The organism is Sporosarcina sp. P3, assembly GCF_002743415.1.
Taxonomy (GTDB): domain Bacteria; phylum Bacillota; class Bacilli; order Bacillales_A; family Planococcaceae; genus Sporosarcina; species Sporosarcina ureae_A.
Window position 1 is genome coordinate 1 of the sequence record NZ_PDZE01000010.1, and the last position, 57,671, is coordinate 57,671.

Below are 57,671 nucleotides of genomic sequence, written 5' to 3' on the forward strand. Positions count from 1 at the left end.
GGTTGCCCACGTGTTACTCACCCGTCCGCCGCTAACTGTTGGAAGCAAGCTTCCAACAGTTCGCTCGACTTGCATGTATTAGGCATGCCGCCAGCGTTCGTCCTGAGCCAGGATCAAACTCTCCATAATACTGGCAGACGATATGCCGCGGATTGCGTTGTCAGTCTCACTCGCTCAGTCGGTCACGTACCTGAGTACGCTCCCTCTTTCGCTCGATCACTTCCTAGCACTCCACAACATCTCGTCAACCAGATACATGAAAATTCGATTAGCTCGAGTTTCATTTGCTGGCATCAATTAAGATACTCATTTTGTTTGCGCCATCGTTAGATGCACAAACTGTATTTCGTTAACGTTTTGCTGTTCAGTTTTCAAGGTTCATGTTTTGTGCTTCTTGTAAAAGCTACTTCTCTAATATACCTCATCTTGCATTCATTCGTCAAGTCTTTTTTAAAATTCTTTTTCGAATGTGTTGTGCGTGTCGTTTGAACGTCTCTCCCAAGCGACATTTACTATAATAACATGACGTTAAAGAATATGTCAACAACTATTTCGATAAAAGTTATAGAGCGATCGTAGAATCGCTCTACGACGGCTACCGAGCTCTTATAATACGATACTCTCTATGGAATAGCAACTCATTTTTAGAAGGTACTTGTGTAATTTCAATCAGATGCTTATCTACTAAATATTCGATAAAGAACTCTAAATCCGAGGAATACAACGCTAGCTCTTCCTGTTCGTGCAGCTGCTGGACAGTCCATGAATCCTTTTCACTCATGATTTCCAACAAATGTTCCGCCGCTTCATGTGTATAGTTATGGATGAAGAACTCACTTGCTAAGAACACTAAATCTAAACGTTTCTCTATTTCCTCTTCACTGCCTATCAGTTCTTCATATAACTTAAAAACAGCTGGATCTATTTTCTTCACCTGTGTCCAGACAGTATTTTCCGGCAATACGTTGCGTTTAACGGCAACGAATCTAGCCAGGTGATGCAATGTATTGATTGCGTATAGATAGGAATCCATATGTTGTTTTCTTTCGAAATGAATTTTCCCTTCATTATAAGCACGAATCATTTTAGCCATTTCCATCCCCATTTTAATGCCTCTGCCAAACAACGGTTCTTCGGATAATCGTTCTTTCAATCGTTCCGCATATTCATCACGGTCAAAAAATACTTTCCCTAGAATGAGCCAATCAATGATTTTCTTGTTCGTTCCTACGAGCAACCAATGCGTTAATTGTCGTTCGCTAATGATATGCATAGCCGCTTTACGTTGACCATCAGTATAGTGTTTTGTCTGAATAGGTATTTCATTGTTTGAGGTAATAATAAATAAGATCTCATCAAAGGTATCTGTGATCGGGTCGTCCTCTCTTTGATTGCCAATTAAAAGCACGCTTAATGTCTCAGGTAAACTCGCTCTTTCTTGGTACACTGGCCGTAGCATTTGTTCCACTTTCTCGCCTCCCAGCTTTTTATAGATCATCTCGAATACTCTATTTCGACGAATTTCACATAAAATCCTTTATTTTAAAGGGGGTTTGTACTGCATTTACATCATAATATGATATATTAAGTGAGGATAGCGTTAGGAGGAAACTTAAGATGAAGCCTTACAAAAATAAAATAAATCGTATCCGATCATTTGCCTTGGCACTTATTTTCATTGGAGTTGTCATTATGTACATCGGAATCTTTTTCCGTTCCAATGAAGTTGTCATGCTGATCTTTATGTTCTTAGGAATGCTTGCGATTATTGGCAGTACAGTGGTGTATGCGTGGATCGGCACCTTGTCAACACGAGCTATACGAGTACAATGTCCGAATTGTGGTAAGCACACTAAAGTGCTCGGACGTGTGGATATGTGTGGACATTGCCGCGAGCCATTAACGCTCGACCCAGATCTTGAAGGCAAAGAATTCGATATCGCATATAATAAAAAAGTGAAGCACGAAGAATAATACGAAATAAAAGAGTGTAACCCATAATGGGCTACACTCTTTTATTTTGCTTGAGTTTGTTTCGTTGCTGCGCAGTCAGGACAAGTTCCATACACTTCTAGACGATGTGAATTCACTTGAAAACCCGTTACATGCGCTGCAAGACGTTCTACTTCTTCCAGACCGGGATGGTGGAAATCTACAATCTTTCCGCAATCATCACAAATAATATGATAATGGTCATGTGTCACGAAATCAAAACGACTGGACGCATCGCCGTATGTCAACTCTTTTACTAATCCAGAGTTTTGGAATACACGCAAGTTATTATAAACTGTCGCCACACTCATATTGGGAAAATCTTCTTCTAATGCTTTATAGATCTCATCAGCAGTTGGATGTGAATGGGATGTGATTAAATACTCGAGAATCGCATGTCGTTGCGGAGTAATTCTCACACCACTTTCTTTCAATGTCACTAACGCATCTTTTAAGAACACTCCAGGCATCGTAATGCACCTCACTTCATAAGGATTACTTCTTTATAATCATTATAATTAGTTTACTCAACTATGGGGTGTATTGTCAACTATTCTGCTAATAGCGATATATTAATAGCCTTTTGCTAAATCCACTTGGTTGATGAGATCTTGATCCCCTTCCACCCATTTCTCAAGATTAATCTCCATAATTTCCAAGGAACGTTTAATGTATTGATCGGAAAGACTGGACATATGAGGGGATACCGTACAGTTCGATATTTCCCAAAACGGACTATCTTCAGGTAAAGGCTCTGTTTCAAAGACATCGAGTACTGCATGACGGATCTCATTGTGTTTTAACGCGTCCAGAACATACTGCTCTTTCACTACGTCTCCCCTTCCCACATTCATAAAGACAGCCGTCTCCTTCATTGCATGGAAATGCTCTGGTTGAAAAATCCATCGCGTTTGAGGTGTGCTCGGCAATATGGAGATCACATAATCCACTTGAGGGAGCTTTTCGAGAATTTCATCTAAAGAAATCGTTTCATTCATATGCGGACTTGCATGCCCTGAGCGATTACATCCAATTGTATAGACATGAAACGCCTGTAGCAGTCTCCCGATTTCTCCTCCTATTGCACCTGTTCCTACTATTAAAGCAGTAGAGTGATTCACTTCACCCGGTAAAGAGTCTAGCTCCCATTTCTTCTCAGCCTCTCTTCTATAAATGCCCGGCAATCCTCTTTCAAGGGATAATAAATGAGCTAACACCGACTCGGCTAATGGCATTTTATGAACTCCATGCGAATTAGTGACTAGAATCTTTCTCGCCTGCAGTGTTTCGATCGGCAATGTATCGACTCCTACAGCCGCAACCATGACCCATTTCAATTCAGTAGCTTTTTCAACATGTCCTGATTTCAAATCCTCGCCTTCTGTCACGATTACTTCTATATCTTCTAATGCCACTTCATCTATATTTGTTGTGTATATACATTCGACATTTGGATATTTCTCTTTCAACTGCTCTTTAAATGAGGTTTTGATTTTAAATGTGAATAATATCTTCATCTGTCCATCTCCTATTTCGTCAGTTGCTCAAGTGTCGCGAGTGCATCCTCTACATGACCTTTCACGCGAACTTTTCTCCATTCTTTAACTACGGTACCCGTTGGATCAATCAAGAATGTAGATCGTTCTATTCCCATGTACTCTTTGCCGAAGTTCTTCTTTAGCTTCCACACACCATACTGTTCAGCTACTGCATGATCCTCATCTACAAGTAAAGAAAACGGCAAGCCGTGCTTCGCGATAAACTTTTGGTGAGAAGCTGCATGATCAGGACTGACACCTAGCACTACCGCATTCAACCCTTCAAAATCTGCTTGCGCATCTCGAAAATCACAAGCTTCTGTTGTACAGCCAGGTGTTGAGTCCTTCGGATAAAAATACAACACTACATAATTTTTCCCTTTAAACTGCTCTAATGAAATCATTTCACCATTTTCATTTGCTAGCGAGAATGCAGGTGCTTGTCTTCCTTCTAATTTTTCCATTGATACTCCTCCTCTAACTTATAAAAACAAATAGTACATTTCAATCTCTCCATACTTATCGTATCGGAAGTATTTGAATTTTACAATTTACCTATACTTCACACTGAAGGTGGAGACTTCACTCCAATTAATGCTAAAATGGATGACGTATAATTGATTTGGAGGAATTAACTAATGAACCGAAAAAATTCAGAAGCAATCTACGCAGAAGCATGTGAACATATTGTGGGTGGAGTCAACAGCCCAGCCCGAACCTACGGAGCGGTTGGCGGTGGCGCACCTACTGTCATGGAGCGTGCGGAAGGCGCCTATTTTTACGATGTAGATGGTAATCGCTATATTGATTACTTGGGAGCATACGGTCCGATCATTACAGGACACGCGCACCCTCACATTACAAAAGCCATTACGAAAGCAGCGGAAACAGGCGTACTCTACGGCACACCGACACGCCACGAAGTACAATTTGCCAAAATGTTAAAAGAAGCCATTCCAGGAATGGACAAAGTCCGCTTCGTTAATTCGGGTACAGAAGCCGTCATGTCAACTATTCGTGTAGCAAGAGCATTTACTGGTCGTACGAAGATTATGAAATTCGCAGGTTGCTATCACGGTCACTCAGATCTTGTATTAGTAGCTGCTGGCTCAGGTCCTGCCACATTAGGTACGCCAGATTCTGCAGGTGTACCCTCTTCTATCGTCAAAGAGGTCATCACGATTCCGTTTAATGACCCTGATAGCTATAAAGCAGCGATGGAGCAATGGGGCGATGAACTTGCTTGCATTCTAATCGAACCGATTGTCGGAAACTTTGGTATTGTCGAGCCGAATGAAGGGTTCTTGGAACTTGTTCATGAGTTAGCGAAAGAACATGGTGTTTTGACTGTCTACGATGAGGTTATTACAGCATTCCGCTTTCATTACGGTGCGGCACAGACGTTACTCGGACTTCAACCGGATTTAACAGCATTCGGAAAAATTATCGGCGGGGGCTTACCAATTGGTGCTTATGGCGGTAGAAAAGAAATTATGGAACAAGTGGCTCCACTCGGCCCTGCTTTTCAAGCTGGAACAATGGCTGGAAATCCAGCATCCATGCTATCGGGAATTGCTTGTCTGGAAGTGCTTCAAGAACCAGGTATTTATGAAGAAATGGATCGCCTAGGCGGTTTACTTGAAGATGGTATTCTGAAGCTTGCTAAAAAACACAGTATTCCATTGACGATCAATCGTCTTGGTGGTGCACTGACACTGTTTTTCACAGATGAACAAGTGGAAAACTATAAGCAAGCTGAAGCAACAGATGGAGAAATCTTTGGTCGTTTCTTTAAAGAAATGCTGAAAAACGGCATCGTCTTAGCACCATCTAAGTATGAAGCATGGTTCTTAACTTCTGCTCATACAGAATCCGATATACACGAAACTCTTGAAGCGGTAGATCGCGCATTTAAAGCACTTTAAAATAGAACAATTGACCGTTTTATGCGTATATTGTAAAGTAAGCATAAAAGAGCTTTTAGGAAAGGAATTACCCAATGAAACTTGGTGCCCGCGTCTTTAAGACGGGTATTGCGATTGTATTTGCCCTGTTTCTCGCAAATTTACTAGATTTACCTACAGCAGTGTTCGCAGGTATTGCAGCTATTTTCGCAATCCAACCCTCTATTTACAGATCATACTTAACCATAGTAGAACAACTGCAAGGTAATTTAATCGGTGCCACTATAGCAGTCTTATTCACACTTATTTTTGGGCCTCAATTAATAATCGTCGGTTTGGCAGCCGTCATCGTTATGACGATCATGTTGAAACTAGGCCTTGAAAAGTCTATGTCACTCGCACTCGTCACGATGATTGCGGTGATGGAAGTGAAAGATGACGCCTTCTTAACATTCGCCTTTCTTCGTGTAGGCACAATTATGGTAGGTGTACTAGCAGCATTCATTGTAAATCTAGTCTTTATGCCACCAAAATATGAAACGAAACTGTTTCAAGCGATTCATCAAGCACAGGACGAAATTATTCGTTGGACGCGTCTAGCTGGTCGTCAAGTTTCCGAACACACAGCTATGAAGAAATCGTTAAGTAAGTTAAAGGAACGTCTAATACAAATTGATCAGCTGTACTTATTATTTAAAGAAGAGCGCAGCTATTTCAAGAAAACTTCTGCCGCAAAAGCGAGACGGCTTGTTGTCTATCGACAGATGGTCGCTACAACTAGAAGTAGTTATGACGTTCTGAAAAGGCTGCATAAGTTTGAAAATGAACTCATCAATCTTCCAGAGCATTTCCGTATGATGATTCAGGAGCGTTTAGAGTCATTACTCGTTTATCATGAACAACTTCATCTGAAATTTGTTGGCAAGCTAAAAGCTGATTTCGACGAGGATGAAGCACATAGTGAGTTTATTCAGCGACAAGAAGTGATGAATATCTTCGTGAAAGAAATTGCTATTACTAATGAAGAAGAAGAGTTTTCTTCTTATCACTTACTTCATGTCCTTTCTTCCATCCTAAATTACGAAGAACAGCTGGAGCATCTGGATACGTTGATCACTTCTTATCAAACACGATATGAAGATGAAGAGAATATTTTAGAAGATGAATTTTATTAATAAAACGGCACAAGACAATTATAGTCTTGTGCCGTTTTTGCTTGTATACTTAGTGGTAGTTTATTTGCCAAATAGTTCGGACTTCCATTACAAAACGTAACTTATATGAATCCTCGTATCAACCCTTATAATGATCCTCCAAGTTCCTGACGATTAAATAAACCAGCGTATGTGCCGTTTAATTTCATCAGTTCTTGGTGGGTACCTGATTCTTTTAAGTCTCCGTGGTCTATCACATAAATACAATCCGCATGCGTAATGGTAGATAATCGATGGGCGACGATTAGTGTAGTGCGATTGTGCGCCAAGCGTTCCAATGAATCTTGGATGAGCGCTTCACTTTCTAAATCCAAAGCGGATGTTGCTTCATCCAAGATGAGCAATGCTGGATTCTTCAGAAAGACGCGGGCAATAGAAATACGTTGCTTCTGTCCACCTGACAACTTCACACCACGCTCTCCTACCCTTGTATCATATCCATCAGTTAATGTTTCAATAAAATCATGTGCATTTGCGGCTTTTGCTGCAGCAATCACTTCTTCATCTGTGGCATCGGGCTTCCCCATCAATATATTACTTTTGACAGAATCGCTGAACAGAATCGAATCCTGAAGTACCATACCGATTTGATTACGGAGTGATTTAACCTGTACGTCACGGATATCATGGCCGTCGACGCGAATAGTACCCGACGTAACATCGTAAAATCGTGGGATCAGACTGATAATAGTTGATTTCCCGCCACCGCTCATACCAACCAGTGCAGCGGTTTCGCCAGGACGTATTTTCAAGCTAATGTTTGACAGTACTTCCTCTTCTTCATACGCAAAGCTGACATGATCAAATTCAATTTCCCCATCAATCGCTGGTAGTGCCTTTGCGTCCTCTTTATCCACCACATCATACTTTTCATTCATTAAGTCTAGTACTCTGTCCATTGAAGCAAAAGATTGCGTCAACGAAGTGGATGAGTTAACTAGACGACGTAATGGTGAGTATAGCCTTTCTATAAATGCGATGAAAGCGACCATCGTTCCGACAGTTAATGAACCGTTGATTACTTGGTAGCCGGCATACCCTATAACGAGTAACGGAGCTACATCGGTAATTGTATTGACGACAGCAAATGCTTTAGCATTCCAGCGTGTATGTTCAATTGCCCGGTCCAGGAATTTATTGTTTACTTCGTCAAAACGTTCTTGCTCTTTGTCTTCGATTGCAAAGCTCTTAATAATACTGACTCCCGCCACGCGCTCATGCAAATAACTTTGTACATCTGCAAGTGCCTGGGATCGTTTACGTGTGAGTTGACGTAATTTACCAAAGAAATGTTTAACGCTGAATGCATAAAACGGAAATGCGAGCAATGTAACAAGTGTCAGCTCCACATCCAAAGTCAACATGATGGCAATGGCAATAATAATAGTAGCCAAGTCGAGCCAAACATTCATCAAACCGATCATGACAAAGTTTTTTGTTTGCTCTACGTCGTTGATCACTCGCGAGATTACTTCACCTGCACGTGTATTGGAATAGAAGCGCAGGCCAAGCTTTTGCAAATGACTATAAAGCGATTGGCGGATATCAAACAAAATTTTATTACTTACTAATTGTGCATAGTATTGACGATAATATTCTACAGGTGGACGGATCAAGAAGAACACAATGATCGTGCCACCGAGCCAATAAAATAATTGCAGTGTTTTATCGGGGTCACTCAACGTCGGTGAACCGATAATATCATCGATTACAATTTTCATTAACAAAGGTAAGAACAGCGGAATCGCAAACTTCACGACACCAATAAGAACAGTGAGAACAATCTGCCAGTTATACGGCTTTACGAATTGAAGATAACGTTTAATACTTTCGCCCATTCGGTTCCTCCTACTAAAAAAACCTGACTTGCACGAATGCAAGCAGGTCTAGCTTTGTTCTTCCTGGATTTGCTTATAAAATTCATAACGTGAAGTCCACACGTCAATGAAATCGGGAGCAAATGGACCTTTTCTTTGTTTGATCCAGCCAAGAAGCTTCTTTAAGTTATCCTGCAAGATTAAATCGATGACTTCTGGATAATTCATCTGACGCTTATGATCTACATATTCATCTTCATCAAGTATCAAATAGCTCATATCAGGAAACACTTTTACATCCAAGTCATAATCAATATACTTCAAGTACTTGTCATCGTAAACGAATGGTGAACTCATATTGACATAATAATAGACCCCATCTTCACGTAGCATGCAAATGATGTTAAACCAGTTTTCCGCATGAAAGTAGCAGATGGATGGCTCACGTGTCAGCCAAGTGCGCCCATCGGATTCTGTCACAAGTGTGCGTTCATTGCCGCCAATAATAATGTTGCGTGTACCTTTTAATACGAGTGTCTCTTGCCAGACACGGTGAATTTTGCCGTTATGCTTGTAGCTGTGTATCTGTACAGTTTCTCCTTCTTTTGGGATTGCCATTTTTTATACCACCTTTGAGCCTTACCGCTCTTGCTATCTGTTCATTATACCAACAGCTTTCCTAAATTTAAAACGATTCAACCATCTATTTCATAATTGATTGTTTATAGTAGGTCTACGGTATGTTTTTTCACGCAGGAAAACCGGTAGAAATGGCTTATAATAGCCTTTTCTACCGGTCGATGATGATCACGCTTAGTTTGAACCTTTGTTTTGGTTCGCACGTGCTCCTGATGCTTTTTGTTTGTTTGCTTCTGCTTTGTTGATTTGTTTCTTCACTTCATTGACATCTGTTTCAGATCCGAACTCCTCATTCATAGAGGACTGCATTGCGGATGAAGAAGACTGCATGTTTCTCGCAGACTGCGCGTTTTGCTGACGAACTTGATTGACGTTCGTCTCGGAAGCGAACTCTTCATTCATCGATGATTGCGCAGATCGCGCATTTTGTTTCTTCACTTGGTTCGCATCTGTCATAGATGGATCATTCTGTGCATTTCGTTTTGATTGATTTGGCATGTTTTATTCACCTCCGTACTCACTATGTTGTCCCACAAGCCGGAGTTTTATTCACGGTAGGTTATAAATTTTTCACCATTCCAGTAAGTCGATTATTTTTAGCACAGGTTTTGACTTCGGCAGTGCTTCAACTTCTTGTTTAGTGAAGAACTGCAAATCACCTTCTGTATGTTCCTCATTCAATTGTGCACGATATACATGAATATCCCATGTGATATGGGAAAACACGTGAAGGACATTCGGTAACTCTTGAAGATTTTTTAATTTCAATCCATTTTCTTTTTCAAAAGCATCCACTGCAGAAGCTTCTTGAAATTCAATCATTGGAAATTCCCAAAGACTAGCAAGCAGCCCGGTGTTTGGACGTTTCTGCAACAGCCAGTTACCGTCTTCATTTTGAATCGCGAAGGCAGCTAGTGTAACATGCTTCATTTTCTGCTTTTTTATCTTAATTGGTAATTGCTGTTGTTTTCCTTCTTCAAAGGCGATACAAAAATCTCTAACTGGGCATAATAAACAATGCGGATTCGGCGTACATATGGTTGCGCCTAATTCCATAAGCGCTTGGTTAAAGGAAGAAGGATCCTCCTCTGAAATTAACTCCATTACAGCTTGTTCGAATAATTTTTTATTACGTGGCAATGCGATATCTTCTTCAATTAATAAAATCCTCGACAATACACGCATGACATTTCCGTCTACCGCATGTTCAGGCACTCCATAGGCAATACTCAAGATAGCGCCAGCCGTGTATGGCCCGACACCTTTTAATGTAGAAATATCTTTTCGGTTATTAGGAACCTTCCCGCCATAGGTTTCCACGACTTCTCTAACACCTGATTGTAGGTTGCGCACTCTAGAATAATATCCAAGTCCTTCCCACATTTTCAAAATATCTTCTTCAGGTGCATATGAAAGATCTTGCATCGTGGGAAATTTTTCAATAAAACGCTCATAATACGGAATGACAGTGTCAACTCGTGTCTGTTGTAACATAACTTCCGAAATCCAAATATAGTATGGATTATCGGTCCTTCTCCAAGGCAAGTCTCGTTTTTCAGCTTCATACCAAGTCAATAACGCATCTTGGAATGCCTTCTTTCGTTCAATAATTTGCATATGGACCTCGCTTCTTCATGTAAATACTTTTAGTTATGATTATAAAGGGTATATAATTATAAGTAGTATATAACTCTTTCGATAAAGGAGTGATAATTTGGATACAGGCACACATATTGCTATGGGTGTTGCGATCAGTGGATTGGCTCTTGCTGATTCAACCGTAGCAACTGAACCTGCCACAATGGGCGCTGTATTTGCAGGTATTATGGTTGGTTCACTCATTCCTGATATAGATACAGTATTGAAACTTCGAAACAATGCTGTCTATTTACGTAATCACCGCGGTATTACGCATTCGGTTCCAGCTGTTATGCTGTGGCCTTTGCTAATTTCTATACTATTGACCTTCATAGTTCCTGAAGCAAGCTTCTTTCACGTCTGGGCTTGGACATTTTTAGCTGTGTTCACCCATGTATTTGTTGATATTTTCAATTCATACGGGACACAAGCGCTTCGTCCATTCTCTCATAAATGGGTAGCCATAGGGGTCATCAATACATTTGATCCGATTATATTTGGACTCCATGTAATAGCAATCCTAGCATGGGTGTTCGGTGCAGATCCTGTCTTCACGATGTCCATATTATATGTCGTCATCTTCTTCTATTACCTATTGCGTTTTGCCGTTAAGAGCGCAGTGAAAAACGCAGTCAAGAAGACGATTCCAAACGCGACGCATATATTCACTGCACCTACAATGAACTTCTTTCAGTGGCGAGTTGCTGCCACGACAGATGTTTACCATTATGTAGGACGAGCATACGGACGTTCCATTACCATTTACGAACGATTCGAACGTGAAGTGATGCCAATGTCGCCTCAAGTTGAAGTAGCACTAGAAGATCCAAACATGCAGGCTTTCACTTCGTTTTCACCGCTTTATCGCTGGTCGATTTCGGAAGAAGGACATATCTATGAAATTCGTTTAATTGATTTGCGCTATCGAAGCAAGGGGTACTATCCATTCGTTGCAGTCGCACATGTCAATGAAGACTTAGAAGTAGTCAACTCTTATACAGGATGGATTTTCTCAGAAGAGAAACTACGTAAAAAGCTTAATTTTGCCCCTAATAACTAAAGAACGTTCGTGCATAGTGCACGAGCGCTCTTTTTTGTTTATTTACCGCTTTTTATATTTTTTAACATAGCAAGCGGCAATGCTTCTTCAGCCTTCTCGCCGCCTAAGCGATAACCCCATGCGAACAATCCTTTAAGGTAGTCAACTTGAAAGAAGACCCCATCGTCTCCTTCAATCCGGTACATCTCACCTGGTTTAATAGTAGCGGGATCTACAAGATATGACTGCACAAGAATCGCTTTTCTTTGGTGAACTGCATATTCACTAATCATCCCCATTTGTTCAGCTTTACGTGCTTTCTCCATTAGGTTAGCGATTTCACTACGCAATTCATTTTCATTCATTTCACTATAATGTTTTTCAGTATCCATTTTCTTCATTCCTTTTCTGTTCAATAAATTGATCGATTTGACTAAGCGGAATTCCTTTTTGATACATAGATTGCTTCACACGTTGTCTAAGATCGGATCCTGAGTATTTACTTTGGTATCGTCTCCATGCTTTTTCACCAAATGCAGACGTGATATCAGACCATTCCTCCTCATCACGTTCGATTGTCACATTGCCGAGAACTTCCGATATTTGTTGATAGGAAAATCCTTTTCTCGCCAATGTATTTTGAATTTTTTGCTTTACTTGCGCAGGAGGCTGTGAATTATTCGAACGAATTGTCTTTTCGGCCAACTTCATGGCATTAGCCATTTGATCTTCCATTGTATATTCCTCCAATGCTTGAGTTTGCAGTTCTTTGGGTATACCTTTCTTATATAGAGATTGTTGAATTGCTTTCGGACCTTTTAACGTACTATTTTTTTCTGTCCGAACAAGGGCTTCCGAAAATGCTTCATCATTCAAAAAGCCAAGTCGTTTTAATTTCACGATAGCTTCCAAAACAACGGCTTCTCCATACTCTTTCTCAAGCAGTTTCTTTTTTACTTCCATTTCACTTCGCATTCGAAATGACAAAAAATGCAAGGCACGATTAAATGCTTTTTCAATTTGATCCGAATAAACGATCTCGTCCTTAGACCAGTCGTCCAGCTCCATGCCTTTTGTGAGTTCAAATTTCACTAGGACTGATTCATGGACACTAAACGCATATTGTTCGTCAAGGAAAATATTGTAACGTTCGCTATCTCTTTTTTGTTGTGATATTTTGGTAATAAGCGGCACGTTTCCATCACCTACTTTATCTAAGTATACCGCTTCTTTCCGCGGTGGTCAGCAATAGTGTATTAATTTTCAAGAGAATGGAGGGAAACCATTATGAGAGTGGTTATTACTGGAGGAAGTGGATTCATTGGTACTATCTTAACTGACAAGTTGAAGGAAAAAGGTCACGAAGTAGTCATCTTTACACGTAAACCTTCATCTGAACATGACGGAGTTCACTATATTCAATGGTTGACAGATCACGCATCACCCGAGAATGAAGTGGGGCGAGTAGATGCATTCGTCAATTTAGCAGGAGTGTCCATTGATGACGGTCGTTGGTCTGAAGAACGAAAAAAGCAAATTTATGATAGCCGAATCACTGCTACACAAGAAGTGTTGCGTATCATGCGTACACTTCCTGAGAAACCTCGAGTCTTGGTGAATGCAAGTGCAATCGGCATTTACCCTACGTCGCTTACTGCTGAATATACAGAAGACTCTACTGCAGTCGGCGACGACTTTTTAGCCACAACCGTATATGACTGGGAAAAGCTTGCAGGACAAGCAAATGAAATAGGCGTACGAACTGTATGTACCCGTTTTGGTATTGTACTCGGCAAAGACGGCGGTGCACTGCCACTTATGAAGTTGCCTTATCAATTATTTGCCGGTGGTAAAATCGGTTCAGGCAACCAATGGTTTTCATGGGTGCATGTTGACGACCTAGCCAATGCCATTCTCTTCTCCATAGAGAATGAAGACGTGAAAGGTCCCGTTAATGTAGTCGCACCGAGTCCTATGCATATGAATGCTTTTGGAAAAACAATTGGCAAAGTATTACACCGTCCACATTGGTTCCGGGTTCCAAGTATTGCAATGAAAGCTGCATTGGGAGAAAAAAGTATCGTCGTTCTGCAAGGTCAGCATGTAGTACCGGAAAAGCTGCTGGCGAACGGATTTACTTTTGATTATCCTTCATTACGACCAGCGCTTGAAAATCTATTACTATAACTTCGAATGTTTGTCATCACGTTTTTTCGTTTTGACAAACATTTTTCTTTTTATTACATACAAAAAGCGGATCAGCACATCCTTAGTAAAAAGGAGTGATGCTTAATGACTCATCATGTGTCAGGAATTTTACTGGCATCTTGTTTGCTAATTGTGGGAGTTGTGTTGAACCCTTTCACTGTTCAAGCGGAAGCCTTTCATTGGGGATTCAAGAAGGCTACTGAAGGAGTTCCCCCTTCTGCTGGAGCGGAACTGGATAAATTGCTGGATGATCATGGTGCAATCTATAAAGGGAAAGAAGATAAAAAAGTCGTTTATCTAACATTCGATAACGGATATGAGGCCGGCTACACGGAAAGCATTTTAGATACATTGAAAAAAGAGAAAGCTCCCGCCACATTTTTCTTAACAGGGCATTATGTAAAAAGCGCCAGTGATATAGTAAAACGTATGGTGAAAGATGGTCATGGTATTGGAAATCATTCATACGATCATCCGAATATGGCGAATTTAACTGAGGAACAGATGGAAGATGAGTGGAAAAGGCTAGATGAAATTGTATATGCTACTACTGGTCAAAAAAGGACCATCTACACGAGGCCGCCAGAGGGGACATTTAATGCGAAGTTACTGCAAAAAGGAAATGACCTCGGATATAGGCATATTTTCTGGTCCGTCGCATTCATTGACTGGCATCGGGACCAACGAAAAGGAAAAGCGTATGCTTATAACGAATTGATGAATCAACTGCACCCGGGTGCCGTCATTCTTATGCATACTGTGTCACCTGATAATGCAGAGGCACTTCCTGATTTCATTCGCGATGCCAAGAAGAAAGGCTATGAATTTCATTCGCTCGATCAGTTAGTAGAGGAATATGAGAAAGGAAATGCGATTACACAATAAATTAGAGACCTTATCTGTATATTCACTTCTAACAGATAAGGTCTCTACTTATTTGATTCGTCTTCAGTTTGCATATTTACATTCGTAGTTATCCAACGTTTTTCCGATGTTGGATTGTTACGGATCCCCTCCTTCGTTGTTATGTGTCTAGGATTCGATTCGTCTCTATAACTACGACCTCCTTTTCTTTTGAATAAATTAACTATACCAACTATTCTTACAATTGTAAAGTATTTTAATGAAAAATCTACTATTTTCTTTTTCTTTCACCATTTACTATATGCACAACAAAATCAGATTGAAAAAGAGAGTGTTTTCATATACGATATCAATGATAGAAAGAGGTGTACGTATGGATAACTCACAAAATAATGAACAAGTCATCGAACTGAAAAACCGATTCCATCAATTCATCGAAACATTAGAAGCGATTGAGCCAGAACACACGGACCTCCAGGATATAGATCGCCTGATCATGTTACTCGATGAATTAGAAGATCAGATGGATAGTTCGAAAAAATAACATATACTAACGGGGGATTTTGAGATGTACATAGAGACAATTGAGAAGAGTATATATGAACTGGTTTGCGAAACGTCTACAAACCTACCAAAAGACGTTCGACGTGCAATCCTTTCAGCCAAGGAAAAAGAGAATAAAGGAACAAGCGCTGCAATGAGTTTGGATACGATTGCAAATAATATTAATATGGCTGATGATAAGTTATCTCCTATTTGTCAAGATACGGGCCTTCCTACATTCAAAATCAAAACACCAATCGGGGTAAACCAATTGGAAATCAAAGCTGCAATTGGACGTGCTTTGGAGTTAGCTACAGAAAAAGGAAAACTTCGTCCGAACGCTGTAGATTCTTTGACTGGCGATAATAGCGGCAATAACTTAGGTATCGGCCTACCCGTTGTAAAGTTTGAGCAATGGGAAGAAGAGTATATAGAAGTAAAACTAATCTTAAAGGGCGGCGGATGTGAAAACAAAAACATCCAATACAGCCTACCTACCGAATTGGAAGGTCTTGGTCGTGCAGGACGCGATTTAGACGGTATTCGTAAGTGTATCCTTCACTCAGTTTACCAAGCACAAGGACAAGGTTGTTCTGCCGGGTTTATCGGTGTTGGAATCGGCGGCGACCGTTCATCTGGATATGATCTGGCGAAAGAACAACTTTTCCGTGATGTAACAGACGTTAATCCAATTCCCGAACTTGCAAAATTAGAAGAGTATGTATTGGAGAAAGCCAACCTTCTTGGAATCGGAACAATGGGCTTCGGTGGTGAAGCAACTTTACTTGGATGTAAAATCGGTGTCATGCATCGTATTCCGGCAAGCTTCTACGTATCCGTCGCCTATAACTGTTGGGCATATCGCCGTATGGCAGTGAACATTAATGCAAAAACTGGTGAAATCATGGATTGGCATTATAATGAAGGCGAGAAAATTGCTTTTGAACAACCAGCTGAAGAAGCAAAATCTACTGCACGTATTGTACATCTACAAGCACCTATTTCAGAAGAAGACGTTCGTGACCTTCATGTTGGTGACGTAGTAAAAATTTCAGGACGTATATATACAGGTCGCGATGCAATTCATAAGCATTTAATGGATAACGAAGCCCCTGTTGATTTGAATGGTCAAGTCATCTATCACTGCGGACCGGTTGTTCTAAAGAACGATGAAGGCAAGTATGAGATCAAAGCAGCGGGTCCAACGACTTCTATGCGTGAAGAGCCGTACCAAGGCGATATCATGAAGAAGTTCGGTATCCGCGCAGTGATTGGTAAAGGCGGAATGGGACCCAAAACACTTGCAGCTCTTAAAGAGCACGGCGGCGTGTATTTGAATGGCATAGGTGGCGCAGCACAGTATTATGCTGACTGTATTAAAGAGGTAGAAGGCGTAGATTTGCTGGAGTTCGGTATTCCCGAAGCACTATGGCATTTACGCGTTGAGGACTTCACTGCAGTCGTAACAATGGACTCACACGGCAACAGTCTGCATGCTGATATTGACAAGTCATCACTCGAAAAACTCTCCCAGTTTAAAGAGAAAGTATTCAACTAATAAGCAAGCAGCGAATGAGAACCTTCATTCGCTGCTTTTTTGAATACATAGACCGGCTAGAGCGAGGTGTAAAAAAGCATGGCTTTTACATGCATAAGTGAAGTGTTGGAGCACATTTTCGCACGAAAAATCCTCCTCCTCTAACACTACTGTAAGTACTAACCTTTATACCTTTTTACCCAATTTGCTTTAATTAGCCATTTAAGTAACACTTCTCATTGAGAAATGATATACTGTAGATAATAACTATTACAACTTCATATTCATTCTATTTTGATGCCCGAAAAGTCGATTCTACAACTGTAGAGTCGACTTTGCTGCTTTAATAAGAGATTTGAAATTGAAACTCATTATCAATTAGGAGGAGATTACATGACAACACTTGCAAAAGAACAATCGGAACACACGGTTGACTGGTCTGCGCGTCTGGAATTGATTGCGGCTATATTATCAGGGGTTATCATACTTGCTGCATGGATTTTAGGTAAAAACGGCACAGAATCTTTTTCTGTTACGCTGTATATCATAGCGTTTCTGATCGGCGGTTACGCTAAGGCCAAGGAAGGTATTGAAGAAACGATAGCCAATAAAGAACTTAACGTTGAAATGCTCATGATTTTTGCAGCTATTGGTTCAGGTATTATCGGATACTGGGCTGAAGGTGCAATCCTGATTTTCATCTTCGCAATTAGCGGTGCACTAGAAACCTATACACTCAATAAAAGCCATAAAGAAATCTCTTCTTTAATGGAATTGCAGCCTGAGGAAGCATGGCTAATCCTTGAAGACGGCAGTGAGAAAAAGGTATCTACAGACTCATTATCGATTGGCTCTATATTGCTCGTTAAACCAGGCGAACGTATTCCGGTCGATGGTAAAGTAGTAAGCGGGATCACTTCGATTGATATGTCAGCCATTAACGGTGAATCTATTCCGGTGACAAAACAGGAAAATGATGAACTATTTGCAGGAACTGTTAATATTAGCGGCGCGATTCGCATGACCATGACGAAACCAAGTTCTGAGACGTTATTCCAGAAAATTATTACGATGGTGCAAAACGCACAAAGTGAAAAGTCTCCTTCTCAACAATTTATCGAGCGCTTTGAAGGATCTTACGTGAAAATTGTACTAGCAGCAGTTGTCATTATGATGTTCTTACCCCACTTTTTATTTAACTGGGACTGGACTACAACATTCTACCGTGCAATCGTCTTGTTAGTTGTTGCCTCCCCTTGTGCGTTAATGGCCTCGATTATGCCTGCTACGCTAGCCGCTGTTTCTAACGGTGCTAGAAAAGGGGTATTATTTAAAGGTGGTGTTCACCTAGAACACCTAAGTACATTACAAGCATTCGCTTTTGATAAAACAGGTACTTTGACTACTGGGAAACCCGTTGTGATGGATTTTATCGTTCGGGAAGGTACGGATATGAAGGAAACGCTTGCTTTATTTGCAGGTGCGGAATCCCTATCCAATCACCCGTTGGCAAAAGCAATTATCAATTACGCCCAGGATCATGGCGTTGAACCTGAGCGAAATCTTCATATTGAAGACGTCCCTGGATTTGGTATCAAAGCAGAAACCGGCCAAGGAGAGATTCTAATTGGAAATCCAAAATTTATCGGGGAAGAATTAGTGGAAGATTTCCAAGACAATGTTGCAGTATCGCTTGCGAATGAAGGTAAAACGGTCATTTTCATGAGAGATGAACAAGGAATAGTAGCGCTAGCTGCTTTACAGGATACTTTGCGACAAGAAGCTATTTCTGCAATTAAATCGCTACAATCTTTAGGGCTTCGTACTGTTATGTTAACTGGCGACAATGAAAAGACCGCTCATGCAATCGCAAATGAAGTAGGTGTCGATACGTACGTTGCAGAATGTTTACCAGAAGAGAAAGTCGTTCAGCTTAAGCATTTATTGAAAGAATACGGTACGGTCGGCATGGTAGGAGACGGGATTAATGACGCACCTGCTCTAGCTACTGCTACTTCTGGCATCGCGATGGGTGAAGGTACAGATGTGGCGCTAGAGACAGCTGATGTTGTACTCATGCAAAATGACTTGAATCGCTTATCTTACACCATTAAGCTTTCAAGAAAAATGCAGCGAATCGTTAAACAAAATGTATTCTTTTCAATTGCTGTCATCTCGATCCTCATTATCGCAAACTTCATGCAAGTAGTCGATTTGCCACTTGGCGTAATTGGACACGAAGGAAGTACGATTTTGGTTATATTAAATGGTTTACGGATGCTTAATAAAATAGAATAAATAAAAAAAGTGAAGAAAGGAAAACCTTCTTCACTTTTTTATTTATATAGTTTGTTGTGCATGGTCTTGACGATTTTTCACGACTGAATTGATCGTACCTCCCAGTATCAAAATGATAGCTGATAAGTATAACCACAAGATTAATACGATTATTCCAGCGATACTGCCATACGTATTGGCATAACTTCCAAAATTACTAATATAGAACGAGAAGCCTAGCGACGTAATAATCCATCCTATTGTCGCAAAGATCGCACCAGGAAGTATTTCTTTAAAATGCAACTTCACACTTGGTACAAGCCAATACAGTAAAGAGAATACCGTAAAGATCAAGAATGGTGGAATGAGGAATCGAACTAAATTCCATACAGTCAGGAACGTCTCTTCCAATCCTAAGAACGTAAAAATCACTTGACCAATTGGTTGACCAAATATCGGTAGTACTAACGCGACGATTACCGTCAACACTAACATAATAGTAAATGCGATCGACAATCCTTTAGAAACGAAAAAGTTCCTGTCATCTTCCACTTCATACGCGTCATTCAAGCCTTTTGATACTGCTCCCATACCTTTAGACGCAGACCAGATGGTAGCCAAGATTCCGACTGACAGTAATCCTCCACTTTTATTATCTAGTACTTCAGAAAGTGTCCCTTCAATTAGAGAAGCTGTACTCTCTGGTGCATACTCGCGGATAAACATGTAGATTTGGCTTTGATCTAACTGTAAGTAAGGTAGTAATGTAAAAAGGAAGATTAATAGAGGGAATAATGACAACAGGAAAAAGAACGCTAACTGCGAACCAGCTGCTGAAATATCCAATTCTTTCACCCGGATAATCAATTGTTTGAAAAAGCCGCTCGTAGTAGTTGGATCAAAATCCTCTTCTTCTCCGTCTTTTACATCCTTAATGAATTCTTTAACTTTTGCCGTTTGAGACTCTTCTTCATTTTCAGCATCTGAAGAAGGGGCACTTTTTTGTTTATCCAACTGATGTGTCCCCCTTTCATTTACTGATTCTACCTTTATTTTTTCTCTAGTGGTATCACGTTTTTTTTTTGGATCATCGGAGGCAATGAAGCATCTCCATCTGTTGAAACAGAAGATGCAGCTGTAGAATCATCCTCGATGATGTGCTCATACTCTGATTTGGAATCAGCGATTGCTTCTTTTGTGTCCGCAAACATTTCTTTCACTTGCGGAGTCAGTGTCTTGATTTCATCGACCTGTGATTTGATGTAATTTACATCACCTTTCACTTGATCAACAAGAGTTTGTACTTTTTCTTTTTTCTGTTGGAATTCATTTTTTATAATATCCGGATTTTCTTTGTAATATAATACTTTTTCATACGACGTTCTTGCTGTAGTCATCGTGTGCTGTCTGGTTGCTCGGTCCAACATACTCACTGCAGCTCCAAGTAGTGCGCCGCCTAATACATATCTTCCAAATTTACTAGAACCCATACATTTTTCGCCTCCTTGTTCACGTTTACTTCTCACTTCATTATACCCATATTGCAACTTACCAAACAATCTTTGTTTCACTTTATTCAAAAAAGTCTTGACGAATCGTTCTATTTTTTAGATTATTAACAATAACATGTTAATAACAGAATCTACTGAAAGGAGCTGATTCTCGAAATCTCGGAAACGAATATACACATCTAAGAGAAATTGGGGGGATGAAATGGATAAGATCGAGAATTTCTTGACTACTGCGTCCGATTTAATATGGGGACCACCATTGCTCATTTTATTAATTGGTACCGGAATTTATTTAACACTACGCTTAACATTTATACAATTACGATTACTGCCCTATTCACTGAAACAAGTATTTACACGGAAACATGATAAAAAAGTAGACGGTGACATTTCACAGTTCCAAGCTCTCATGACCGCGATGGCCGCTACGGTCGGTGTTGGTAATATCGTCGGAGTTGCATCTGCTGTTGTAGCGGGTGGACCTGGTGCAATTTTCTGGATGTGGCTAGCCGGATTCTTCGGTATGGCAACAAAGTACAGTGAGGCAATCTTGGCTGTTAAGTATCGTGTCAAAGATTCCAACGGCTTAATGGCTGGCGGACCTATGTACTACCTCGAACATGGCCTGAAGCAAAAATGGCTCGGTGTACTATTTGCGATATTCGGTGCTTTGGCTGCGTTTGGAATTGGTAATGGAACACAATCTAAAGCAGTAGCAGACGTAATGAAAAGCACATTTGAAGTGCCCCACTATATTACGGGAATTGCATTAGTATTATTCGGTGCACTCGTTATACTCGGAGGTATTAAGTCAATTGGTCGTGTAACGGCATTTTTCGTACCCATCATGGCGTTATTCTATTTCATTGCCGGAGCCATCGTTATGATCTTAAATATCGAACAAGTTCCAGCAGCATTTGGTCTTATCTTTACGGATGCATTCACAGGCCAGGCAGTTGCCGGTGGTGCAATCGGTACAGTTATCCGATTCGGTGTTGCACGCGGACTCTTCTCTAACGAAGCGGGTCTCGGTTCTGCTCCAATCGCTGCAGCAGCTGCACGTACGGATTTGCCCGGGCGTCAGGCACTTGTTTCAATGACACAAGTATTATTCGATACGTTAATCATCTGTTCAATTACAGGTGTTACGATTGTAATGAGTAATAAATGGCAGGATCAATCAATTGATGCAGGTACCCTAACAGCTGAAGCGTTCGGTTCTTTCCTTGGTAGTGTCGGACCGATTTTAGTATCAATTGGACTTGTATTCTTTGCTACATCTACCATTTTAGGTTGGAGTTATTACGGTGAGAAGTGTTTCCAATACCTCTTCCCTAATCGTGTAGCAGTCCTTACCTATCGAATTATATTCGTAGCATTCATCTTTGTAGGGGCTACTGCATCACTAGATCTTGTATGGATTTTAGCAGATGTATTAAATGGCTTAATGGCGATTCCAAACTTAATTGGATTGCTCGGCTTGTCCGGTGTGGTCATTTTGGAAACCAGACGTTTTAAGAAGAAAATTGACGAAGAACGTGAAGAGTCTCGTAAGTAACGTCTCAAAGTACAGTTGACAGCCTTCTGCTTTCATGAAATGATAGTTTTCATTAGAGGAAAGGCGGTAAGAATATGGATTTATCTACAAAATCACCTGAGAATGTTTCCTACATGATTGAAAAGATTAAAGAAAAACTACGCATGGTAAATGTGGATGCGATGAAACCTGAAAATTTCAGTACAGAACAGTACGAAGATTTGTACTATATGTACGAAATGGTCATGAAACGCGACAACATCACACCGAATGAAATGCAAGCAATCGCTTCAGAACTTGGTTCTATGCGCAATTAAAAAAGCGACTCCACGTGGAGTCGCTTTTTTATTGCGTGGTGACCGGTGTGCCATCTTTTAAAACAAGTGGTTGAATCAGTACTTCTACTCTTCGATTTTTACTGCGATTTTCTATTGTATCATTCGGAACGATCGGCTTATACTCTCCATACCCTTTCGCACTGAATAGATTGGGATCAACTTCATTGTCTGCCACAATGATTTTCAAAAACTCTACCGCACGCATAACACTTAATTCCCAGTTCGATGAATATTGGGCATTGTTGATCGGTATATCGTCTGTATGACCTGTGATGACTACTTGGCGAGGTCTATCTAGTGTCAAAAGACGGGAAATATCATTCGCCAGTCTTTTGTACTCAGGATTGATTGTTGCTTCTCCCGATTTAAACAATACACTGTCCCGAATCGTCAGTAATAAGCCTTCACTTGTCATTTCAGTATCAAACTGATTTTCTAATTCATTCACGGCAATATACTCGTCCAAATCATCCTGGGTTTCTCCCAAGGATTGCTGATCTTCTACATAGGAGGAGTTTTCATCTTGCTCCCCTACCGAATCATCTGGAACAGGGGTAGTGGTTGGCGCGCTTTCACTCATAATTCCACTCCCACTTTCAAATATTTCACTGAATACTTTAGAGACTTCTGCAAATCGCCCTTCATCTACTGAACTCGTAGCAAATAATACGATGAATAATGCTAGTAATAGTGTCAGTAGATCGGCGTAAGGTAATAACCAGGACTCATTAATATGTTCTATTTCGTGTTTCTTTTTCTTACGCTTCTTCGCCAACTTTACCAGCTCCTTCGCCGCCATCAATAGCTAGCTTCTTCCGGTCTTCTACAGAAAGATAAGATGCCAATTTTTGTTCGATAACACGTGGTGCTTCCCCTTCCAATACGGAGAGTATGCCTTCAATCACCATGGTTCTTTGTCGAACTTCCTCTTTAGACTTACGTACGAGTTTATTGGAGAACGGATGCCATAAAACGTACCCTGTGAAAATCCCAAGCAATGTTGCAATAAATGCCGCAGAAATTGCATGACCTAACGCATCGATATTATTCATATCTTTTAGTGCTGCAATCAGTCCTACAACAGCTCCGAGAACCCCCAGCGTAGGGGCGTATGTACCAGCTTGTGAAAAGATTAAAGCTCCGACTGAATGACGCTCTTGCATCGCCTCAATTTCCTCACTTAATACATCCCGAATATAATCGGCATTTTGTCCGTCAATTGCCAAGCTCAATCCGTTTTTCAAAAACGGATCATTAATTTCATCTGTTTTTGCCTCCAATGCAAGCAATCCTTCTCGACGAGCAATATCAGCCCAAGAAGAGAAAAGACGAATTAATTCCGCATCTGATGCAAGTTTTTGCTGTGTGAAAATAATTTTGAATAATTTAGGTATCCTTTTTAATTCACTCATCGGAAAAGCAATGACAACAGCGGCAATCGTTCCTGCTATGATGATTAGGATCGCAGCCGGGTTAAGTAACGCGTCGGGTGTTACTCCTTTTAGCGTCATTCCAATAAGGAGAGCTGCAAATCCTAATACTAAACCTATAATTGTGGACAAATCCATGTATAAAGCCTCCAAATACTACATTCTACTTATTATTTCGGTTATTTTATGACGTTGTTTAGGGAAAACCATCGACTATTCTGAAGGAGCTGAGAGTATTTCATCCTATTTTGATTGCATTATCGTTGCGAACTGCGATCTGTACTTGTTAGAATTGTCACAACACGTAAAAAGGAGATGTCATGATGAATCAATTTCAAGATCAGCTTTCCAATTATGCTGACTTAGCTGTAAGAGTGGGGGTAAATATTCAACAGGACCAATATCTATTCATCAGCGCTTCTACTGAAAATACTTTATTTGTTCGACTAATTGTTGAAAAAGCTTATGATGCAGGGGCACGACAAGTGTTCGTAGACTGGGTAGACGATGTTGTTACACGTCTGCGTTATGAAAAGGCACCAGCTGATTCGTTTTCCGAGTTCCCCACGTGGAAACAGATAGAACGTGAACAGCTAGCTGAAAAAGGCGCTGCATTCATGTCAATCGTATCGCAAGATCCAGACTTATTAAATGGTATCGAGTCTAGCAGAATACGCGATAATCAAAAAGCTTCCAGCACTGCTCTCAACAAGTTCCGCCAAGCTATGCAGGCAGATAAGTTCAGCTGGACAGTCATTGCTGCACCTTCGACAGCGTGGGCGGCTAAAATCTTCCCTGACCTATCTACAGAGGAACAAGTACCCGCGCTATGGGATTCAATTTTACGTGCTGTAAGAGCTGATTTGCCAAATCCAGTGCAAGCATGGAAAGAGCATAATGAAAACTTGCATGAAAAAGTAGAGTATTTGAATAGTAAACACTATCGCAAACTTCATTATACAGCTCCAGGCACAGACCTAACAATAGAATTACCAGAAAAGCACTTATGGTGCGGAGCTGGTAGTGTTAATCAGGCTGGGCATGAGTTCATGGCCAATATGCCGACTGAAGAAGTCTTTACGGCACCGCTAAAAACTGGAGTGAATGGCTCTGTTACTAGCACTAAACCACTTAGCTATGCGGGAACGATCATTGATGACTTCACGATTCAATTTAAAGAAGGAAAAATTACAAACGTTACAGCTACCCAAGGCGAGGAAATACTGAAACAACTTGTTGATACTGATGAAGGTTCACAATTCCTTGGCGAAGTGGCACTCGTACCGCACGACTCACCTATTTCTAATTCAAATGTGTTATTCTACAATACATTATTTGATGAAAATGCTTCGAATCACTTGGCAATTGGAAGTGCCTATGCATTTTGTCTAGATGGCGGAAAAGAAATGGATACAGAACAACTACAAGCGAATGGATTGAATCAAAGCTTAACACACGTCGACTTTATGATTGGATCTGAAAAGATGGATATTGATGGAATTCTCGATGATGGGACAGTAGAGCCTGTCTTCCGTAACGGCAACTGGGCATTCTAAAATCCGTCACTTTTACTCCAAAGTTTACAGTAGCCCTTAATATTTTACTGAAAATCATGTATAATAGTGATGAGGACATAATACATTTCAGAAAGAGGGGCTTTCAAATGGCTTTAATGTATACAACAGTGATCGGTTACATGGTTGTTCTTGGACTTGCATCCTTGTTTACGATGCACTTCTTATCTGGATCAATGGATTCAAACGACTCCAATACTATTGATCCAAAACCAGAAGGCAGAAACTAATTTGCTTCTATTCCAGATTTAATGGATATAGATTTCATGATTAGAGTTGCCTAAAAAGGCAACTCTTTTCTTTTACATACTATAAACAGTACGGAGGAGATTATAACAATGACTTCACTATCCGAAATTATGAATTATAACAAAACGTTTGTGGAAGAAAAAAAGTATGAAGAGTTTGCTACTACGAAGTTTCCTAATAAACGAATTGTCATCCTTACATGTATGGATACAAGATTAATCGAGCTCCTCCCTAAAGCAATGAACTTAAAAAACGGTGATGCAAAAATTATTAAAAGTGCTGGCGCCATTATCACGTCTCCTTTTGGCGGTTTGATGCGCAGTATATTAGTTGCCGTTTATGAATTACAAGCAGATGAAGTATACGTGATCGGCCATCATGATTGTGGCATGAGCTCTATCAACACCGAACACATTATAGGAAATATGATTGAGCGTGGCGTAAACCCGGACATGTTCAAAACATTGAAGTACTCAGGTATCGATATGGAGAAATGGTTGCACGGTTTCAGCGATGTAACAGAAAGCGTGAAAAAGAGTGTGGACGCGATCCGCAACCACCCACTTATCCCAACTGACGTAAATGTACACGGTCTTGTTGTCGACCCTACAAACGGTAAGCTGGACATTATTGAAGATGGATACAAAGCACAAGAAGTATCTCTGTAAAAATATATCGTTGAAAAACCGGCCTCTTCACTGCTTGAAGAGGCCGGTTTTTTGTGTTTCTGTGAGGGTTTGGGGCGTGGGGTGTGGCTTAGCGTGCGGCTAGAGAGTATAGAGCGGTTGCGTGTCGACTATGAGCGGTTAGATCGCGTGTATGAGCGGATGCTAGATGATATAGAGCGGATACTTCGCGCGTTAGAGCGGTTCGGTATGAACTATGAGCGCTTACACGAAACTATGAGCGGCAATCGGGTGCCCACTGCTACTCCACTTCAGAATGAATGGCCTGACGTGCGGCTAGAGAGTATTGAGCGGTTGCGTGTCGACTATGAGCGGTTAGATCGCGTGTATGAGCGGTTACTAGATGATATAGAGCGGATACTTCGCGCATTAGAGCGGTTCGGTATGAACTATGAGCGACTACACGAAACTATGAGCGGCAACCACCGGGAGTCCACCGCTACCCCACCTTAAAAACTGCAAAAAACCGACACCTTCTATTCGAAGAGCCGGTTTTTCCATATAGTGATCCACTTTTCCAAAAAGGTCTTACCCTTTCAATAATCCTCTTCTACAATGGCATACATATAATGATCTTCCCATACGCCATTAATAAATAATAATTGGCGCAATAATCCTTCACGCCGAAACCGCGCTTTTTCCAATACTTTGACCGAACCAACATTACGAGGGGATACATATGCTTCCACCCTGTGTAGATTCACTTTTTCAAACGCAAATTGATTAATGAGTGCGACCGCTTCTGTGCCGATTCCTCTTCCTGTTTGCCGCTGATCAATGGAATACCCCACAAAACCACTGGAAAACGGTAACCGTTTAATGCTATACAATGAAATCTGGCCGATGATCAAACTTGTTTCCGAATCAAAAATACCGAAATTATACTCCCGTCGATCACGCATTTGATAGAGGGATTCTCGAATTTTATCCCGCTGCATTGCTACTGTGTAATACGTATTATCGTGCCGTGGTTCAAATTCCGTCCAATACTCCTTATTCGCAATAAGCAGCTGGGTGAACTGATACGCATCATCTTCTGTGAGTATCCGTAGGTAGCATTGCTCCCCTTCGAGTAAAATCATTTTTCCTCATCCTTTTCGAAGCATTCTGTTCTAACCTTCTACTTTGTTCAATTGATCCAAATGAAACGGAAATTCAGTACCAGTTACCTGAATTCAATAGTTCTTATTATAGTTTTTTTACATGTACAAGACAATAGAACGCCACAATTTCTCATTTGTAAAGGAAAATTCATACTTTTTCCCTCCACGGTTCTGGAATCTCTGTATACTGTTGTTCAGGAGGATTTTATCATGCTAAGAATTATTTTGATGGCACTTTCGTTGCTCATCATGATTGGAACTCATATCGCTGCCAATTTAATCCCACTTAATGGACTAACTACTTGGGAGATTGCTAATCGAGTGCCGGTTCTATTCATGCCTGCAGAGTACGTCTTTTCAATTTGGATAGTGCTAGATCTATTACTTGTCAGTTGGTTATACTTATTTTTCAAAACATCAGATAGTCTCTCTTCATTCGTTGCTAACTTACGTGCAGTTACATTCTCAATCAGCTGCTTCTTTAATATTGCATGGCTTTTATTGTGGCATTATAGTTATTATTACTGGGCTATTGTTAGCGTAATCGCCCTATTAATTTGTTTACTAGTTCTGTATTTCAGTTATCCAAAAAAAGACGAAACGAATCGGGAACGACTTCCGATTTCAGCTTATATGGCATGGATTTTCATCGCAGTCATCGCAAATTCTAACTATGCTTTCAAATTCCATGATTGGACAGGATGGGGTTTGAGTGATCCGCTATGGACAGTCCTTTTCTTAACTTTAACAGCAGCGATCGCTTTACATTTTATGTATCATTACCGTGACTCTATGTTTAATTTAATCATTATTTGGTCTTTCATCGGTATCGCCATAAAAAATGGAACCGATGAGCTATTTGTTTCAACAGCCGCTTTATTTCTTTCCGCAGTAATCGGTTTTACACTAGTTATGGGCCAGCGTTTTTCAAAGCCCAAACAATTATAACACGGTGCCAATGGGGCAACCGTGTTTTTTTCATGATTATACCGTAAACTAGGGTATAGGTTAGAGTATGGACTATCATGCTAGAGAGTGGAGGTTACGCTATGTCAAATTCAAAATTATTGTCTTCGCTTAGTTATTTCAGTGTCTTTTTCGCCCCCCTTCTATTGCCGATCATCATTTATTTCGTTGCGGATGAATTCGAAGTTCGCCGTCATGCCAAAAAGGCACTCGTTTCACATGTCGTTCCTATGGCATTACTGATTGCTGGCTTCATCATCATGTCCTTTTCGATATTTTCCTTTAACGTTGATACCATCACTAATACAAATAATAATATGATGTTCTGGGGATTCGTTCCTATACTATTCATCATTTTATATGGTTTGTTGTTTGTAAGCGTCCTAATTTGGAATGTCTATCAAGGTGTAAAAGTCTTGAAATAAGGAATAGAAGAACAAGCGAATCATTAAAAAAACATCAATAAAGTATGATATAGTAGAATTGAATAAATTGTACGGAAGAAAGGACTTGTAAACATGATTGTAAAAAATGATGAACAATTAGAGGGGTTACGGGCAATTGGTAAAATCGTTGCAGAGATTCGTGAAACGTTGAAAGATGCTACCGTACCTGGCATCACAACGAAAGAACTTGATGATATGGCTGGTCGCCTGTTCGCTGAAAAAGGTGCTGTTTCCGCTCCTATTGACCAGTATGACTTCCCTGGCTATACATGTATCAGTGTCAACCATCAGGTAGCGCACGGCATTCCAGGAAGCTACAAGATCCAAGACGGTGATCTTGTGAATATAGATGTTTCTGGGTCAGCCGGCGGCTACTTTGCAGACACGGGTATTTCATTTGTAGCAGGTACACCTGACGAGCAAAAGCAGAAGTTATGCGACGTAGCAAAGTCTGCCTTGGATCGCGCGTTATTGAAAGTAAAAGCGGGTTCTAGTTTGAATCAAATCGGTAAAGCAGTAGAGCGTGAAGCGAAAGATCACGGCTTGCATGTGATCAAAAATTTAACTGGCCACGGAATTGGTACATCTCTTCACGAAGAGCCTCAGCATGTTCTGAATTATTACGACCCTTGGGATAAAACGTTATTGAAGGACGGTATGGTTCTTGCGGTAGAACCGTTCATTTCGCATGCGGCTGAGCATGTAATTGAGTTAGATGACGGTTGGACATTTGTTACGCCTGACAAGTCACTCGTTGCACAGATAGAGCATACGATTGTCGTGACGAAGGGGCAGCCTATTATTTTAACTCAGCTTGATTAATGAAATGATGTGAATGAGTGTGTGCGGATGTTTCCGTGCATGCTCATTTTTTTGCTGCGGAATTTTGGAGTGATTTCCTACTAATCGAAAGAAAAAACTGAAGACTTGCCCCCCTAATACGAGGGCAGTCTTCAGTTTTTGCGTATCGTCGTTTGGTTGATACGTTTTTTATTATTTCTTTTTCTTAACTTTCGGTTTGGATTTCTTTGGCGCCGCTTTTTTCAAATCGTCAACTGTTTTGGAGTTTCCTTCGATCAGTTGTCCATTGTACCAAACTTTTTGGACAGTTTTGAAGCCTTTGGAAACTTTACGGTAGTCGCGTTCTTCTGGATAGGATAGAAGTGTCAGGACTTCTCCGTCTGCTCCGGCGCGGCCTGTTCTTCCTGATCTATGCACATATTGTTCCGCTGTGTGCGGTACGTCGACATGGATGACGTGTGTTAGTCCTTCAATATCCAATCCTCGTGCTGCTAAGTCTGTAGCGATGAGGATCCGAATAGTGCCTTTTCTGAAGTCTTCCAACGTTTTCTGGCGGTCGAGTTTTTTCATGTCAGAATAAAGGACTGCAATCGGCGCATCGTTGTAGAGTAGTTTCAGCTCTTTCATGCGCAATTGATCGACATTATTCATGAATGTTAGTGCTCGTACGCCTGATAATGCGGAAATGCCTCGCAATATATCCGTCTTTTTACGTTCATCTACTTTTACGTATGAATGAATCACTTGACCGCTATTTGGAATTTCATCTGAATTGACTTGCAACCGAATCGGATCATTCATCAATTGTTTAGCCACGAGTTCGATTTCATCCGTAATTGTGGCTGACACAACCGCTAACTGACGTTCAGGGTTTGCTGCTTCAATCAAACTTTTTACCAATACGCGATATTCACGAGACAGAAGTTGATCCGCTTCGTCTATGACCAAGTATTGAATATCATACATTTTCAACTTTCTTTCTCTTACTAGTTCATTTAATCTTCCTGGTGTACCGACAACAATTGTCGGTTTCTTTTTCAGTTTTTCGACCTGGCGTTGCATGTTTGCGCCGCCAATCAACTGAGTCACTGTTACAGAAGTTCCTTCAACCAACTCACGGATCACATTGACAATCTGCATGGATAGCTCTTGTGATGGCGTGATGATTAACGCCTGTGTCTTCGGTAGGTTCCCGTCGACCATTTGGATTACAGGTAACGTATACGCTAGTGTCTTACCTGTTCCTGTTGGTGATTCAGCTACTATATCTTTGCCTGACAACATCTCGGGTATCATTTGAGACTGAATGGGCATAGGCTGCTTAAATTTCCATTTTGTGCGCAAAGATTCATTCAGCTCGTCTAAAAAATTCATTCGGTTCACTCTTTTCTATAGTTGAGGACTTCAACCGGTTATTTTTTTTGAAGCTTCTTTTTCAACTTCTGAATTTTAGGCACTACTTTCACAAACATATTATAAATGAATGGCTTATACACTTTATCAATTTCACCGATAAATTCTGTCACTCCGTCTACTTGACAAAAACTGTTTTTAAAATTATATAATCCATCTTGCTCACTGTCGAGTACGAATACTCCACCAAGGTCATACTGGTCCGCACCGATTTCCAGTCCCCACTTCATCATTTCATAGTTCATTAGGTAACTGGGATTCAAGTTACGCTTCGTATTGGAACTACCTGCGTATAAGTAATACAATTTTCCGTTATAGTTGATAGTTACAGCACCGGCTAAGTAGTCGTCTTCATGCTTAGCTATATAAATGCGTAAATCATCGAATGCTTCTCGCATTTTGACGAAATAATCATATGAACGAATAGAGATTTGGTTCCGAACAGACATTTCTTCATGGATCTCAAAGAATTTCTTTAAATATTCATCACTACGTGAATAAGATACCTCTACACCTTTACGTGCCGAGCTTCGGATTTTACTTCGCGTTCTACTACGGAATTTGAGCATTAAAGAATCTTCATCCTCGTCCGTCAGTTTAACAATCATATTGTAGCGAGGCTGGATTAACTCTTCTTTACCCGCGCCTTCGTTGCGTACTATGTAACCTGCATCACGATATAACTTGTCCAATTCATCCGTATACAGCTGTTCAGGATCCATTTTTAATGCAAAGGCTTTATGTTTTTTCACTAGTACTTCTGCCTCTTTAATCAATTCTTCAACTAGCTTCTGATCATGTAAATCGCAAATAGGTCCACGTGGTGCATATAGTAATGAAAAACCGCCTGGTACCTTTCGTATCAATAAGGACATAGCGGCTACAATTTCTCCATCACGTTCTACATATACTTGCTCATTACCCCAATCATCTTTTACATGTGCCCAATTGGGATCTTGTGTAATCGAACGAAACGGAGAATTTCTCATAAACGTTTCATATCTTTTAACATCTTTTGCATTGCTTTTATCTAAAATCGGCACTGCTCGAACACTCCTTACATTACTATAGCTCCATACAATATCCGTTTTTACTTTTTGAAAATCTTAAAGAACCGTACAGCCACAGCTCTATTAAGTGTAGCCTACTGCATTTTTCAAGTCAAGAATCGAAGAGTACACAGCTGCCATTTAACAACGAAGCTAGAAATTTAAGTAATAAATTACTAGTAATTGAGACAATCTATTCCGTTATTAATTAGAATAGCCTATACTGTAATAAGGGATAAAGGTTTCACATAAAAGATGCAAAAGGGGGATTACGTATTGAAAGGTTCAGTACGCAACAAGTTGATAGCGCTTGCAGCTCTAGTTATTTTAATACCACTTCTCGCTGTAGGAATCGTCAATTATTTTGTAGCGAAGCAAGAGCTTGAGAAAGTCGGGGAGATGGGTTTACAGAAAGGGACGTATGCTGTCCTAGATTTAATCGATGAGCTCAATGTTCAAGTAGAGAATGGCACAATTAGTTTAGAAGACGCACAAGAACGAGCTAAAGACAAAATTATGGGACCTATGGCTGCTGACGGTACTAGACCTTTAGACAATCCAGCAAAATACGGAGAGAATTTTTACTTCTATGTAGTGGATCAGGAAGGTACTTTGCTTGTGCACCCGCAAAAAGAAGGAGAAAGCTTGTATGAATCCAAAACAAAAGATGGTCGTTACTTCATTCGTGAAGTAATCTTAGAAGCTAAAAACGGAGGCGGTTATGTACAGTATGACTGGCCGCTGCCAAGCAATCTGAATGTAGAAGCACCAAAAATTACTTACGGCTTAGAAGATCCTAATTGGGGATGGATCGTAGTAGCTGGAACCTATTTAGTAGACTTTAATGCTGGAGCCAAAAATGTTTTATGGTACACATTAATTTCTATCATTATTTCTATTATTGTAGGGGTTACACTATTCTCTATTTTCTCAGGGCGTTTGACATCATACATTAAGAATATCCGCCTCATTACAGCTGAAATAGCACAAGGTAAACTGTCAGGTGAAGATATTCCGATCCGTTCACGTGATGAGCTCGGCCACTTAGCTGAAAATGTGAATACGATGAAAAATAATCTAAATGAGATGGTCGGTCGGACAAGACTTTCTTCAGATCGAATGAGAACATCTTCTGAAACACTTAGCGCAATTACAGAAGAAGCAACTGCATCGGCTGACGAAATTCACAGCGCGATTACTGAAGTATCTTCAGGTGCGGTATTGCAATCTGAGGAAGCAGATGTTGCTATCACAAAAGTTGGGCAATTATCTACGCTGATTTCCAACGCATCAGCACAATATGAACATGTCGTGACGGAGATGCACAGCATGAATGATCTACAAAGTTCAGGTATGCAAAAAGCCGAAACTTTAGAGGAAAACTCTGCTAACTTCCACATCGTAATCAACGATTTGCAAGGTAATTTCTCACAACTCGTATCTAGAATGAATGAGATCCAAGCCATCGTTCTAACGATTTCATCGATCTCAGAACAAACGAATTTATTGGCATTAAACGCTAGTATTGAAGCCGCTCGCGCAGGTGAACACGGAAAAGGATTCGCTGTAGTAGCAAATGAAGTACGTCAATTATCTGAAGACACAAACGAGGCAACTACGAGAGTTCGCGACCTACTAGTGCATATCCGAAAAGATACGACGTCTGCTGAAAATCAAATGAAACACACATTAGATTTGACGAGTAATCAAGAAGGCACGATTATAGATACAAAAAATGCTTTTGAACAATTATCCGATTCCATCCTCAACATCACATCCCTGTTGAAAACTATGGAAAGTGATATGAGTAGCATGGACGAAAATCGACAACATGTCGTTCAGGCAATTGATCAAATTGCAGCAGTCGCAACTGAATCAGCGGCAGCTACAGAACAAGTCAATGCATCTATCGATGAACAAAAAGCTGCCATCAACACGATTATGCATGCTTCTCTCGACCTTCACACAGAAGCCGAAAATATGCATGACCTAGTAGACCGATTCAGCTAAATACTGAAGTAAAGTTAAAAAATCCCTGCAAATGCGCAGGGATTTTTTCTTATTCGACAGCATTTTTATATTTCTTGTAGTAGTTAATTTGACGCATCAGTAAATACAATTTACGCTTCATATGCTTATCTTTATTATAAAATAAAGGATTACCATACTTTCCTGCTTTGATCAAAGATCGAATCTCTTTTTCCATAGGTGGATTATCGACAAACTTTTTCAATACTGCTTTTGGTACGACAGTAAATAAGAAATGATCATCTAAATAGGTTAACGGCTTTTCCTTCCCGTATACTAAGTCATCGACCAAGTATTTCGCCATATTCTCACCACACTGCGTAATGTAATAACTTGAACGTCCTTGACGAATATTCACTTCAAACGCTTTAAATTTCCCATCGCGCTCATCGTATTTCAAGTCGAAGTTTCCGTATCCAACGTAACCAATCGCTTCTAGGAACTTCGCAAGTTTCGTCATGATCTCTTCATTATAACGCGTAATCAATGCAGTGTAGTTTCCAATTGCCGTCATGGCACGTTCTTGTAGTACCACTTGTGCCAATGTGATTAACTGTGCTTTACCGTGCTGATCAGCATAATATACAGCATCCCACATATACGTATCGTCGCCAGGGATGAAATCCTGAATGATCAGATCTTCCGTATACCCACTAGCTTTTACCATCTGGATAATACGGTTGATTTCTTCATATGTATCGACTTTATAAATCTTCTGCAAGCCTTCAAACGGATGGCGATAGTATTGCACCCCGTCGCTCGGCTTGATGATGACTGGAAACAGTACTTTTTCTGTAAATGGTTCATCAGATAAACACGAGTGAAAGTACGTGGAAGGTGTATCTATTCCATGTTCTGCACATAATTCATAGAAATTTTTCTTAATATACACGGCATTCATAATTTCTTCATCGATATAATTGAACAGGAAATCTTCTTGTAAAGCTTCTCGCTGCTCAATGATTAGTCGGACATATAAGTCATCCGTTCCAACTAGAACTAGTTTTTGATCAGCAGTACGATATTTTTTGGCGATTTCACGTAAAAACTGGACGAATATTTCAGGATCATGCAAACCTGGATTCAATTCTTGGATATCTGTAATTGTACTATAACTTGTGAACGGCAATGGTTCTCTACCTACAATTACAGGCTTAATGTCGTACTCTTCATGAAATGAAATCGCCATATTATAGGCGTTAATATTAGTTCCGACAATAATCGGAATAAAAGAATGCTTACTCATAAATTCCTCCAACAGACGTTTTACCATTTAGTGTAGTTGCACCGATTTCGTAAGTCAAGAATGGACCGTCCGTCACTAACCATATGTTTTATAAACTTGATCGTGCGTAGCATATAATTCCCAAGGATAAACTCGTGGTGCTTCTGAAGTAAATTGCATCTTTTCCTTTGTTGTTGGATGTTCGAATTCTAACGTGTGCGCCCATAATGCAATCTGTTCGCCACGCTTATTCATCGAATTCCCATATTTCTGATCACCATAAAGCGGAAATCCTTCTGTTGCCATTTGTACGCGAATTTGGTGTGATCGTCCTGTATGCAGACGTACACTTACTAAACTTTGATCAATTTTGCTATCGAGTACTTGATAATCCAAACTGGCCACCTTCCCTCCCGGATGATTTGGCTTCACACTGTACACTTGATTTTTTTGACGATTCTTGTATAAATAATGCTGAAGAGTAGATTGTTTTTTTCGTGGCACACCACGGAGTACTGCTAAGTATTTCCGTTCAATGATACCGCGACGAAGCTGATCGGATAGACGAGATGCCGCTTTAGAAGTTTTAGCAAATACCATCACACCGCCTACAGGACGATCAAGACGATGCACTAAGCCAAGGTAAACCTTCCCTGGCTTTTGATAACGTCTCTTAATATCTTGCTTTAAAATAGTCAATACGTCCAAGTCTCCGCTCTCATCTTCTTGCACCGGTATATTGACCGGCTTTTCAACGACTAAGAGATGGTTATCTTCATATATTACAGGAATCTTCATTCAATGGATGCCTCCTTTTTAATAAGCTCCAATAATGCTTGACAACCTTCGAGCACTAAGTCATATGTTTCTTGGAAATCGCCAGTGAAGTATGGATCGGGAACATCTTTTTGATGACTAGTCAAATCTAAAAAACGAATCACACGTTGATGATCATGATCACCAAATATGTTGTGAATGTTCCGGATGTTTTCCGCGTCCATCCCGATAATATAATCAAATTCCTCTGCATCTTTCACATTCAACTGACGACCCGCCATTCCAGCTGCAGATACTTGGAATTCCGCTAGTTTAGACAGCGTTCCTTCATGAGGTGCTTTCCCTACATGCCAATCACTTGTTCCAGCAGAGTCCACTTCGATGCGATTCTCCAATCGTTCGTCATGAATCATCTTACGAAATACTCCTTCGGCCATAGGTGAGCGACAAATATTTCCGAGACAAACGAATAATACACGTATCATACGACTCTCTCCTTTTACTACTATATTTCTACTCCAGTATACATCATTAGATGACTTCCTTCATTCTATGTACAGTAATCGTGATATTTCTAGTGTTATGAAATACTTATAGTGCACAAGAGAAGTAAGTCGTAGTGAATATTTTTTATTATTCTATGATATAATAGGACTTAAATATCAAAACCAAGGGAATGATATAGGAAGAAGGAGGTCTAAACTATGCAAATTGTGTTTGAAGCTACGTGGGAAGCTACTTTATCAGATCAACAAAAACAAGCTTTTATTCATCAATATGAAACTAAAAGATGTAAACAGGAAGAGTTTACAGCCACACCCATCCTGTTAAAACATAAACGCAATGGTGGATTAGTCGCTACTGTATTTTTACAAAATAATCGTGATGAAGTTTTATCTTTTCAGGAAGCTACAGTATGTGTAGTGAATGAGCAAGGAGTAACAGTAGCCGAGGAGACTTTTTCATTGACCCTCGACATTCCACCATATTCCGCCACTCCTTGGTCTTTCGTCTTTTTACCCACTCACGTAGATTTCATCGAAGAACCTACTGACGAATGGAAAGTCATCATAAAGTAATACAAAAAACAGCCGTTCCATTACATTATGGAACAGCTGTTTTTTTAAGCTAAATCAACATTATGATGAACTTGTTGTACATCTTCCAAATCATCGAGCGCTTCGACCATTTTTTCAAACTGCTCTTGGGCTTCTTCATCCAATGAAACCTCATTCTGAGCAATCATAGACAACTCAGCTACGGTAAAGTCTGTAACACCAGCTTGACGGAACGCTTCTTGTACTTCATGGAAATGGGAGGGATCTGCGTATACTACTACTTGCCCATCTTCCTCCTCGATATCATTTACATCTACGTCTGCTTCCATCAATAACTCTAATACTTCATCTTCTGTTTTGCCTTCAATACCGATAATAGCGGCCGGATCAAACATGTAAGCAACAGAACCACTTACTCCCATGTTTCCTCCATTTTTACCGAAAGCGGCACGCACTTCAGAAACTGTCCGATTGACGTTATTTGTTAATGCGTCCACGATAACCATGGAGCCGTTCGGTCCGAATCCTTCATAACGAAGTTCATCAAAGTTTTCTTCACCGCCACCTTTTGCCTTTTCAATCGCACGGTCAATAATGGCTTTCGGTACGTTGTATGTTTTTGCGCGCTCGAGTACGAATTTCAGCGCTTGGTTGGATTCAGGACTGGGATCACCTGATTTTGCTGCTACATATATTTCACGGCCAAACTTTGCATAGATTCTACTTGTGTTCGCATCTTTAGACGCTTTTTTTTCTTTAATGTTATTCCATTTACGGCCCATTGGGTGCACACTCTTTCCTTTAGTTATAATGGCTTACTACTAATTAGTATACCAATTGCTTTTTGACATGAAAAGTAAAAAGTATATCGATGTGAGATAACTAGAATGAGAAAAGCATGAGGAGTCGTATTTCAAGCGCTTGGGAAATTGCCCAGGCGATTGCCTACAGCTAGGAGCCAGGTGCCGGTGATATTGCCAGTTGTATCCTAGCCACGGCCTACCTCGCAGTTAGCTAACCAAAAAAACTCTGTTATTTACGCATATAAAAGTTCAATCCCTACTATTCTAATTTGCATTGACTATTTTTAATTGTCTGTTAAACTGATAATACTATTACAGTTAGCGGGGGGATGGAATGGTCACATTTAAATCGTGGAATGATACATCAGTCTTACCAGAGTTTCCAGTAGACTCCGAAACAAAAGGAGCTTCTGAAGTATTGCAGTGGGCTTATGATCACTATGGAGAAAAGCTAGTCTATGCTTGTAGCTTTGGTATTGAAGGCATTGTACTGATCGAACTGATTTCACGCGTGAAGCCCGATGCCAAGATTGTTTTCTTAGACACCAATTATCATTTTAAAGAAACGTACGACACAATAGAAAAAGTAAAGAAACGTTATCCTCAGCTTAAAATCCATATACAACAACCCGGATTGACTATTGAAGAACAAACAAATCAATATGGTTTAGATCTATGGAAAACCAACCCGAATCAATGTTGTCATTTGCGAAAGATCCAACCGTTGGAAGAAGCCATTGCCCCTTCCACTGCTTGGATATCAGGATTACGTAGGGAACAATCTGAAATGAGAAAATCTACGGAATATCTAAATGTAGATAATCGTTTTGAAAAAATTAAAGTCTGTCCGCTTATTCATTGGACATGGAAAGATGTTTGGCGTTTCGCCCACACACATGAACTAGATTATAATATTCTTCATGATCAAGGATACCCGAGTATCGGGTGCGCAAACTGTACAAAACCAGCTTTTACTGAAGAAGATATGCGCTCTGGACGCTGGACCGGTAGCGGCAAAACAGAATGTGGACTGCATACGTAAATTTTTTTAATTTAAAACCTAGTATTTCTATATGTCTTATTAAAATGAAAAGGATAGGTGTTCAAAAATGACAATCATACAACCACATGGCGGCAAGTTAATTAATTTATACGATCCCACTCTCTCCATTAAAGGCTTGCATAAAACAGTTTCAATTGATGCAACGTCAGTAAGTGATTTGGAATTAATCGCAACGGGTGCATACAGCCCATTAACAGGTTTTTTGACTTCTAAAGACTACCATGCAGTCGTCAATAACATTCGGTTAGCAGATAGTACAATATGGAGTTTGCCAATTACGCTGCCCGTTAAGGACAGTTCAGCTTACTCCGTAGGCGATACGGTTCTACTCGATTATCAAGGCGAAATTTACGGTACACTTGAAATTACGGAGATCTTCGAACCTGATCAACAAATCGAAGCAGAAAAAGTTTATAAAACTACTGATCGTGCTCATCCAGGTGTTGCGAAATTATTCGATCGCGGACATATCTATCTTGGCGGGCCAATCAAATTAATAAGACGAATAGAACAGAGAGATTTCGCTGAATTTTATTTCGACCCTTCGGAAACTCGTCAAGCTTTCGAAAATAATGGGTGGAAGACAATCGTCGGATTCCAAACGCGTAATCCCGTACACCGTGCCCATGAGTATATTCAAAAAACTGCACTTGAAACCGTCGATGCTCTTTTGCTCAATCCACTAGTTGGCGAAACAAAGTCCGATGATATCCCCGCTCATGTACGGATGGAGAGTTATCAAGTATTACTGCGTGACTACTATCCTGAAGACCGTGTGAAATTGGCTGTCTTCCCTGCCGCCATGCGTTATGCAGGACCACGCGAAGCCATTTTCCATGCCCTTGTACGCAAAAATTATGGTTGCACGCATTTTATCGTCGGCCGTGACCATGCAGGTGTCGGAGATTATTACGGCACATACGAAGCACAAGAAATTTTCTCGATTTTTACAGCGGAAGAAATCGGCATTACATTACTGTTCTTTGAACATAGTTTTTTCTGTAAAGCTTGTGGCAATATGGCAACACCTAAAACTTGCCCGCACTCTAGTCAAGATCATGTAATTCTTTCGGGAACTAAGGTACGTACGATGTTAAAGAGCGGCGTCTTGCCTCCGTCAGAATTCAGTCGTAAAGAAGTGGTTGACGTACTAATCAAAGGCTTACAAGAAAAAGAACTGGTGAAGTGAGGAGACACGATATGGCAAAGAACATTGTATGGCATGACCCGTTACTATCAAAAGAAGAACAACGTATAAAAAATAAACATCATAGCGCAGTACTTTACTTCACAGGCCTATCGGGTTCAGGTAAATCCACGATTGCTAATGCAGCTGCTCGTAGGTTACATGATCTTGGTGCGAACACCTATGTCCTTGATGGCGATAATGTCCGTCACGGCTTAAATAAAGACTTGGGCTTTTCAGATGAAGCTCGTAAAGAAAACATTCGTCGAATCGGTGAAGTTTCGAAATTATTCATTGATAGCGGTCAGCTTGTTTTCACTGCATTCATCTCTCCTTTCCGAGAAGATCGAGATAGTGTCAGACGTTTGGTAGAGAAGGATGAATTTGTTGAAGTATATATCAGCTGTCCTCTTGATGCTTGTGAAGAACGTGATCCGAAGGGTTTATATGAAAAGGCACGTGCTGGTGTCATTCCTGAATTTACCGGAATTTCATCACCTTATGAAGCACCAGTACAACCTGAACTCACATTAGAAACAGATCAATATACGGTGGAAGAATGTGTCGAGCAGTTAATCGATTACTTACGTGATAAAAAATGGATTAATTAAGGAGTGAGAGGAATGGGTAAGGTGTGGCTAGTCGGAGCAGGTCCTGGCGATCCTGACTTATTGACCGTAAAAGCAGTGAAAGCAATACAGCACGCGGATGTAATTCTTTATGACAGACTGATCAATCAAGAAATTTTAGCTTATGCAAAAACAGACGCGGAATTGATTTTTGTAGGCAAGCTTCCAAAGCATCATTTCGTTCAGCAGGATATGATCAATTTCTTATTGGTTAAACATGCCACGCAAGGTAAACAAGTCGTCCGTCTGAAAGGCGGCGATCCATTTATTTTCGGTCGTGGCGGTGAAGAAGCTGCGTTTGTGGTCAAGCATCACATCCCGTTCGAGGTGATTCCTGGAATTACTTCGGGGATCGCAGCTCCTGCTTATGCAGGAATCCCAGTCACTCATCGTGAATACAGTGCATCATTTGCCATCGTCACGGGCCATCGTAAGGAAGGTGCGGACGAGGCTGAGAAATGGCAGGCTCTTGCCAAAGGAATAGATACACTGGCAATTTACATGGGCATCGGCAATCTTCCCTATATTCAGATGCAATTAATTCAACACGGCAAAGATCCAAACACACCTGTTGCATTTATTCATTGGGGGACAACAGAGACGCAGCGCACAGTTACTGCGACACTTTCCACTATGACGGAAACAGCACGTCTTGAGGAAGTCAAAAACCCTAGCATGATTGTTATTGGTGAAGTGGTCCGCTTGCGTGACGAATTGCAATGGTTCGAGGAATCGAGCGAAGAACGTCGTTTGCACGAGACGATGGTATGAGAGCGATCTTATATATTTGCCACGGCAGCCGCGTAAAAAAAGGACAGCAGGCTGCTTTGGCGTTCATTGAGAAGACGATGGAAACCGATGTGGCCCCTATTCAAGAAGCATGTTTCCTTGAACTCGCTGATCCGTCTATCGCGTTAGGTGTCGCACGCTGTATAGAGCGAGGCGCAACAGAAATTATAGCTATACCTTTTCTGTTGTTGCGCGCAGGTCACGCCAACGTGGATATTCCTACTGAGCTAGAGGAAGTCATGATGAATTACCCTAATATTCCTGTTTACTATGGCGATCCAATTGGCGTGGATGAACGTATGGTGGATGTGCTGATTGAACGACTGCAGGATATAACAGAATTTATTCCTAAGAATGCGTCTATTTTATTGATTGGAAGAGGTAGCAGTGATCCTACCACGAAAGAAGACTTTACAGAGATCAAAAGAATTTTCCAAGAGAAAACGAAGCTTCAACATGTTCATGTCGGTTATCTAGCAGCTTGCGAGCCTTTTTACGAAGAGGAACTTGAACGACTACTAGAACAGCAACCTAAGACTCTGTATGTGTTACCGTATTTGTTATTCACTGGTATTTTGATGAAATCAATTGAACGAACACTAAATAAAATGAAAACAACTACCGCTATTCATCTATGCTCTGAATTAGGCTATGATCCAGTGATTCATGCAATTCTGAATGAAAGGGCCGATGAAGCAGCAGAAAGGAAACGTGTTCTCTATGTTCCCCATCATGCTCGAAAACTTGGATGAATCAAATATATTCTTAGTCGGTGGCGGGCACGTTGCGTATCACAAAGTACTCAACTTACACCGCTTCGGTATCCATCCGACTATTATCAGCCCTGAATTCCATCCATCTCTTGCAGAACTTGAACAGCAAGGGACGGTTACACTCATCACGAAAGAAGCGGAATGGGAAGATGTTGCGAACGCTTTTCTCACATTGCTCGTTACAGACAACGAAGTACTAAATGATCATCTCGCCAAGCAATTAAAGCATGCGGGTAAACTAGTCGTTCACGCATCCAACCCATCGCTAGGTACCGCGCAGATTCCAGCAGTCACTACCCGCGGTAAACTGATTATCAGCGTATCTACAAGCGGTGCAAGTCCTTCATTGGCCAAGAAGATTCGATCGGAAATAGCTGAAACGTATGATGAACGTTATGAAGACTATCTAGACTTCCTCGCAGATATCCGACAGTATGTAAAGAAATATGTGGCGGATCGTGTGGAACGTCGTAGTTGGCTGAAAGAGGCCATTGAACCAATTTATCTCCATAACATAGAAGAACGTCAAACCTTCCTAGATGAACTTAAACAAACCTTTCCAGTAGAGCAGACTATTAGTTGAACAGACAAAAAAGATCATTAATTCATTGTTGAATTAATGATCTTTTTATAATTTCAATCCTATTACTTATGCATGAAAGATTTGATTTCTTCTTCCGACATCGATGAATCACATTTCACATTTACTGTGTCTCCATTAGTGTAGATGAAACCTGGAACTGTTGGAATGCCATATTCATTACGGAAAGTTGAAACACCTTTCATATCTGCTTGATCTATACTATCTACATAATAGATATGCGTATTCGTCTCTTTAGACACTTTATTTAGTTTTCCAACGAACACTTGGCAATAAGGGCAGACCTCTTTACCTACATAAATTACAGCTTCGCCATCGTCTTTTACTAATTTATCTGCTCTTGCAGAATCAATTTTCTCAAAACCCGCTATGTTCTCTTCATAAGTCATGTATAATCAATCTCCTTTCATTCACTAGTAATAGTATACCGCAATGCTTTAGCACTTAAACAAGTAAATGCTTGCAAGTAGATTTTGTTCACTAGTTTTCAAGTCAGATACATTGATTAATCAAAGAAGCAGAAAAACCCTGCCTATTTAGACAGAGTTTTTCAATGACATGTATTTATTGAATTCCTTTTTTAACCCACTCTGCTACTGCGACTGTACGTTTGGCTTGATGTTTAACAGCAGCCTCCACATCTTCGATCATCTCACCAGTCGGGCCTACTGTAACACTAGTTCCGTATGGGTTTCCACCTGCACCAAATACTACTGGATCTGAATATCCAGGTGGTACGATAATCGCACCCCAGTGCATCATGGACGTATATAACGATAGGATGGTTGCTTCTTGACCACCATGTGGATTTTGAGCTGAAGACATTGCGCTTACCACTTTATTGATTGTCTTACCTTTAGCCCATATACCGCCTTGTGTATCTAGGAATTGTTTCATTTGTGAAGCCATATTACCAAAACGTGTTGGCGTACTGAAAATAATAGCATCCGCCCATTCAATATCTTCTGATGTTGCTACTGGAATGTCTTTCGTTGCATTAGCCGTTGCTTTCCATACATCATTATTTTCCACTACTGATTGCGGAGCTAACTCTTGTACTTTTAGAATTTTCACCTCAGCACCTGCTTCTTTCGCACTTGCCTCTGCCCATTTGGCTAATTGATAATTCGTTCCACCCATACTGTAAAAAATTACAGCTACCTTAACATTTGACATCCAAACATCTCCTTTAATTTGAAAAAAATTTTTAAAAGATTCCTACTTATACAACCTGCTCTTTTTACCTTTCCCGATATTTCTCTTACTAATCATCTCCATTCATATAATTTTTTATACCAAGTCAATTTCCTTTCCAATTAAGATAAGGATGGAATTATGAGATGGTGATCGCTACATATCCAATAATTCCATTTAAAAAGGACAGCTAGATTTCACTCTAGCTGTCCTACTTATGCAATTACACCTTATGAAAATTCGTTCCGTCAGTAGTTTCTGCAACAATTCCAGCACGGATCACAAAGTCTCCAAAGTGTTCGCCCTCATTACGTTCTTTCGCAAAACGTTTCAATATAGGTCCTAACTCACTTAATATCTCATCTTCCCCAATATTTTCACGGTAAATCTTACTTAAGCGTTGCCCCATAAAACCGCCACCTAAGTACATATTATACTTGCCTGGTCCCTTACCGATAAAACCTAGTTCTGCTATTGCTGGACGCGCACATCCATTCGGACATCCTGTCATACGCGTCACGATTTCTTCATCGCCAAGTCCAGCTTCATCTAGTAAGTCTTCGATTTTTGTGATCAATGAAGGTAAATATCGTTCTGCCTCTGCCATCGCCAAACCACACGTAGGCAGTGCAACACATGCCATGGAGTTTTTACGTAATGCTGACTGTTCGACTGGAGACTCTAAGCCATACTTCGCAATAATTTCTTCTATGTTCTTTTTATTTGAACCCGCTACATCACCCAATACTAAGTTTTGGTTGGGACTCAAACGGAAATCACCTGTATGAATTTCGGCAATTTCCCGAAGTGCTGTCATCAATTTATAATTCTCAGTATCGCGCACACGACCATTTTCAATAAAGAATGTATAATTCCAACGATCATTTTCTGCTGGCACCCATCCATAACGATCTCCATTATGATCAAAATGGTAAGGACGTGATTCCTCTAACTCCCAGCCCAGACGGCTATGAAGCTCTTCAATTAACCAATCCAGCCCCCGAGAATCAATCGTATATTTGAATCGTGCATACTTCCGTACAGAACGATTCCCATTATCCCGTTGGATCGTCATTAAATGCTTCGCTACTTCCACGACTTGATCTACTGGTACGAACCCAATTAGGCGACCTAACTGAGGATACGTCTGCTCATCACCATGCGTCATTCCCATCCCGCCACCTACCGCGACGTTGAAGCCGACTAATTTATCGTCTTCTACTATTGCAATTAATCCAACATCTTGAGCGAATACATCAATATCATTCATTGGAGGTACCGCAATTCCAATCTTGAATTTTCTAGGTAAATAGGTCGCACCGTAAATTGGCTCCACTTCTTCACCTGCCGTATCCACAACCTTTTCCTCATCCAACCAAATTTCATGATACGCTGTTGTTTGTGGCAGCAAATCCAAACTTAATCGCTTCGACCATTCATATATTTCTGCGTGAACGGATGACTGATTTGGATTTGGACTGCACATGACGTTTCGGTTGACGTCACCACACGCTGCGATCGAATCTAGTAACGCGTCATTCATTTCCTGGATATTCTTTTTCATATTCCATTTCAAAATTCCATGCATTTGGAACGCTTGGCGTGTCGTTAACTTTAATGTACCGTTACCATATTTATGTGCTAGTTCATCCAAAACAAGCCATTGTTTTGGCGTAGCTAATCCAGCTGGTGTCCGTACGCGGATCATGAACTGGTAGGCTGGCTCTAGCTTTTGACGTTGACGCTCTACCCGTAGATCTCGATCATCCTGCAAGTAACTGCCGTGAAATTTCATCAGTCGGTTATCATTACCTGGAATTCCTGAACTAATGGAATCATTCATTGTTTCAATCAGACTTCCCCGTAAGTAATCACTTTCAATTTTAATTTCTTCTACATCACTCGGTGCGCCATCTTGTATATGGATCGGTTTTGTTGTTGAAGACATGCTCCCACTCCCTTTCGGATTAATAGACATCTCTCTGATAGCGTTTTTCTTGAACTAACTGAGTAATGAATTGTTCGGCTTCTTCAAGTGACTTACCACCTTCTTGTTGAAGGATTTCTAGCAAAGTTGCGTGTACGTCTTTTGCCATGTTCTGTTCATCACCACATACATAAATCACTGCACCTTCTTGAATCCATTGGTACAGTTCTTGACTCGCCTGTTTCATACGATGCTGCACATATACTTTTTCATCTGTGTCACGTGAAAAGGCTACGTCGAGGCGCGTTAACACTCCATCCTTCACGTAATTTTGCCATTCAGTCTGGTAATAAAAATCCGTCATATAATGCTGATCTCCAAAAAACAACCAGGACTTTCCTTCCGCTCCCGTTTCGCTGCGTTCTTCAATGAATGAACGGAATGGCGCGATCCCTGTTCCTGGTCCTATCATAATGATCGGTGTTTCGGAATTAGCAGGTAAACGGAAGTTATCATTTTTATGGATATAAATTGGTAATGTATCTCCCGGCTCAAGGTTTTCTGCACATTGGATCGAGCAAACACCTTGTCTGTCGCGACCATGCGCTTCGTAACGGACAACACCAATTGTCAGATGCACTTCTTCAGGATTTGCCTCTAGACTACTTGCAATTGAATATAATCTCGCTGGTAACTTTCGAAGAATCCCTACTAGTTGCTGTTCTGAAGCTACTACTGGCCCGAAGTCTGTTAAGGTATCGAGTACATCCCGTCCATCGACATATGCCCGGAGTTCATCCACATGTTCTTTTTCTAGAATTCGTTTCAACTCTTCTGATTTAGAGTAAGTGGATAGTTTTTCAAGCAACGGCTTGGTTACTACAGTAACCTCTAAGTGATTCAGTAAAGCAATCCGTAAAGCACGACGCTCTCCTTGTGAGTTGATTTCTACTGTCTCTTCTGCATTCCAACCTCCAAATCTAATAATCTCATCGATTAAGTCGGAATTATTTGTCGGGTAAATTCCTACACTGTCACCTGGTTCATACGTCAATCCAGAGCCTTCTAATGAAATCTCTACATGACGCGTCTCTTTATTAGAACCACGACCATTTAGGTTAATATTTTCAAGTACTTCTGCATTGAACGGATTCGTACGTGAATACGGAGTCGAAGATGTAGTTTCAACTTCTACACTAGCTGCAGCCGATTGACCACCCGTTTGGATTTCCAATGAAACTTCTACCGCTGCTAGCCATTGTGCGGCTGGTTCATCATAATCCAAATCACAATCTACACGTGGCGCTAATGGAATAGCACCGAGTTCGGAGAGTTTCTGATCGAAATCAGCGCCGGTTTTACAGAAGAATTCATATGAGCTATCACCAAGTGCCAGTACTGAATAATGAAGATGATCCAGTTTCGGAGCACGTTTTCCATGCAAGTACTCAAAGAATGGTAAGGCTGTGTCAGGTGGATCTCCTTCTCCATGCGTACTAACAACAAGCAACAGATTATCGATTTTCTTCAAGTTATTCGGTTTGAAATCGCTCATGGATTGGATGGTCACATCAAAGGATTGCTCTTTTAACTTGGCTGCTGTTTGCTCAGCAATTCCCTGCCCGTTACCTGTTTGTGAACCATAAAGAACAGTTATTTCTTTAACTGCTGTCTGAACTTCGATAGTAGGACGCTCCAATACAGCGACGCCACTCGATGGTACTGAAGTTGAGCTGGTAGCTGTTAAATAACCACTTAGCCAACTTTGCTGTGTTTCTGTGATGCCCGGTAATAAACGATTGAGCAATTCTACTTGTTCTTCACTAAAAGGACTGTTCGATACTTGTAACGCCATATTCATCACCCTCGCAACCTTTTATTGTATTTTATAATGCTGACTATCATAGGAAATCTGACTAGACTGACAATTATTTTTAAGATGATTTTATTGTATTACGATTAATCCTATTAGTCAAGTAGGTTTTTAATATAATAAAGTACATACTAAAAACCCCCCTCTTGCTAATTCACTTTGATCTCGAACTTCATAACAACAAAAAAAGATGCCTCGAAATTCAAGGACATCCTTTTGTAGTTAATTCGAAAGTTGTGCTTTGGAACGCTTGCCAGCTTTTCGTATCCAAGTAGCCACTAGAATGATGAGTAGTAAACCTAGTTGCGCCATAATCGTTTCATTGGTCGGATAAAAACCAATGAAGTCTATAATCGGCAAGCGAGGTTGCACTGTTGTGTTGATCACGTTTGTTAACTGTAACGTATGCAGACTAACACCAATAATTTTAAACGCCAATACATAAATCAACATCGTCGCCACTGCGAAAAAACGGTGAATTGGAATTCGGTGGCTGAGCTTCATAAAGACAACCGCTACGATCGCCAATATGACAACTGCTAGTAATATCCCCATCAAAAATTCTACGGTGGACATTTTCGGCGCAATACCTGCATAAAAGACGATTGTTTCCGCACCTTCTCTAAATACGGAAAGGAAGCTGACCGAAGCCATAGCGAGTACGCTCCCTTTTGAAATGGCTTGACCCATTTGCTTAGATATATAACGATTCCACGAAGCGACACTGGATTTTTGGTGCATCCAAATACCCACTCCGATCATCAGTGCAGCCGCCACGAGCCCCACATAACCTTCCATCATTTCACGATCATTCCCTATCGTGACGGATTGCAATACTGTGGACATCATAACCGCCACCGCGATACTAAGCGCCAGGCCGGCACCCGCTCCAACGTATACCCATTTACGCATAGCTGGTTGATTGGCATTTGTTAAAAACGATAATAATGCCACAATGATTAACAATGCTTCAAGACCTTCGCGCAATAAGATCAGCGCAGAGTCCCAAAAGCTGAAATTGTCATTTGTTTGCAGTAAGGAAATTTGTTGTGTAAAGTTTTGTAACTGTCGTTCAGCCCTTTCAAGATCATAGTCGCTATTCGACAATTGGCCAATCATCAATGGCAATTCATTTTCAAGCTCTGTATAAAGAGAGGCATTTTTCGTACGCACTTCCCCTTCCACATTCGGCCAGATTTGAATGAACTCGCGCAATGAATGCTTCGTTTCATCTAGCTTTCCTTTTTGTAAAGAATCTGAACTTTCATCTAACAGTGCCGTCAATGTGGTCAAAGAATAATCTTCGGTTGCTGTCTCTTTCAACGTCCCACTGACAAACTGATCTACTGTGACCATTAATTCATTGAACTGAGTTCGCAATACTTCGAGATCAGGTTTCTCCTCCGCCAACGTGATTCTTATGAATGCCATACTTGTTTCAATTGCACCATACGCTGCAATACTTTGCTCTCGCACTGGACGCTCATTGCGTGTCCATGTAGAAATAAATTGTTGATTTGCTTGTTCGATTTCTTCTAACGAACCTGACTCGATTGCTTGGTCTAATTCCGTGAGGGCTGGTTCCATCAATTGACCGAACTTTTCGCGTTCCGCTAGTTCGTCCACTGGATTTTCCGACTTTTCTACTTCATGTAAGGCTTTAGATAAAGAACTTAATAGCGCACCGCGTGTTTCTGAGTCTGCTTGTAATGCTTGTTTTAACGTTTTATCGATTTCTTTCGTGAGCTCCGAGCTCTCTAACTTTTGTTGTTGCCAAATCGTTTCAAATTCTTGTAAAGACGCTACTGCTTCTGCATCATTCATTTTTTTCGTTTCCATAATGGAATCACTGATGGAAATATAGAGTTCACTATAGTTGGTCTCCGTTTCAGCGAATACTGGACGGATCGGCAGTACTATGACGATGAACATGATTGCAATCCATTTATATAATCGAGAAAAGTGAGTCACCGATAAAGCCTCCCTTTTGAACTCCAGGGAAGCAGGCAAATAATGCGCTGCCACGATGGGTAATATATTCATTTAGTTTATCTTCACGGCCAAAGCTGTTTTGGATTGCGATAAATTGTTTAGGATCTTTTTGGAACGAAATAAACAATAGACCCGCGTCGAATGTACCTGTTGAATCCATAACACCTGAACTATAGGAGAATGAACGTCGGTAAATCTTCTGTTTGGATTTCTTAGCCAAACGCACATGGGAAGCTTCAGGAATCACATATTCACCGTTTGCATCCTTTTCATCTAAGTCTACTTCGTCCACCTCTTTTTCTTTACCTATCGGTGCTCCCGTATCGCGATGACGGCCAAATGTAGCTTCTTGCTCTTGTAAAGCGGTTCGATCCCACGTTTCCAAGTGCATTTGAACTCGACGGACAGCCATATACGTACCGTTAGTCATCCAGCCTTTTGATTGACCCGCGTCGATCCAAGCGACTTCATTCATCTCGGCTTCCTTAGATTCATTAGGATTGACTGTACCATCTTTAAATGCAAATAAATTTCTTGGTGTCTCTTTTTTCTTACCCTTCATCGGATAAGAATTAAAACCTGCCTGTGTCCATTTCAATGATACTTTACCTGAAGCTGAACGTACTAAGTTTCGAACTGCATGGAAAGCAACTTGTGGATCATCCGCACAGGCTTGAATACAAATATCTCCACCTGTATACGCAGGATCTAGCTGATCTTTTGGGAAGTGCGGCAAATCTTTCAGTTCAGTAGGTTTTTTTGACGCTAAACCTAAAGACTCTTTCTCAAATAGTGACGGACCGACACCAAATGTCAGTGTTAAGTTCGATGCGTCCAACCCCACTGCTTCCCCTGTATCTTTTGCTGGGATGAGCATATTGGAAGTCTGACCATCAATCTGTTCACCGTTCATCATGCGTACGGCAATAGGAGTCCACATCTTAAATAAATCCATCAATTCTTGTTGCGAATTCACCAGGACATTTAATGAAGCAAAGTATACATAACTCTGACATTCAGTCGCGATTCCTGATTGGTGCTTCCCATAGAAATTGATCTTATTTTGCGAGCGTGGGTTATCTTCTTCCTCAACCATTCCGAATACTTTAAATACACCGCCAAGGCCCGATGCGCCAATCGCCACACCAGCTGCCCCTGCTCCTGTATACTTCAGCATTTGACGACGTGAAATTTTCTTATCATAGAATTTTTCTTCAGTTTGGTCCGTCATAGTATCACTCCGTTACGATGCCCATCATACTTAATGGTTCACCTAGTTGATTTACCGCTTCTGATAGCGATTTTGTATCTTCTTTCGTTAATTCTACATAGGATATATAGCCACCATTACCATCTTCATATTCAGCGAGGAGACTATTGATCGTTTGGAATTTTGTTTCGAGTTCATCCACTAGTTGCTGATCTTTCGCTGCCATCTTATCTTTTAGGATTTCATAGATTTTTTCTGCGCCTTCAATATTTGCTTTGAAGTCATAGAGATCGGTATGAGAATAAATTTCTTCTTCGCCAGTAATTTTAGAAGTAGAGACTTCATTCAATAAATCGACCGCTCCTGTGATCATCAAGTCAGGTGATACTTCAACGGTTTCTACACGTGCACGCAGTTCTTTTGCATCCTTAAGTAATTGATCTGCAATCTCTGCGTACCCTTCGGTTGTGTTGTCTACCCATAGACCGTACTCAATTTTATGATAACCAGACCACTCTTCTTCTCCTTGCCCTTCTTCTTGAACATCTGCAAGACGTGCATCGATTCGTGGATCTAAATCTCCAAAGCTTTCTGCAATCGGTTCGGAACGTTCAAAATACATTCTAGCCAGTGGATAGATTTCCTTTGCTTCCTTTACATTTCCCGCTTTAACAGCTGCAACGAATTTCTCTGTGTCCATAACGAATTCATCCATTTGTTCAAGCGCAAACTCTTTATATGCATCTGTTTCAGCAGTTAAGTCTACTTCAACCGTCGCTGCGGGCTCTGTTTCAGTAGATTCTTCAGCTGTCCCACAACCTGATAGTAAAATTCCCGTTGTCAAAGCAAAAGCTGTCACGAGTGTTTTTTTCATATTTTTTCCTACTTCCTACCGTTTAGTTTTATATTATCAATGATAATCGTTCTCAAGAGATTGTCAATAGGGAAATAAAGGATTTATATGTATTTTTCTAGTGTTTGTTGTGTTGTAAGAAAATTTACGAGATACTATATTCAACTAGTTAACTTATATATTTCTAATTATTCTGTAACATATAATAAATTGATGCGTCTACTTAGTAACTAGTTTGAAAGGAGGGAATCTGTGTGAAAAGAAAAATCAGTAAGCAACAATTCACTTTCTTGCAACAAGAGTTTTCTTTCCTACAACAGCAAGGCAAAATAGGAGAAGCGGATGCTAAAGAAATGCTCTCACTATATGAAGCGAGAGGCAGCACTAATTTCGTGAGAGTCTTGCTAGCTTTCGGGGCTATATTAGTGGGGGTCGGAATACTGAGTTTTATCGCAGGTAACTGGGCAGGACTGACGCCATTCTTTAAATTTGGATTAATTATTCTCGGTATGATCTTGGCATACTTTGCAGGATATAAGCTTGAAAGAGAATACGAACGAACATCACGCAGTATGTACTATATCGGGGCTGCCATTTTCGGAGCTGGGATATTCCTGATTGGTCAAAGCTTTCATTTACAACATACGGTGTACACGGACTTCCTATTATGGGGGATCGGGATCTTGCCACTAGCCTATTATCTTAAAGATCAATTGCTTGCTGTATTCGCTAGTGCATTTTTTATTATCTATAGCTTTAGTGCTTTCTCAACTTATGAAATGGGAAGCTTCGATCCCTTTTGGTTGCTTCTATTGATCCCTCTACTATTTTGGATGAATGAAACGCGATTCGGAAGAAAGAGTTCGTTGTTCGTCATGAATGTTTTGCTTAGTGCGGCTTTTATCGTCAATACGCTAGAGTTCTTCCATGTGGATGAATGGATATCTGTACTAATTATTTTCATATTAGGCGTGCTTCTTGCACTTGCGCCTTTTAAACACTATCGTACAGAATCTTCTTGGACCGGTTCCGTACTATTTGGCATCACGGGTATTATGCTGACTTTCCCGTTCACATGGAATGATTTACGATTTGAAGATTCTGCACCTTATATCTTCACTGCTATATTCATTGTCTTATTGATTTATCTTCTAAAGAAAGACAGCTTGCCAGCTATTCTGATCACATGTGCGTTAATCTATCGCTATTACACGGATATTTCCTATAACTTCATGCCAAAATCATTATTTTTCATCGTAGGCGGGTTGTTGTTAATTGGTTTTGGATTCTGGTTTGAAAAATCGCGACGAGAGACGGTGAAACGCCATGATGAATAAACGTAATTTATTTCTGGTTGCTTTAATCATCCCCATCATCCTTCTATTCGCGATGACTTGGAAGCCTTTATACACACTGAATACTGGTAAAACTATCACACTGGAAACAGTGCCTGTAGATCCGCGCGATATACTTTACGGTGATTATGTCAGTCTTCAGTTTGCGATTGAAGAATTCTCAAAAGAACTTCTTGACCCTGCGCTCATTAAAGAATTCTCCAAACATCAGACTGGAAAGTTGACGGTGTACGCAGTATTAAAACAGGAAGATGGTGATTTATACGGGTTGAAGACCGTTACACATCAGAAACCAAATGATGGGTTGTTTTTAAAAGGAGATATGTACTACTACGGTGAACATACTATCGATGACAATCAGATGTATTATGCAAATTTCCTTCCAGATCGATTCTATGTAGCTGAAAATACAGGTATGCAGTTGGAAGATTTATCACGCCAAGGCCAATTGCTCGCAAAGATAAAAGTTCGTGATGGTTTTGCCGTGCTAGAAAATGTGCAGCCTAAGTAGGTGATTTTATTGAAATAGTGGAAGCCGTTACTGCAAGTCGTGAAGTACACGACTTGCAGTAACGGCTTCTTTTTTGTTAGTTTACGCTGTTTTGGAACGGAGTGAGGAGCAGTGTTTGGGCTACGTTATGATGCACAGTAAGTGGAGCGCAGGCATAACTACGGGGTAATTCCCCACGTACCGAAGCGGATCTAGAATGCGAACACTTACTAACCTCCATACTATACCTCCAGTAAAAATTAGAAATGCAACTCCACTCCTTCGTTTTTAGGTACTTTCTCACACTGCCTTGAATTTGTAACTATTTATTTAGTTTACACACTGTTCAATACTCCTATCTTTTTGTATAATTTAAGTAATTCATTAAAGGAGCTGGAGCTGGCCTTGAAGCCTATTTCAAAATTAGCATCAAAGATCTTAGTCGTAGCCCTCTTTGTCACGGCGATCGTTGCAGGTGTCACTTGGAACTATTTACAATCCCCTGGAGGAAAAGAAGTATCTTTTGCTCAGATGGAAAAACTGATTGCTGAACAATCAGGCGCTAATGTCTTACTAAATGAAACAGCTAAAGGAAAATTATCGATTACAGTAGATCACATAACATACAGCACGATGGTGCGTCCACAAAGTACATTAGTCGACGACTTGGTACAAAAATATAATGTGTCCTATCAATATAAGCCAGCAAATTCAGCGGGTGGTTGGATTTTTGGCGGACTCGTATTAGCAGCTCTTCTGACACTTTTTATTCTTCACAAAAAAGGGAAGCTCAATATTGGTGCGTCGGGTATGAAACATCAAGCATCAAAAGCGACTCCTCTTCCTGATATTACAATGGACGATATCGGTGGAATCCCTCAAGAAATGAAAGAAGAGATACTACAGACGTTAGAAGTATTCAAACATCCTGAAGCAGCGAAAAAAATGGGCATTGCATTGCCTCAAGGTATTTTACTGTATGGACCTCCCGGAACAGGTAAAACGTTATTAGCTCAAGCTATCGCGAAAGAAATAGGGGCTACTTTTTATTCTTCAAGCGGTGCAGCCTTCACTGAATTATTTGTAGGTGTTGGGGCTTCACGTGTGCGTACACTTTTTGAAAATGCCCGCAAGCAACGTCCTGCTGTCATTTTTATTGATGAAGTAGACGCATTGGCTGGAAAACGAAAAGAACACGGTGGAGAAGAATCTGAAAAGACTTTAACTGAATTGCTTGTTCAACTTGATGGTGGAAACGATAATGATGGCATACTATTCATAGCCGCAACGAATCGAAAAGATATGTTGGATGATGCATTCTTGCGTCCGGGACGTATTGACTTTACTTTTAACGTTCAATTGCCAGACACAAAAGGTCGTCGTGAAATTATCGATATCCATACAAACGGCAGAACGCTGGCACCTAACGTAGTCGCGTCTCTTGATACACTTGCAGACAGCACTTCAGGTTTTTCTGGTGCAGAAATTAGCAGTTTGTTTGAGACAGCCAGCCGCCGCGCCATTCGAGAGGGTCGAAAACTTATCGAGAAGCATGATTTGGATTTCGCAATTGACCGGACAATCCTTGGAAATACAGCGCGCACATTAAGCGATCAAGAAACGAAGCGACGTGTAGCTATTCACGAGTCCGGACACGCCATGATCGCGGCTCTTACAAAGCCAGGCTCCGTTAGAAAAGCAACGATCATTCCAAGAGGCCAAGCACTCGGTTATGTAGCCCCTATTCAAAAAGAACTGCATTTGTCTACAGCCAGCGAATTGCTTGATCAAGTTAGTATGATCTTAGCGGGCGGCATTGCAGAGCGTCTCTATTTAGGTGAGCACAGTATTGGTGTTGGAGGCGACGTGGAACAGGCCAAAGATATTCTTGAGCGTATGGTGAACACTGGATTGTTCCAAGAAGGATTTTCTTTGATCTTCAATAAAGCCGATAGAGAAGAAAAAATGCAAATGCTGTTTAATCAAGCCGCGAAAAAGACAGAAACGCTCATTAAGGAGCACGAGTATCAATTTGAAGAATTGGTCAATGCTTTGTATAAAGAAGAAACGCTAGAAGGTGACGAAGTACAGCGCATCGTCGAGTTGCCGACTCCTAAAGAGGCGGCAGTGTGTATCTGATCACTAGCAAAACAGCGACCATCTTTTTGATGGTCGCTGTTTTTATATGACACGAATGATTGTTCACGTTAGTCATCCACGCTTTTCTACCTTCATCGGCCAGCCATCCTTTATCCGTAATGAAATCAACGGTTCTGGAACAGGCGTTTGCAATCGAACATTACGGAATACAAACTTTTTATATAGTACCGCCAAGATGAGAGTCGCTTCGAGCATCGCAAATCTCGAACCGATGCAACTGCGAGATCCGCCACCGAACGGAAAGTAACTAAATGGTGCATACTTATTACCTGCAGCAAACCGATTCGGGTCAAATGAATTCGCATCGCGAAACACCTCTTCATTACGATGAATCGCATACGGACAGATCATAAACGTGCTTCCCTTTTTGAAGGATCTTCCAAACATCTCAACAGGTTCCTCAAGTTCCCGATAGATCAACCAGGCCGGAGGGTAAAGCCGCAAGCCTTCTTCAATAATTTGCTGTATATACGGTAATTCTCGCATCCAATTAAATGGATTTCCTACCAATTGTGCGGTTTCCAATTCTTCCATCAGACGTCTCTCTACTTCAGGATGCCTTGCGATTTCAGCAAATAACCAGCCCAATAAGTTTGCTGTCGTTTCATGACCTGCCAACAACATAGTCATCATCTGATCGCGTACTTCTTTGTCTGGCAATCTGTTTCCATTCTCATCTGTCACCGCTCTCATCATGCCAAGCAATGAACCTTCAAACCATTCAGGATGTTCTTTCGCAGCAATTAATACATCGTCAATCATAGCTTCAAGTGTCTGGATCGCTTCTTTATGTTTTAAATTGGTTCTAGTCGGAACTGAAGCGGGAATTATCACAGGACTGAATAAAATTTTGACACTTTGCTCAATCGTTGTCGTGACAGCGTCTGCAAGCTCTTTCTCTTCTGCCGAGACATCTGTTGAGAACATCGTTCGTGTAATGATTGACAATGTTAAACGCATCATTACAGTATGTATATCCACTTCCTGTTCATGCTCAAGACGTTCGACTAGCTTATCCGTTTCATCAATGATCGCATGGGCGTAGCACTCCAGTACATCTTTATAGAACGCTGGCTGAATATATTTCTTCTGCGTTGCATGGCGCTCACCTTCCGTCGTTAGTAAACCTTCTCCTACCGTTCTCTGCAACACAGTCGTTGTCCGGCCTTTGACAAATGACTGATCTTGACGAATCAAGATTTCTCGAATAGCTTCGGGGCTGTTGACCACAAACGTCGGGGATATGCCTGTCTTCAATGAAATCACATCGCCAAGCGGCTGAACCCGCGTAAAAAAAGCTATAGGATCACGCACGAATTCCAAGTAATTCTGTAAACGTGGAGTCGCAATATCTTGTACAATAACCATGTGT

58 protein-coding genes and 1 rRNA gene are annotated in these 57,671 nt (G+C 40.7%); 29 read left to right on the forward strand and 30 right to left on the reverse strand.

Going from position 1 to position 57,671, the window contains the following annotated elements:
- Positions 1 to 129, reverse strand: a 16S ribosomal RNA gene (locus CSV61_RS12320); the annotation flags it as partial.
- Positions 130 to 595: 466 nt separating this feature from the next.
- Positions 596 to 1,459: a nucleotidyltransferase-like protein gene (locus CSV61_RS12325; protein ID WP_369824382.1), complete on the reverse strand. Its 864-nt coding sequence runs from the start codon at positions 1,457 to 1,459 to the stop codon at positions 596 to 598.
- A gap of 158 nt (positions 1,460 to 1,617) precedes the next feature.
- On the opposite strand from CSV61_RS12325, the gene CSV61_RS12330 reads away from it, so the two are divergent.
- Positions 1,618 to 1,974, forward strand: a complete 357-nt coding sequence (locus CSV61_RS12330) for a YgzB family protein (protein WP_083033569.1) — start codon at positions 1,618 to 1,620, stop codon at positions 1,972 to 1,974.
- Positions 1,975 to 2,015: 41 nt separating this feature from the next.
- Here the strand turns inward: CSV61_RS12330 and perR are convergent, their stop codons facing one another.
- The 3 genes from perR to bcp form a co-directional block, all read right to left on the reverse strand.
- Positions 2,016 to 2,462, reverse strand: coding sequence for a peroxide-responsive transcriptional repressor PerR (gene perR, locus CSV61_RS12335; RefSeq protein ID WP_083033571.1), 447 nt, complete (start codon positions 2,460 to 2,462; stop codon positions 2,016 to 2,018).
- Between the two features lie 102 nt (positions 2,463 to 2,564).
- Positions 2,565 to 3,509 carry a D-2-hydroxyacid dehydrogenase gene (locus CSV61_RS12340; protein ID WP_099639453.1) on the reverse strand — a complete coding sequence of 315 codons (945 nt, stop codon included), beginning with the start codon at positions 3,507 to 3,509 and terminating at the stop codon, positions 2,565 to 2,567.
- Between the two features lie 11 nt (positions 3,510 to 3,520).
- On the reverse strand, positions 3,521 to 3,994 hold the full coding sequence (bcp, locus tag CSV61_RS12345) for a thioredoxin-dependent thiol peroxidase (RefSeq protein WP_099639454.1): 474 nt from the start codon (positions 3,992 to 3,994) through the stop codon (positions 3,521 to 3,523).
- A gap of 174 nt (positions 3,995 to 4,168) precedes the next feature.
- Here bcp and CSV61_RS12350 point away from each other — a divergent pair, with 174 nt between their 5' ends.
- Both CSV61_RS12350 and CSV61_RS12355 read left to right on the forward strand, forming a co-directional pair.
- Entirely contained in the window at positions 4,169 to 5,455 is a 1,287-nt protein-coding gene (locus CSV61_RS12350; protein WP_099639455.1) for a glutamate-1-semialdehyde 2,1-aminomutase, read from the forward strand.
- A gap of 74 nt (positions 5,456 to 5,529) precedes the next feature.
- Positions 5,530 to 6,609 (forward strand): FUSC family protein, encoded by a 1,080-nt coding sequence (locus CSV61_RS12355; protein WP_099639456.1) that lies wholly within the window; start codon positions 5,530 to 5,532, stop codon positions 6,607 to 6,609.
- 125 nt (positions 6,610 to 6,734) lie between these two features.
- Here CSV61_RS12355 and CSV61_RS12360 read toward each other — a convergent pair whose 3' ends face one another.
- The 4 genes from CSV61_RS12360 to mutY form a co-directional block, all read right to left on the reverse strand.
- The gene (locus CSV61_RS12360; protein WP_099639457.1) at positions 6,735 to 8,486 is read right to left on the reverse strand and encodes an ABC transporter ATP-binding protein; all 1,752 of its coding nucleotides are present in this window, start codon (positions 8,484 to 8,486) and stop codon (positions 6,735 to 6,737) included.
- A 48-nt stretch (positions 8,487 to 8,534) separates the two neighbouring features.
- Complete coding sequence (gene ntdP, locus CSV61_RS12365) at positions 8,535 to 9,083, reverse strand: nucleoside tri-diphosphate phosphatase (protein WP_083033583.1); 549 nt, start codon at positions 9,081 to 9,083, stop codon at positions 8,535 to 8,537.
- Between the two features lie 195 nt (positions 9,084 to 9,278).
- Positions 9,279 to 9,602 (reverse strand): gamma-type small acid-soluble spore protein, encoded by a 324-nt coding sequence (locus CSV61_RS12370; RefSeq protein ID WP_099639458.1) that lies wholly within the window; start codon positions 9,600 to 9,602, stop codon positions 9,279 to 9,281.
- A gap of 72 nt (positions 9,603 to 9,674) precedes the next feature.
- A complete protein-coding gene (gene mutY / locus CSV61_RS12375; RefSeq protein WP_099639459.1) occupies positions 9,675 to 10,721 on the reverse strand; it encodes an A/G-specific adenine glycosylase in 1,047 nt (348 codons plus the stop codon).
- A gap of 97 nt (positions 10,722 to 10,818) precedes the next feature.
- Here mutY and CSV61_RS12380 point away from each other — a divergent pair, with 97 nt between their 5' ends.
- Positions 10,819 to 11,802, forward strand: a complete 984-nt coding sequence (locus CSV61_RS12380; protein ID WP_099639460.1) for a metal-dependent hydrolase — start codon at positions 10,819 to 10,821, stop codon at positions 11,800 to 11,802.
- Between the two features lie 38 nt (positions 11,803 to 11,840).
- Here CSV61_RS12380 and CSV61_RS12385 read toward each other — a convergent pair whose 3' ends face one another.
- Both CSV61_RS12385 and recX read right to left on the reverse strand, forming a co-directional pair.
- Positions 11,841 to 12,173, reverse strand: coding sequence for a YfhH family protein (locus tag CSV61_RS12385; RefSeq protein ID WP_099639461.1), 333 nt, complete (start codon positions 12,171 to 12,173; stop codon positions 11,841 to 11,843).
- Positions 12,163 to 12,975: a recombination regulator RecX gene (gene recX, locus CSV61_RS12390; protein ID WP_099639462.1), complete on the reverse strand. Its 813-nt coding sequence runs from the start codon at positions 12,973 to 12,975 to the stop codon at positions 12,163 to 12,165. The genes CSV61_RS12385 and recX overlap by 11 nt, the downstream gene beginning before the upstream one ends.
- A gap of 93 nt (positions 12,976 to 13,068) precedes the next feature.
- On the opposite strand from recX, the gene CSV61_RS12395 reads away from it, so the two are divergent.
- From CSV61_RS12395 to CSV61_RS12415, 5 genes are all read left to right on the forward strand, one after another.
- On the forward strand, positions 13,069 to 13,968 hold the full coding sequence (locus tag CSV61_RS12395) for a TIGR01777 family oxidoreductase (RefSeq protein WP_099639463.1): 900 nt from the start codon (positions 13,069 to 13,071) through the stop codon (positions 13,966 to 13,968).
- Positions 13,969 to 14,073: 105 nt separating this feature from the next.
- A complete protein-coding gene (locus tag CSV61_RS12400; RefSeq protein ID WP_099639464.1) occupies positions 14,074 to 14,874 on the forward strand; it encodes a polysaccharide deacetylase family protein in 801 nt (266 codons plus the stop codon).
- A gap of 352 nt (positions 14,875 to 15,226) precedes the next feature.
- A complete protein-coding gene (locus CSV61_RS16970; RefSeq protein ID WP_099639465.1) occupies positions 15,227 to 15,397 on the forward strand; it encodes an SE1561 family protein in 171 nt (56 codons plus the stop codon).
- Positions 15,398 to 15,421: 24 nt separating this feature from the next.
- Entirely contained in the window at positions 15,422 to 16,954 is a 1,533-nt protein-coding gene (locus CSV61_RS12410; protein WP_099639466.1) for a fumarate hydratase, read from the forward strand.
- 372 nt (positions 16,955 to 17,326) lie between these two features.
- Positions 17,327 to 19,231: a heavy metal translocating P-type ATPase gene (locus tag CSV61_RS12415; RefSeq protein ID WP_083033602.1), complete on the forward strand. Its 1,905-nt coding sequence runs from the start codon at positions 17,327 to 17,329 to the stop codon at positions 19,229 to 19,231.
- A gap of 42 nt (positions 19,232 to 19,273) precedes the next feature.
- Here CSV61_RS12415 and CSV61_RS12420 read toward each other — a convergent pair whose 3' ends face one another.
- Both CSV61_RS12420 and CSV61_RS12425 read right to left on the reverse strand, forming a co-directional pair.
- A complete protein-coding gene (locus CSV61_RS12420) occupies positions 19,274 to 20,224 on the reverse strand; it encodes a YihY/virulence factor BrkB family protein (RefSeq protein WP_083033604.1) in 951 nt (316 codons plus the stop codon).
- A 35-nt stretch (positions 20,225 to 20,259) separates the two neighbouring features.
- Positions 20,260 to 20,700, reverse strand: coding sequence for a hypothetical protein (locus CSV61_RS12425; protein ID WP_083033607.1), 441 nt, complete (start codon positions 20,698 to 20,700; stop codon positions 20,260 to 20,262).
- Between the two features lie 223 nt (positions 20,701 to 20,923).
- On the opposite strand from CSV61_RS12425, the gene CSV61_RS12430 reads away from it, so the two are divergent.
- Positions 20,924 to 22,279 (forward strand): alanine/glycine:cation symporter family protein, encoded by a 1,356-nt coding sequence (locus CSV61_RS12430; protein ID WP_083033608.1) that lies wholly within the window; start codon positions 20,924 to 20,926, stop codon positions 22,277 to 22,279.
- Positions 22,280 to 22,353: 74 nt separating this feature from the next.
- Complete coding sequence (locus CSV61_RS12435; RefSeq protein WP_083033610.1) at positions 22,354 to 22,575, forward strand: DUF1128 domain-containing protein; 222 nt, start codon at positions 22,354 to 22,356, stop codon at positions 22,573 to 22,575.
- Positions 22,576 to 22,603: 28 nt separating this feature from the next.
- On the opposite strand, the gene motB is transcribed toward CSV61_RS12435, so the two are convergent.
- Positions 22,604 to 23,371 (reverse strand): flagellar motor protein MotB, encoded by a 768-nt coding sequence (gene motB, locus CSV61_RS12440; protein ID WP_083033618.1) that lies wholly within the window; start codon positions 23,369 to 23,371, stop codon positions 22,604 to 22,606.
- The gene (gene motA, locus CSV61_RS12445) at positions 23,355 to 24,164 is read right to left on the reverse strand and encodes a flagellar motor stator protein MotA (RefSeq protein WP_099639467.1); all 810 of its coding nucleotides are present in this window, start codon (positions 24,162 to 24,164) and stop codon (positions 23,355 to 23,357) included. Before motA ends, motB begins: the two co-directional genes overlap by 17 nt.
- Before the next feature lie 185 nt (positions 24,165 to 24,349).
- On the opposite strand from motA, the gene CSV61_RS12450 reads away from it, so the two are divergent.
- From CSV61_RS12450 to CSV61_RS12460, 4 genes are all read left to right on the forward strand, one after another.
- Positions 24,350 to 25,582 carry an aminopeptidase gene (locus CSV61_RS12450; RefSeq protein ID WP_099639468.1) on the forward strand — a complete coding sequence of 411 codons (1,233 nt, stop codon included), beginning with the start codon at positions 24,350 to 24,352 and terminating at the stop codon, positions 25,580 to 25,582.
- A gap of 107 nt (positions 25,583 to 25,689) precedes the next feature.
- Positions 25,690 to 25,830, forward strand: a complete 141-nt coding sequence (locus tag CSV61_RS16975) for a hypothetical protein (RefSeq protein WP_167693389.1) — start codon at positions 25,690 to 25,692, stop codon at positions 25,828 to 25,830.
- 108 nt (positions 25,831 to 25,938) lie between these two features.
- Positions 25,939 to 26,517 carry a beta-class carbonic anhydrase gene (locus CSV61_RS12455; RefSeq protein ID WP_083033624.1) on the forward strand — a complete coding sequence of 193 codons (579 nt, stop codon included), beginning with the start codon at positions 25,939 to 25,941 and terminating at the stop codon, positions 26,515 to 26,517.
- Between the two features lie 93 nt (positions 26,518 to 26,610).
- On the forward strand, positions 26,611 to 26,988 hold the full coding sequence (locus CSV61_RS12460) for a hypothetical protein (RefSeq protein WP_143561098.1): 378 nt from the start codon (positions 26,611 to 26,613) through the stop codon (positions 26,986 to 26,988).
- 83 nt (positions 26,989 to 27,071) lie between these two features.
- Here CSV61_RS12460 and CSV61_RS12465 read toward each other — a convergent pair whose 3' ends face one another.
- Positions 27,072 to 27,617 (reverse strand): GNAT family N-acetyltransferase, encoded by a 546-nt coding sequence (locus tag CSV61_RS12465; protein ID WP_083033628.1) that lies wholly within the window; start codon positions 27,615 to 27,617, stop codon positions 27,072 to 27,074.
- A gap of 231 nt (positions 27,618 to 27,848) precedes the next feature.
- On the opposite strand from CSV61_RS12465, the gene CSV61_RS12470 reads away from it, so the two are divergent.
- The 3 genes from CSV61_RS12470 (at position 27,849) to map (ending at position 29,872) form a co-directional block, all read left to right on the forward strand.
- A complete protein-coding gene (locus tag CSV61_RS12470; protein WP_099639470.1) occupies positions 27,849 to 28,586 on the forward strand; it encodes a hypothetical protein in 738 nt (245 codons plus the stop codon).
- Between the two features lie 101 nt (positions 28,587 to 28,687).
- Positions 28,688 to 29,029 carry a magnetosome magnetite crystal formation protein family gene (locus tag CSV61_RS12475; RefSeq protein WP_083033634.1) on the forward strand — a complete coding sequence of 114 codons (342 nt, stop codon included), beginning with the start codon at positions 28,688 to 28,690 and terminating at the stop codon, positions 29,027 to 29,029.
- A gap of 93 nt (positions 29,030 to 29,122) precedes the next feature.
- Positions 29,123 to 29,872, forward strand: a complete 750-nt coding sequence (gene map / locus CSV61_RS12480) for a type I methionyl aminopeptidase (protein WP_099639471.1) — start codon at positions 29,123 to 29,125, stop codon at positions 29,870 to 29,872.
- Between the two features lie 171 nt (positions 29,873 to 30,043).
- Here the strand turns inward: map and CSV61_RS12485 are convergent, their stop codons facing one another.
- Both CSV61_RS12485 and CSV61_RS12490 read right to left on the reverse strand, forming a co-directional pair.
- The gene (locus CSV61_RS12485) at positions 30,044 to 31,225 is read right to left on the reverse strand and encodes a DEAD/DEAH box helicase (RefSeq protein WP_083033639.1); all 1,182 of its coding nucleotides are present in this window, start codon (positions 31,223 to 31,225) and stop codon (positions 30,044 to 30,046) included.
- 38 nt (positions 31,226 to 31,263) lie between these two features.
- A complete protein-coding gene (locus tag CSV61_RS12490; RefSeq protein WP_099639472.1) occupies positions 31,264 to 32,307 on the reverse strand; it encodes a lipid II:glycine glycyltransferase FemX in 1,044 nt (347 codons plus the stop codon).
- Between the two features lie 282 nt (positions 32,308 to 32,589).
- Here CSV61_RS12490 and CSV61_RS12495 point away from each other — a divergent pair, with 282 nt between their 5' ends.
- Positions 32,590 to 34,323 carry a methyl-accepting chemotaxis protein gene (locus tag CSV61_RS12495; RefSeq protein ID WP_233193601.1) on the forward strand — a complete coding sequence of 578 codons (1,734 nt, stop codon included), beginning with the start codon at positions 32,590 to 32,592 and terminating at the stop codon, positions 34,321 to 34,323.
- A gap of 49 nt (positions 34,324 to 34,372) precedes the next feature.
- Here CSV61_RS12495 and CSV61_RS12500 read toward each other — a convergent pair whose 3' ends face one another.
- The 3 genes from CSV61_RS12500 to CSV61_RS12510 all read right to left on the reverse strand — a co-directional run bounded on the left by CSV61_RS12500 (position 34,373) and on the right by CSV61_RS12510 (position 36,828).
- Entirely contained in the window at positions 34,373 to 35,587 is a 1,215-nt protein-coding gene (locus CSV61_RS12500) for a carboxylate--amine ligase (RefSeq protein WP_083033645.1), read from the reverse strand.
- 75 nt (positions 35,588 to 35,662) lie between these two features.
- Positions 35,663 to 36,364, reverse strand: a complete 702-nt coding sequence (locus CSV61_RS12505; RefSeq protein WP_083033646.1) for an RluA family pseudouridine synthase — start codon at positions 36,362 to 36,364, stop codon at positions 35,663 to 35,665.
- Complete coding sequence (locus CSV61_RS12510) at positions 36,361 to 36,828, reverse strand: low molecular weight protein-tyrosine-phosphatase (protein WP_099639474.1); 468 nt, start codon at positions 36,826 to 36,828, stop codon at positions 36,361 to 36,363. Before CSV61_RS12510 ends, CSV61_RS12505 begins: the two co-directional genes overlap by 4 nt.
- 219 nt (positions 36,829 to 37,047) lie before the next feature.
- On the opposite strand from CSV61_RS12510, the gene CSV61_RS12515 reads away from it, so the two are divergent.
- Positions 37,048 to 37,422, forward strand: a complete 375-nt coding sequence (locus tag CSV61_RS12515) for an SLAP domain-containing protein (protein ID WP_099639475.1) — start codon at positions 37,048 to 37,050, stop codon at positions 37,420 to 37,422.
- A 44-nt stretch (positions 37,423 to 37,466) separates the two neighbouring features.
- Here the strand turns inward: CSV61_RS12515 and CSV61_RS12520 are convergent, their stop codons facing one another.
- On the reverse strand, positions 37,467 to 38,183 hold the full coding sequence (locus CSV61_RS12520; protein WP_083033651.1) for a YebC/PmpR family DNA-binding transcriptional regulator: 717 nt from the start codon (positions 38,181 to 38,183) through the stop codon (positions 37,467 to 37,469).
- Positions 38,184 to 38,538: 355 nt separating this feature from the next.
- Between CSV61_RS12520 and CSV61_RS12525 the strand changes: the two genes are divergently transcribed.
- The 6 genes from CSV61_RS12525 (at position 38,539) to CSV61_RS12550 (ending at position 43,227) form a co-directional block, all read left to right on the forward strand.
- A complete protein-coding gene (locus tag CSV61_RS12525; protein ID WP_099639476.1) occupies positions 38,539 to 39,246 on the forward strand; it encodes a phosphoadenylyl-sulfate reductase in 708 nt (235 codons plus the stop codon).
- A gap of 67 nt (positions 39,247 to 39,313) precedes the next feature.
- Positions 39,314 to 40,456: a sulfate adenylyltransferase gene (gene sat, locus CSV61_RS12530; protein ID WP_099639477.1), complete on the forward strand. Its 1,143-nt coding sequence runs from the start codon at positions 39,314 to 39,316 to the stop codon at positions 40,454 to 40,456.
- Positions 40,457 to 40,467: 11 nt separating this feature from the next.
- On the forward strand, positions 40,468 to 41,064 hold the full coding sequence (gene cysC / locus CSV61_RS12535) for an adenylyl-sulfate kinase (protein ID WP_083033657.1): 597 nt from the start codon (positions 40,468 to 40,470) through the stop codon (positions 41,062 to 41,064).
- 12 nt (positions 41,065 to 41,076) lie between these two features.
- Positions 41,077 to 41,853 (forward strand): uroporphyrinogen-III C-methyltransferase, encoded by a 777-nt coding sequence (gene cobA / locus CSV61_RS12540; RefSeq protein ID WP_099639478.1) that lies wholly within the window; start codon positions 41,077 to 41,079, stop codon positions 41,851 to 41,853.
- Positions 41,850 to 42,623 carry a sirohydrochlorin chelatase gene (locus CSV61_RS12545; RefSeq protein WP_099639479.1) on the forward strand — a complete coding sequence of 258 codons (774 nt, stop codon included), beginning with the start codon at positions 41,850 to 41,852 and terminating at the stop codon, positions 42,621 to 42,623. Before cobA ends, CSV61_RS12545 begins: the two co-directional genes overlap by 4 nt.
- Positions 42,592 to 43,227 carry a precorrin-2 dehydrogenase/sirohydrochlorin ferrochelatase family protein gene (locus CSV61_RS12550; RefSeq protein WP_099639480.1) on the forward strand — a complete coding sequence of 212 codons (636 nt, stop codon included), beginning with the start codon at positions 42,592 to 42,594 and terminating at the stop codon, positions 43,225 to 43,227. Before CSV61_RS12545 ends, CSV61_RS12550 begins: the two co-directional genes overlap by 32 nt.
- Positions 43,228 to 43,289: 62 nt before the next feature.
- Here the strand turns inward: CSV61_RS12550 and CSV61_RS12555 are convergent, their stop codons facing one another.
- The 7 genes from CSV61_RS12555 to efeO all read right to left on the reverse strand — a co-directional run bounded on the left by CSV61_RS12555 (position 43,290) and on the right by efeO (position 52,315).
- Entirely contained in the window at positions 43,290 to 43,634 is a 345-nt protein-coding gene (locus tag CSV61_RS12555; protein WP_083033666.1) for a DUF6568 family protein, read from the reverse strand.
- Positions 43,635 to 43,809: 175 nt separating this feature from the next.
- Positions 43,810 to 44,421 carry an NAD(P)H:quinone oxidoreductase type IV gene (gene wrbA, locus CSV61_RS12560; RefSeq protein WP_099639481.1) on the reverse strand — a complete coding sequence of 204 codons (612 nt, stop codon included), beginning with the start codon at positions 44,419 to 44,421 and terminating at the stop codon, positions 43,810 to 43,812.
- 241 nt (positions 44,422 to 44,662) lie between these two features.
- Positions 44,663 to 46,387 carry an assimilatory sulfite reductase (NADPH) hemoprotein subunit gene (cysI, locus tag CSV61_RS12565; protein ID WP_099639482.1) on the reverse strand — a complete coding sequence of 575 codons (1,725 nt, stop codon included), beginning with the start codon at positions 46,385 to 46,387 and terminating at the stop codon, positions 44,663 to 44,665.
- A gap of 19 nt (positions 46,388 to 46,406) precedes the next feature.
- Positions 46,407 to 48,221, reverse strand: a complete 1,815-nt coding sequence (locus tag CSV61_RS12570; RefSeq protein ID WP_099639483.1) for an assimilatory sulfite reductase (NADPH) flavoprotein subunit — start codon at positions 48,219 to 48,221, stop codon at positions 46,407 to 46,409.
- 240 nt (positions 48,222 to 48,461) lie between these two features.
- Positions 48,462 to 50,210, reverse strand: a complete 1,749-nt coding sequence (locus tag CSV61_RS12575) for an FTR1 family protein (protein ID WP_233193602.1) — start codon at positions 50,208 to 50,210, stop codon at positions 48,462 to 48,464.
- Positions 50,185 to 51,462, reverse strand: coding sequence for an iron uptake transporter deferrochelatase/peroxidase subunit (efeB, locus tag CSV61_RS12580; RefSeq protein WP_099639484.1), 1,278 nt, complete (start codon positions 51,460 to 51,462; stop codon positions 50,185 to 50,187). Before efeB ends, CSV61_RS12575 begins: the two co-directional genes overlap by 26 nt.
- A 4-nt stretch (positions 51,463 to 51,466) precedes the next feature.
- Positions 51,467 to 52,315 (reverse strand): iron uptake system protein EfeO, encoded by an 849-nt coding sequence (efeO, locus tag CSV61_RS12585; RefSeq protein ID WP_099639485.1) that lies wholly within the window; start codon positions 52,313 to 52,315, stop codon positions 51,467 to 51,469.
- A gap of 233 nt (positions 52,316 to 52,548) precedes the next feature.
- Between efeO and CSV61_RS12590 the strand changes: the two genes are divergently transcribed.
- The 3 genes from CSV61_RS12590 (at position 52,549) to CSV61_RS12600 (ending at position 56,278) form a co-directional block, all read left to right on the forward strand.
- The gene (locus tag CSV61_RS12590; protein WP_099639486.1) at positions 52,549 to 53,631 is read left to right on the forward strand and encodes a DUF2157 domain-containing protein; all 1,083 of its coding nucleotides are present in this window, start codon (positions 52,549 to 52,551) and stop codon (positions 53,629 to 53,631) included.
- Entirely contained in the window at positions 53,624 to 54,160 is a 537-nt protein-coding gene (locus CSV61_RS12595) for a GDYXXLXY domain-containing protein (RefSeq protein ID WP_158233852.1), read from the forward strand. The genes CSV61_RS12590 and CSV61_RS12595 overlap by 8 nt, the downstream gene beginning before the upstream one ends.
- A gap of 384 nt (positions 54,161 to 54,544) precedes the next feature.
- Entirely contained in the window at positions 54,545 to 56,278 is a 1,734-nt protein-coding gene (locus tag CSV61_RS12600; protein WP_099639488.1) for an AAA family ATPase, read from the forward strand.
- A gap of 72 nt (positions 56,279 to 56,350) precedes the next feature.
- Here CSV61_RS12600 and CSV61_RS12605 read toward each other — a convergent pair whose 3' ends face one another.
- Positions 56,351 to 57,667, reverse strand: coding sequence for a cytochrome P450 (locus tag CSV61_RS12605; protein ID WP_099639489.1), 1,317 nt, complete (start codon positions 57,665 to 57,667; stop codon positions 56,351 to 56,353).
- Positions 57,668 to 57,671: the final 4 nt, after the last annotated feature.

Excerpts from the sequence above, each read along its gene's own strand:
- CSV61_RS12325 (WP_369824382.1), bottom strand. The coding sequence starts at position 1,459 with ATGCTACGGCCAGTGTACCAAGAAAGAGCGAGTTTACCTGAGACATTA.
- CSV61_RS12330 (WP_083033569.1), top strand. The coding sequence starts at position 1,618 with ATGAAGCCTTACAAAAATAAAATAAATCGTATCCGATCATTTGCCTTG.
- perR (WP_083033571.1), bottom strand. The coding sequence starts at position 2,462 with ATGCCTGGAGTGTTCTTAAAAGATGCGTTAGTGACATTGAAAGAAAGT.
- CSV61_RS12340 (WP_099639453.1), bottom strand. The coding sequence starts at position 3,509 with ATGAAGATATTATTCACATTTAAAATCAAAACCTCATTTAAAGAGCAG.
- bcp (WP_099639454.1), bottom strand. The coding sequence starts at position 3,994 with ATGGAAAAATTAGAAGGAAGACAAGCACCTGCATTCTCGCTAGCAAAT.
- CSV61_RS12350 (WP_099639455.1), top strand. The coding sequence starts at position 4,169 with ATGAACCGAAAAAATTCAGAAGCAATCTACGCAGAAGCATGTGAACAT.
- CSV61_RS12355 (WP_099639456.1), top strand. The coding sequence starts at position 5,530 with ATGAAACTTGGTGCCCGCGTCTTTAAGACGGGTATTGCGATTGTATTT.
- CSV61_RS12360 (WP_099639457.1), bottom strand. The coding sequence starts at position 8,486 with ATGGGCGAAAGTATTAAACGTTATCTTCAATTCGTAAAGCCGTATAAC.
- ntdP (WP_083033583.1), bottom strand. The coding sequence starts at position 9,083 with ATGGCAATCCCAAAAGAAGGAGAAACTGTACAGATACACAGCTACAAG.
- CSV61_RS12370 (WP_099639458.1), bottom strand. The coding sequence starts at position 9,602 with ATGCCAAATCAATCAAAACGAAATGCACAGAATGATCCATCTATGACA.
- mutY (WP_099639459.1), bottom strand. The coding sequence starts at position 10,721 with ATGCAAATTATTGAACGAAAGAAGGCATTCCAAGATGCGTTATTGACT.
- CSV61_RS12385 (WP_099639461.1), bottom strand. The coding sequence starts at position 12,173 with ATGGATACTGAAAAACATTATAGTGAAATGAATGAAAATGAATTGCGT.
- CSV61_RS12395 (WP_099639463.1), top strand. The coding sequence starts at position 13,069 with ATGAGAGTGGTTATTACTGGAGGAAGTGGATTCATTGGTACTATCTTA.
- CSV61_RS12400 (WP_099639464.1), top strand. The coding sequence starts at position 14,074 with ATGACTCATCATGTGTCAGGAATTTTACTGGCATCTTGTTTGCTAATT.
- CSV61_RS16970 (WP_099639465.1), top strand. The coding sequence starts at position 15,227 with ATGGATAACTCACAAAATAATGAACAAGTCATCGAACTGAAAAACCGA.
- CSV61_RS12410 (WP_099639466.1), top strand. The coding sequence starts at position 15,422 with ATGTACATAGAGACAATTGAGAAGAGTATATATGAACTGGTTTGCGAA.
- CSV61_RS12415 (WP_083033602.1), top strand. The coding sequence starts at position 17,327 with ATGACAACACTTGCAAAAGAACAATCGGAACACACGGTTGACTGGTCT.
- CSV61_RS12425 (WP_083033607.1), bottom strand. The coding sequence starts at position 20,700 with ATGGGTTCTAGTAAATTTGGAAGATATGTATTAGGCGGCGCACTACTT.
- CSV61_RS12430 (WP_083033608.1), top strand. The coding sequence starts at position 20,924 with ATGGATAAGATCGAGAATTTCTTGACTACTGCGTCCGATTTAATATGG.
- CSV61_RS12435 (WP_083033610.1), top strand. The coding sequence starts at position 22,354 with ATGGATTTATCTACAAAATCACCTGAGAATGTTTCCTACATGATTGAA.
- motA (WP_099639467.1), bottom strand. The coding sequence starts at position 24,164 with ATGGATTTGTCCACAATTATAGGTTTAGTATTAGGATTTGCAGCTCTC.
- CSV61_RS12450 (WP_099639468.1), top strand. The coding sequence starts at position 24,350 with ATGAATCAATTTCAAGATCAGCTTTCCAATTATGCTGACTTAGCTGTA.
- CSV61_RS16975 (WP_167693389.1), top strand. The coding sequence starts at position 25,690 with ATGGCTTTAATGTATACAACAGTGATCGGTTACATGGTTGTTCTTGGA.
- CSV61_RS12455 (WP_083033624.1), top strand. The coding sequence starts at position 25,939 with ATGACTTCACTATCCGAAATTATGAATTATAACAAAACGTTTGTGGAA.
- CSV61_RS12465 (WP_083033628.1), bottom strand. The coding sequence starts at position 27,617 with ATGATTTTACTCGAAGGGGAGCAATGCTACCTACGGATACTCACAGAA.
- CSV61_RS12470 (WP_099639470.1), top strand. The coding sequence starts at position 27,849 with ATGCTAAGAATTATTTTGATGGCACTTTCGTTGCTCATCATGATTGGA.
- CSV61_RS12475 (WP_083033634.1), top strand. The coding sequence starts at position 28,688 with ATGTCAAATTCAAAATTATTGTCTTCGCTTAGTTATTTCAGTGTCTTT.
- map (WP_099639471.1), top strand. The coding sequence starts at position 29,123 with ATGATTGTAAAAAATGATGAACAATTAGAGGGGTTACGGGCAATTGGT.
- CSV61_RS12485 (WP_083033639.1), bottom strand. The coding sequence starts at position 31,225 with ATGAATTTTTTAGACGAGCTGAATGAATCTTTGCGCACAAAATGGAAA.
- CSV61_RS12500 (WP_083033645.1), bottom strand. The coding sequence starts at position 35,587 with ATGAGTAAGCATTCTTTTATTCCGATTATTGTCGGAACTAATATTAAC.
- CSV61_RS12505 (WP_083033646.1), bottom strand. The coding sequence starts at position 36,364 with ATGAAGATTCCTGTAATATATGAAGATAACCATCTCTTAGTCGTTGAA.
- CSV61_RS12510 (WP_099639474.1), bottom strand. The coding sequence starts at position 36,828 with ATGATACGTGTATTATTCGTTTGTCTCGGAAATATTTGTCGCTCACCT.
- CSV61_RS12515 (WP_099639475.1), top strand. The coding sequence starts at position 37,048 with ATGCAAATTGTGTTTGAAGCTACGTGGGAAGCTACTTTATCAGATCAA.
- CSV61_RS12520 (WP_083033651.1), bottom strand. The coding sequence starts at position 38,183 with ATGGGCCGTAAATGGAATAACATTAAAGAAAAAAAAGCGTCTAAAGAT.
- CSV61_RS12525 (WP_099639476.1), top strand. The coding sequence starts at position 38,539 with ATGGTCACATTTAAATCGTGGAATGATACATCAGTCTTACCAGAGTTT.
- sat (WP_099639477.1), top strand. The coding sequence starts at position 39,314 with ATGACAATCATACAACCACATGGCGGCAAGTTAATTAATTTATACGAT.
- cysC (WP_083033657.1), top strand. The coding sequence starts at position 40,468 with ATGGCAAAGAACATTGTATGGCATGACCCGTTACTATCAAAAGAAGAA.
- cobA (WP_099639478.1), top strand. The coding sequence starts at position 41,077 with ATGGGTAAGGTGTGGCTAGTCGGAGCAGGTCCTGGCGATCCTGACTTA.
- CSV61_RS12545 (WP_099639479.1), top strand. The coding sequence starts at position 41,850 with ATGAGAGCGATCTTATATATTTGCCACGGCAGCCGCGTAAAAAAAGGA.
- CSV61_RS12550 (WP_099639480.1), top strand. The coding sequence starts at position 42,592 with ATGTTCCCCATCATGCTCGAAAACTTGGATGAATCAAATATATTCTTA.
- CSV61_RS12555 (WP_083033666.1), bottom strand. The coding sequence starts at position 43,634 with ATGACTTATGAAGAGAACATAGCGGGTTTTGAGAAAATTGATTCTGCA.
- wrbA (WP_099639481.1), bottom strand. The coding sequence starts at position 44,421 with ATGTCAAATGTTAAGGTAGCTGTAATTTTTTACAGTATGGGTGGAACG.
- cysI (WP_099639482.1), bottom strand. The coding sequence starts at position 46,387 with ATGTCTTCAACAACAAAACCGATCCATATACAAGATGGCGCACCGAGT.
- CSV61_RS12570 (WP_099639483.1), bottom strand. The coding sequence starts at position 48,221 with ATGGCGTTACAAGTATCGAACAGTCCTTTTAGTGAAGAACAAGTAGAA.
- efeB (WP_099639484.1), bottom strand. The coding sequence starts at position 51,462 with ATGACGGACCAAACTGAAGAAAAATTCTATGATAAGAAAATTTCACGT.
- efeO (WP_099639485.1), bottom strand. The coding sequence starts at position 52,315 with ATGAAAAAAACACTCGTGACAGCTTTTGCTTTGACAACGGGAATTTTA.
- CSV61_RS12595 (WP_158233852.1), top strand. The coding sequence starts at position 53,624 with ATGAATAAACGTAATTTATTTCTGGTTGCTTTAATCATCCCCATCATC.
- CSV61_RS12605 (WP_099639489.1), bottom strand. The coding sequence starts at position 57,667 with ATGGTTATTGTACAAGATATTGCGACTCCACGTTTACAGAATTACTTG.